This window comes from Nocardia citri (genome assembly GCF_054065835.1).
In genome coordinates, this window is record NZ_JBSUQM010000032.1 from 1 (window position 1) to 57,161 (window position 57,161).

General features: G+C 65.7%; 49 protein-coding genes. 14 read left to right on the top strand and 35 right to left on the bottom strand.

What is annotated here, in order from left to right; all coding sequences use genetic code 11:
* Nucleotides 1-746 precede the first annotated feature (746 nt).
* The 4 genes from ACW2Q0_RS27870 to rplN are packed head-to-tail and all read right to left on the bottom strand — an operon-like array spanning nucleotide 747 to nucleotide 2,189.
* Nucleotides 747-932 carry a type Z 30S ribosomal protein S14 gene (locus ACW2Q0_RS27870; RefSeq protein ID WP_062983162.1) on the bottom strand — a complete coding sequence of 62 codons (186 nt, stop codon included), beginning with the start codon at nucleotides 930-932 and terminating at the stop codon, nucleotides 747-749.
* Between the two features lie 4 nt (nucleotides 933-936).
* The gene (gene rplE, locus ACW2Q0_RS27875) at nucleotides 937-1,500 is read right to left on the bottom strand and encodes a 50S ribosomal protein L5 (RefSeq protein ID WP_457193892.1); all 564 of its coding nucleotides are present in this window, start codon (nucleotides 1,498-1,500) and stop codon (nucleotides 937-939) included.
* Between the two features lies 1 nt (nucleotide 1,501).
* Complete coding sequence (gene rplX / locus ACW2Q0_RS27880; RefSeq protein WP_457193893.1) at nucleotides 1,502-1,819, bottom strand: 50S ribosomal protein L24; 318 nt, start codon at nucleotides 1,817-1,819, stop codon at nucleotides 1,502-1,504.
* Between the two features lies 1 nt (nucleotide 1,820).
* Nucleotides 1,821-2,189 carry a 50S ribosomal protein L14 gene (gene rplN, locus ACW2Q0_RS27885; protein WP_040686591.1) on the bottom strand — a complete coding sequence of 123 codons (369 nt, stop codon included), beginning with the start codon at nucleotides 2,187-2,189 and terminating at the stop codon, nucleotides 1,821-1,823.
* A gap of 343 nt (nucleotides 2,190-2,532) precedes the next feature.
* Between rplN and ACW2Q0_RS27890 the strand changes: the two genes are divergently transcribed.
* Together ACW2Q0_RS27890 and ACW2Q0_RS27895 are read left to right on the top strand one after the other, a co-directional pair.
* Nucleotides 2,533-4,578, top strand: a complete 2,046-nt coding sequence (locus tag ACW2Q0_RS27890) for a M13 family metallopeptidase (RefSeq protein WP_457193894.1) — start codon at nucleotides 2,533-2,535, stop codon at nucleotides 4,576-4,578.
* 97 nt (nucleotides 4,579-4,675) lie between these two features.
* Entirely contained in the window at nucleotides 4,676-6,712 is a 2,037-nt protein-coding gene (locus ACW2Q0_RS27895) for a M13 family metallopeptidase (RefSeq protein WP_457193895.1), read from the top strand.
* A 41-nt stretch (nucleotides 6,713-6,753) separates the two neighbouring features.
* Here ACW2Q0_RS27895 and ACW2Q0_RS27900 read toward each other — a convergent pair whose 3' ends face one another.
* The gene (locus ACW2Q0_RS27900) at nucleotides 6,754-7,335 is read right to left on the bottom strand and encodes a Uma2 family endonuclease (protein WP_457193896.1); all 582 of its coding nucleotides are present in this window, start codon (nucleotides 7,333-7,335) and stop codon (nucleotides 6,754-6,756) included.
* A gap of 177 nt (nucleotides 7,336-7,512) precedes the next feature.
* Nucleotides 7,513-7,845: a hypothetical protein gene (locus ACW2Q0_RS27905; RefSeq protein ID WP_457193897.1), complete on the bottom strand. Its 333-nt coding sequence runs from the start codon at nucleotides 7,843-7,845 to the stop codon at nucleotides 7,513-7,515.
* 268 nt (nucleotides 7,846-8,113) lie between these two features.
* Between ACW2Q0_RS27905 and ACW2Q0_RS27910 the strand changes: the two genes are divergently transcribed.
* The gene (locus tag ACW2Q0_RS27910) at nucleotides 8,114-9,097 is read left to right on the top strand and encodes an ABC transporter substrate-binding protein (protein ID WP_457193898.1); all 984 of its coding nucleotides are present in this window, start codon (nucleotides 8,114-8,116) and stop codon (nucleotides 9,095-9,097) included.
* Nucleotides 9,098-9,219: 122 nt separating this feature from the next.
* Here the strand turns inward: ACW2Q0_RS27910 and ACW2Q0_RS27915 are convergent, their stop codons facing one another.
* From ACW2Q0_RS27915 to ACW2Q0_RS27965, 11 genes are all read right to left on the bottom strand, one after another.
* On the bottom strand, nucleotides 9,220-10,989 hold the full coding sequence (locus tag ACW2Q0_RS27915) for an MFS transporter (RefSeq protein ID WP_457193899.1): 1,770 nt from the start codon (nucleotides 10,987-10,989) through the stop codon (nucleotides 9,220-9,222).
* 84 nt (nucleotides 10,990-11,073) lie between these two features.
* The gene (locus ACW2Q0_RS27920) at nucleotides 11,074-11,838 is read right to left on the bottom strand and encodes an ABC transporter permease (protein WP_457193900.1); all 765 of its coding nucleotides are present in this window, start codon (nucleotides 11,836-11,838) and stop codon (nucleotides 11,074-11,076) included.
* Nucleotides 11,835-12,608: an ABC transporter permease gene (locus tag ACW2Q0_RS27925; protein WP_457193901.1), complete on the bottom strand. Its 774-nt coding sequence runs from the start codon at nucleotides 12,606-12,608 to the stop codon at nucleotides 11,835-11,837. The genes ACW2Q0_RS27920 and ACW2Q0_RS27925 overlap by 4 nt, the downstream gene beginning before the upstream one ends.
* Nucleotides 12,605-13,564 (bottom strand): ATP-binding cassette domain-containing protein, encoded by a 960-nt coding sequence (locus ACW2Q0_RS27930; protein WP_457193902.1) that lies wholly within the window; start codon nucleotides 13,562-13,564, stop codon nucleotides 12,605-12,607. The genes ACW2Q0_RS27925 and ACW2Q0_RS27930 overlap by 4 nt, the downstream gene beginning before the upstream one ends.
* Nucleotides 13,561-18,111, bottom strand: coding sequence for an amino acid adenylation domain-containing protein (locus ACW2Q0_RS27935; protein ID WP_457193903.1), 4,551 nt, complete (start codon nucleotides 18,109-18,111; stop codon nucleotides 13,561-13,563). The genes ACW2Q0_RS27930 and ACW2Q0_RS27935 overlap by 4 nt, the downstream gene beginning before the upstream one ends.
* A gap of 67 nt (nucleotides 18,112-18,178) precedes the next feature.
* On the bottom strand, nucleotides 18,179-24,181 hold the full coding sequence (locus ACW2Q0_RS27940; protein ID WP_457193904.1) for an amino acid adenylation domain-containing protein: 6,003 nt from the start codon (nucleotides 24,179-24,181) through the stop codon (nucleotides 18,179-18,181).
* 13 nt (nucleotides 24,182-24,194) lie between these two features.
* A complete protein-coding gene (gene nbtC, locus ACW2Q0_RS27945) occupies nucleotides 24,195-27,290 on the bottom strand; it encodes a nocobactin polyketide synthase NbtC (RefSeq protein ID WP_457193905.1) in 3,096 nt (1,031 codons plus the stop codon).
* Complete coding sequence (locus tag ACW2Q0_RS27950; protein ID WP_457193906.1) at nucleotides 27,283-28,599, bottom strand: beta-ketoacyl [acyl carrier protein] synthase domain-containing protein; 1,317 nt, start codon at nucleotides 28,597-28,599, stop codon at nucleotides 27,283-27,285. Before ACW2Q0_RS27950 ends, nbtC begins: the two co-directional genes overlap by 8 nt.
* The gene (locus ACW2Q0_RS27955; protein ID WP_457193907.1) at nucleotides 28,596-29,351 is read right to left on the bottom strand and encodes a thioesterase II family protein; all 756 of its coding nucleotides are present in this window, start codon (nucleotides 29,349-29,351) and stop codon (nucleotides 28,596-28,598) included. Before ACW2Q0_RS27955 ends, ACW2Q0_RS27950 begins: the two co-directional genes overlap by 4 nt.
* Nucleotides 29,352-29,545: 194 nt before the next feature.
* Nucleotides 29,546-30,481: a methionyl-tRNA formyltransferase gene (locus ACW2Q0_RS27960; protein ID WP_457193908.1), complete on the bottom strand. Its 936-nt coding sequence runs from the start codon at nucleotides 30,479-30,481 to the stop codon at nucleotides 29,546-29,548.
* Nucleotides 30,482-30,523: 42 nt separating this feature from the next.
* Nucleotides 30,524-31,846: a SidA/IucD/PvdA family monooxygenase gene (locus tag ACW2Q0_RS27965; RefSeq protein ID WP_457193909.1), complete on the bottom strand. Its 1,323-nt coding sequence runs from the start codon at nucleotides 31,844-31,846 to the stop codon at nucleotides 30,524-30,526.
* Nucleotides 31,847-31,991: 145 nt separating this feature from the next.
* On the opposite strand from ACW2Q0_RS27965, the gene ACW2Q0_RS27970 reads away from it, so the two are divergent.
* The 5 genes from ACW2Q0_RS27970 to ACW2Q0_RS27990 all read left to right on the top strand — a co-directional run bounded on the left by ACW2Q0_RS27970 (nucleotide 31,992) and on the right by ACW2Q0_RS27990 (nucleotide 38,778).
* Nucleotides 31,992-32,483, top strand: a complete 492-nt coding sequence (locus ACW2Q0_RS27970; RefSeq protein WP_457193910.1) for a hypothetical protein — start codon at nucleotides 31,992-31,994, stop codon at nucleotides 32,481-32,483.
* 126 nt (nucleotides 32,484-32,609) lie between these two features.
* Complete coding sequence (locus tag ACW2Q0_RS27975; protein ID WP_457193911.1) at nucleotides 32,610-33,311, top strand: siderophore-interacting protein; 702 nt, start codon at nucleotides 32,610-32,612, stop codon at nucleotides 33,309-33,311.
* Nucleotides 33,312-33,696: 385 nt separating this feature from the next.
* Nucleotides 33,697-34,632 (top strand): RluA family pseudouridine synthase, encoded by a 936-nt coding sequence (locus ACW2Q0_RS27980; protein WP_457193912.1) that lies wholly within the window; start codon nucleotides 33,697-33,699, stop codon nucleotides 34,630-34,632.
* A 104-nt stretch (nucleotides 34,633-34,736) separates the two neighbouring features.
* A complete protein-coding gene (locus ACW2Q0_RS27985; protein WP_457193913.1) occupies nucleotides 34,737-35,480 on the top strand; it encodes a CPBP family intramembrane glutamic endopeptidase in 744 nt (247 codons plus the stop codon).
* Between the two features lie 169 nt (nucleotides 35,481-35,649).
* Nucleotides 35,650-38,778 carry a hypothetical protein gene (locus ACW2Q0_RS27990; protein WP_457193914.1) on the top strand — a complete coding sequence of 1,043 codons (3,129 nt, stop codon included), beginning with the start codon at nucleotides 35,650-35,652 and terminating at the stop codon, nucleotides 38,776-38,778.
* Nucleotides 38,779-39,004: 226 nt separating this feature from the next.
* Here the strand turns inward: ACW2Q0_RS27990 and ACW2Q0_RS27995 are convergent, their stop codons facing one another.
* From ACW2Q0_RS27995 to ACW2Q0_RS28005, 3 genes are all read right to left on the bottom strand, one after another.
* Nucleotides 39,005-39,115, bottom strand: a complete 111-nt coding sequence (locus tag ACW2Q0_RS27995; RefSeq protein ID WP_457193915.1) for a hypothetical protein — start codon at nucleotides 39,113-39,115, stop codon at nucleotides 39,005-39,007.
* A 190-nt stretch (nucleotides 39,116-39,305) separates the two neighbouring features.
* Nucleotides 39,306-39,770 carry an NUDIX domain-containing protein gene (locus ACW2Q0_RS28000; protein WP_457193916.1) on the bottom strand — a complete coding sequence of 155 codons (465 nt, stop codon included), beginning with the start codon at nucleotides 39,768-39,770 and terminating at the stop codon, nucleotides 39,306-39,308.
* A gap of 4 nt (nucleotides 39,771-39,774) precedes the next feature.
* Nucleotides 39,775-40,986 carry a helix-turn-helix domain-containing protein gene (locus tag ACW2Q0_RS28005; RefSeq protein WP_457193917.1) on the bottom strand — a complete coding sequence of 404 codons (1,212 nt, stop codon included), beginning with the start codon at nucleotides 40,984-40,986 and terminating at the stop codon, nucleotides 39,775-39,777.
* A gap of 131 nt (nucleotides 40,987-41,117) precedes the next feature.
* On the opposite strand from ACW2Q0_RS28005, the gene ACW2Q0_RS28010 reads away from it, so the two are divergent.
* A complete protein-coding gene (locus ACW2Q0_RS28010) occupies nucleotides 41,118-41,462 on the top strand; it encodes a hypothetical protein (protein WP_457193918.1) in 345 nt (114 codons plus the stop codon).
* Between the two features lie 55 nt (nucleotides 41,463-41,517).
* On the opposite strand, the gene rpsQ is transcribed toward ACW2Q0_RS28010, so the two are convergent.
* Genes rpsQ through rpsJ form a run of 11 tightly spaced genes read right to left on the bottom strand, consistent with a single transcriptional unit; the run spans nucleotide 41,518 to nucleotide 46,800 of the window.
* Nucleotides 41,518-41,784, bottom strand: coding sequence for a 30S ribosomal protein S17 (rpsQ, locus tag ACW2Q0_RS28015; RefSeq protein WP_364391063.1), 267 nt, complete (start codon nucleotides 41,782-41,784; stop codon nucleotides 41,518-41,520).
* The gene (gene rpmC / locus ACW2Q0_RS28020; protein ID WP_040686552.1) at nucleotides 41,781-42,020 is read right to left on the bottom strand and encodes a 50S ribosomal protein L29; all 240 of its coding nucleotides are present in this window, start codon (nucleotides 42,018-42,020) and stop codon (nucleotides 41,781-41,783) included. Before rpmC ends, rpsQ begins: the two co-directional genes overlap by 4 nt.
* Entirely contained in the window at nucleotides 42,020-42,436 is a 417-nt protein-coding gene (rplP, locus tag ACW2Q0_RS28025; RefSeq protein ID WP_067519522.1) for a 50S ribosomal protein L16, read from the bottom strand. The genes rpmC and rplP overlap by 1 nt, the downstream gene beginning before the upstream one ends.
* 3 nt (nucleotides 42,437-42,439) lie before the next feature.
* A complete protein-coding gene (gene rpsC, locus ACW2Q0_RS28030; RefSeq protein ID WP_457193919.1) occupies nucleotides 42,440-43,249 on the bottom strand; it encodes a 30S ribosomal protein S3 in 810 nt (269 codons plus the stop codon).
* Nucleotides 43,250-43,678: a 50S ribosomal protein L22 gene (rplV, locus tag ACW2Q0_RS28035; protein ID WP_457193920.1), complete on the bottom strand. Its 429-nt coding sequence runs from the start codon at nucleotides 43,676-43,678 to the stop codon at nucleotides 43,250-43,252.
* Nucleotides 43,675-43,956 carry a 30S ribosomal protein S19 gene (rpsS, locus tag ACW2Q0_RS28040; RefSeq protein WP_040686549.1) on the bottom strand — a complete coding sequence of 94 codons (282 nt, stop codon included), beginning with the start codon at nucleotides 43,954-43,956 and terminating at the stop codon, nucleotides 43,675-43,677. The genes rplV and rpsS overlap by 4 nt, the downstream gene beginning before the upstream one ends.
* 15 nt (nucleotides 43,957-43,971) lie before the next feature.
* Entirely contained in the window at nucleotides 43,972-44,808 is an 837-nt protein-coding gene (gene rplB, locus ACW2Q0_RS28045) for a 50S ribosomal protein L2 (protein WP_457193921.1), read from the bottom strand.
* Nucleotides 44,809-44,841: 33 nt separating this feature from the next.
* Entirely contained in the window at nucleotides 44,842-45,147 is a 306-nt protein-coding gene (rplW, locus tag ACW2Q0_RS28050) for a 50S ribosomal protein L23 (RefSeq protein ID WP_040686547.1), read from the bottom strand.
* On the bottom strand, nucleotides 45,144-45,818 hold the full coding sequence (rplD, locus tag ACW2Q0_RS28055) for a 50S ribosomal protein L4 (protein WP_457193922.1): 675 nt from the start codon (nucleotides 45,816-45,818) through the stop codon (nucleotides 45,144-45,146). Before rplD ends, rplW begins: the two co-directional genes overlap by 4 nt.
* Nucleotides 45,815-46,480: a 50S ribosomal protein L3 gene (gene rplC / locus ACW2Q0_RS28060; RefSeq protein WP_457193923.1), complete on the bottom strand. Its 666-nt coding sequence runs from the start codon at nucleotides 46,478-46,480 to the stop codon at nucleotides 45,815-45,817. Before rplC ends, rplD begins: the two co-directional genes overlap by 4 nt.
* A gap of 14 nt (nucleotides 46,481-46,494) precedes the next feature.
* Nucleotides 46,495-46,800 carry a 30S ribosomal protein S10 gene (gene rpsJ / locus ACW2Q0_RS28065; protein ID WP_003938093.1) on the bottom strand — a complete coding sequence of 102 codons (306 nt, stop codon included), beginning with the start codon at nucleotides 46,798-46,800 and terminating at the stop codon, nucleotides 46,495-46,497.
* 486 nt (nucleotides 46,801-47,286) lie between these two features.
* Here rpsJ and ACW2Q0_RS28070 point away from each other — a divergent pair, with 486 nt between their 5' ends.
* Both ACW2Q0_RS28070 and ACW2Q0_RS28075 read left to right on the top strand, forming a co-directional pair.
* A complete protein-coding gene (locus ACW2Q0_RS28070) occupies nucleotides 47,287-47,763 on the top strand; it encodes a hotdog fold domain-containing protein (RefSeq protein WP_457193924.1) in 477 nt (158 codons plus the stop codon).
* A 99-nt stretch (nucleotides 47,764-47,862) separates the two neighbouring features.
* Complete coding sequence (locus ACW2Q0_RS28075) at nucleotides 47,863-49,065, top strand: lycopene cyclase family protein (RefSeq protein ID WP_457193925.1); 1,203 nt, start codon at nucleotides 47,863-47,865, stop codon at nucleotides 49,063-49,065.
* Between the two features lie 4 nt (nucleotides 49,066-49,069).
* On the opposite strand, the gene ACW2Q0_RS28080 is transcribed toward ACW2Q0_RS28075, so the two are convergent.
* From ACW2Q0_RS28080 to ACW2Q0_RS28090, 3 genes are all read right to left on the bottom strand, one after another.
* Nucleotides 49,070-49,924 carry an ABC transporter permease gene (locus ACW2Q0_RS28080; protein WP_457193926.1) on the bottom strand — a complete coding sequence of 285 codons (855 nt, stop codon included), beginning with the start codon at nucleotides 49,922-49,924 and terminating at the stop codon, nucleotides 49,070-49,072.
* A complete protein-coding gene (locus ACW2Q0_RS28085; RefSeq protein ID WP_457193927.1) occupies nucleotides 49,921-50,739 on the bottom strand; it encodes an ABC transporter permease in 819 nt (272 codons plus the stop codon). The genes ACW2Q0_RS28080 and ACW2Q0_RS28085 overlap by 4 nt, the downstream gene beginning before the upstream one ends.
* A 64-nt stretch (nucleotides 50,740-50,803) precedes the next feature.
* Nucleotides 50,804-51,811, bottom strand: coding sequence for an ATP-binding cassette domain-containing protein (locus ACW2Q0_RS28090; RefSeq protein WP_457193928.1), 1,008 nt, complete (start codon nucleotides 51,809-51,811; stop codon nucleotides 50,804-50,806).
* A 399-nt stretch (nucleotides 51,812-52,210) separates the two neighbouring features.
* Here ACW2Q0_RS28090 and ACW2Q0_RS28095 point away from each other — a divergent pair, with 399 nt between their 5' ends.
* A complete protein-coding gene (locus ACW2Q0_RS28095; protein WP_457193929.1) occupies nucleotides 52,211-53,731 on the top strand; it encodes an aldehyde dehydrogenase family protein in 1,521 nt (506 codons plus the stop codon).
* Nucleotides 53,732-53,758: 27 nt separating this feature from the next.
* On the opposite strand, the gene ACW2Q0_RS28100 is transcribed toward ACW2Q0_RS28095, so the two are convergent.
* Nucleotides 53,759-55,006, bottom strand: a complete 1,248-nt coding sequence (locus ACW2Q0_RS28100) for a TetR/AcrR family transcriptional regulator (protein WP_457193930.1) — start codon at nucleotides 55,004-55,006, stop codon at nucleotides 53,759-53,761.
* 130 nt (nucleotides 55,007-55,136) lie between these two features.
* Between ACW2Q0_RS28100 and ACW2Q0_RS28105 the strand changes: the two genes are divergently transcribed.
* A complete protein-coding gene (locus ACW2Q0_RS28105) occupies nucleotides 55,137-55,940 on the top strand; it encodes an enoyl-CoA hydratase-related protein (RefSeq protein ID WP_457193931.1) in 804 nt (267 codons plus the stop codon).
* Between the two features lie 70 nt (nucleotides 55,941-56,010).
* On the top strand, nucleotides 56,011-57,036 hold the full coding sequence (locus ACW2Q0_RS28110; RefSeq protein WP_457193932.1) for an SDR family oxidoreductase: 1,026 nt from the start codon (nucleotides 56,011-56,013) through the stop codon (nucleotides 57,034-57,036).
* The last annotated feature ends 125 nt before the right edge of the window (nucleotides 57,037-57,161 follow it).

A 57,161-nucleotide genomic window follows, 5' to 3' on the forward strand; every position in this document is an offset into this window, starting at 1 on the left:
GACAGCGACACTGGGGCGTTCAATGGCTAGCGTATCCGCTCGTGACGGGGGATGTCGACGTCAGCAGCACCAAGGTGTGGGACCTGCTTTCCGAGCCGCGAATGGTTCCCTACTTGTGTGCTGTACAGGGAGGCCGAGCGACCGCCCTGGAGCTTTACACATGGAGCGCTCAGACGGTCGCAGCATCGTTCCAGGTTCTGGGATATCTGGAAGTTCTCCTGCGCAATGCACTGGATTCCGTTATGCGCGAACATCTCCAGGAGGTGGCGCGCGGGCATCACGTGGTTCCTCCTCCCGTTGAACGACAACGTCGCGATCGCCGTGCAGGCGGTCCGGGATCGCCCACGGGAACAGACATTCCCGCCACAGTTGCTCGTATTTCGGACCCAGGAGCCCGGACCAGAAGCCGAAACTCAAGCCGGCAATGATCTGATCTCGATACTCCCAGTCCTAGTGCTCCTTATTAAAGGTTAATAGATAAACTTTAATAAGGGCCACAGCTGTTATTACTTGCCGTAGAAACACATGGGGCACGAACTTGCTCGCAGGCCGTCGATGTTGCGTCACGTGAGGGGCCGAAGGATCGTGAGGGGCCGAAGGATTCCGACGCGATCACCACGAACTTCCCCTGGCCCGAACTCGAACCCTGACCGGGCGCAAGGAACTTGAACAGCCGAGGGCACGGACTCGTCGGAGTCCGTGCCCTCGTTCGCTATTCGATCAGTGCGCTCAGAGCGAGCGCAAGCTCACCAGGAGCTCTTGTGCACACCCGGCAGCTCACCGCGGTGCGCCATTTCGCGCAGGCACACGCGGCACAGGCCGAACTTGCGGTACACCGCGTGCGGGCGGCCGCAGCGCTGGCAGCGGGTGTAGGCGCGAACGGCGAACTTCGGCTTGCTGTTGGCCTTGTTGACCAGTGCTTTCTTAGCCATGTGCTCAGTTCTCCTTGAACGGGAAGCCGAGGTGCTTGAGCAGGGCACGGCCTTCGTCGTTGTTGGTCGCGGTGGTCACCACGGTGATGTCCATACCACGCGGACGGTCGATGGAGTCCACATCGATCTCGTGGAACATCGACTGCTCGCTCAGGCCGAACGTGTAGTTGCCGTTGCCGTCGAACTGCTTCGGCGACAGACCGCGGAAGTCACGGATACGGGGCAGCGCGATGGAGACCAAGCGGTCCAGGAATTCCCACATGCGGTCACCACGCAGGGTGACCTTCGCGCCGATCGGCATGCCCTCACGCAGCTTGAACTGCGCGATCGACTTGGTGGCCTTGCGGATCTCGGGCTTCTGACCGGTGATCAGTTCCAGATCGCGGACCGCACCGTTGATGAGTTTGGCGTCACGCGCGGCGTCACCGACACCCATGTTCACCACGACCTTGACCACGCCCGGGATCTGCATCACGTTGGCGTAGTCGAACTCGCTGTTCAGCGCGTCCTTGATCTCGGCGCGGTAGCGCGCCTTCAGGCGGGGCTGAGTCTTCTCAGAGGTGGTCATGTCAGATGTCCTTCCCGTTCTTACGGGAGATCCGGACCCGCTTGCCGCTCTCCTCATCCGTCCGGTAACCGACGCGGGTCGGCTTGCCGTCGGAGTCGACGACCATCACGTTGGACACGTGGATGGGAGCTTCCTGGGTCACGATGCCGCCCGACGAGGCACCACGCTGGTTGGCGGAGTTGGCAACGTGCTTCTTGATCCGGTTCACGCCCTCGACCAGGACCCGGTTCTCCTTCGGGTAGGCCTGGATGACCTTACCCTTGGCACCCTTGTCCTTACCCGAGATGACGATCACGGTGTCGCCCTTGTGCACCTTCATGTCAGAGCACCTCCGGGGCCAGCGAAACGATCTTCATGAACTTCTTCTCGCGCAGCTCGCGGCCGACCGGGCCGAAGATACGAGTGCCACGCGGGTCGTTGTCCGCCTTGATCAGCACGGCCGCGTTCTCGTCGAACTTGATGTAGGAACCGTCCGGGCGACGACGCTCCTTGACGGTGCGCACGACGACGGCCTTGACGACCTCGCCCTTCTTGACGTTGCCGCCGGGGACAGCGTCCTTGACGGTGGCGACGATGATGTCGCCGATACCGGCATAGCGACGCGACGAACCACCGAGAACGCGGATGCAGAGGATTTCCTTCGCACCCGTGTTGTCGGCGACGCGCAGTCGCGACTCCTGCTGAATCACTTCAGCCTCCTTGACCTGGATGTATACGCACGCCGGATTGCCGACCCGACGGGCATGGTCGTGTCACCACCCGAACGCGCGCCTACCAGCGGTTTTCTCGATCGGACAGATCAACCACCGGGGGTTCGCGGCCGGATTGCGGGCACAGCTCCCGCAGGCAACCGGTTCAGTGTAGGTGAATGCCCTGGTCGGCCCCAAATCGGCCCCCGCCGCCGCAGGCTGAACTTCCGCTGCGAAACGCGCGCGGATCAGTGCTCGCGGGCCGTCCTGTCACTACCCTCGGGACCAGCAAGATCACTGGATGAACCGCACATTCCACATCATCGCTGAATAAGGGGCTTCCTTGAGTTCGTCTGCGCGTTCCGCCCGGCTCGGTCGCCGCACCTTCCTGATCGCACTCGGAGTGATCCCGGCCACCACGACACTGGTCTCCTGCGGCCGGGAACGGTCGGTGCAACTCACCGGTGTCGATATGCGGGGCGAGGACCCGGCGATCCGTCCGCAGGACGATCTGTTCCGATCCGTCAACGGCGGCTGGCTGCGCGATTTCCAGCTACCACCGGACAAGCCGTCCTACGGCACCTTCGACGAAGTCGGCGATCGGGTGGAACAGCAGTTGCGGGAGATCGTCGACGGCATCCACGAGCCGCGGGCCGGGACCGCCGAACAGCGGATCCGCGATCTCTACGACGCCCGGGTCGATCTGGCCGAAATCGAGCGGCTCGGCGTGACCCCGCTGGCGGATCTATTCGCCGCGATCGACGGCGCCGCGACCAAACCGGATCTGGCCGAGGTGATGGGCGGGCTCCCGGTCGACGGGCTCCTCGGTTTGTCCGTCGGGGTCGACCGGAAGAACTCGGCCGAATACGTCGCGAATATCTCCCAGTCCGGAATCGACCCGAATATGGGCGAGCAGTATTACCGCAAGCCCGAATACGCCGAGCAGCGCGCCGCGTATCAGACCTATCTGCAACGCGTCGCCGCGGGCGCGGGCTTTCCCGATCCGGCGGGCACCGCCCAGCGGGTGTTCGAACTGGAGACCAAGATTGGCGCCGCCTATTGGGACGACGTTCGGCTGCGCGATCCGGATGCCACCTACAACCCGATGAGCTGGGTCCAATTGACTGCGCTCGCACCGCAATTCGACTGGGAGCCATGGCTCGCGGGGACCACCGACCGGCCGCATACCTTGTTCGACCGCGTGGTGGTCGGCGAGCCGTCGTTCGTCACGGCGGCCGGAAGCCTCTGGGCCGAGGTCGATATCGCGGTCTGGCGGGAGTATCTACGCCTGGCGGTGGTCAAACAGTTCGCATCGATGCTGCCCAAGGCCATTTCGTATGCCGAATTCGATTTCGTCGGCAAAGTACTGCAAGGTCAGCAGGAGCGCCCGGAGCTGTGGAAGGACGGTATCGCGACCGTCAATGCGTATCTCAGCCAGCAGCTCGGGAAACTCTATGTGGGCAAACACTTTCCGCCCGCGGCCAAAGAACGCGCTGTGGCGATGGTCGCCGATCTCATGTCCGCCTACCGCGCCGACTTCACCGATTCGACCTGGATGTCGCAGCCGACCAGACAGGCCGCCATCACGAAACTCGACAAGATCATCACCAAGATCGGCTATCCGGACAACTGGATCGACTACTCCGGACTGACCATCACGCGCGGCAAGTTGATCGAATCCGTCCGTGCCGCACAGCGTTTCGAGACCAAGCGCCGAATCGCACAGCTCGGCACCCCGGTCGACAAATCCGAATGGGGTATGCCGCCACAAATGGTTAATGCCATGTACGACCCGACCGCCAATTCGATCTCGTTTCCCGCCGCCATTCTGCAGCCGCCGTTCTTCGACAAAGATGCCGCGGCCGCGGTGAACTACGGCGCGATCGGGGCGATCATCGGCCATGAGATCGGACACGGGTTCGACGATCAGGGTTCGCGCTACGACGGTGACGGCAATCTGCGCGACTGGTGGACAGCCGAGGACCGAGTCGCATTCGAAGCCAAGACCAAGCAGCTCATCGATCAATACAACGCGCTGGTCCCGGCGGGTCTGGATCCGAGCAAGCACGTCAACGGCGCGCTCACGGTCGGCGAGAATCTCGCGGATCTGCGTGGTCTCGGCATCGCACTGGCGGCCCTGGGCATAGCCGATAAACGCGACGGCAAGAACGACCCGGACCATCGCACGATGTTCCTGTCCTGGGCCCGGATCTGGCGGGACAAATCGACGACGCAGCATATGGAATTGCGACTGGCCATGGATCCGCATGCGCCCAACGAGTTTCGGTGCAATCAGGTGGTCCGCAATATCGACGAGTTCTACACCGTATTCGCCGTCACACCGAGCGACAAGCTGTTCCTCTCCCAGGACCAGCGCGTCTCGCTGTGATCCGACGGGCCGTCAACGCCGGCGACGGGTAGCCTCGGACCAGCACTATCGCGCCTGACGAGGATGCGGCGCGACCGCATCGGGAGAGGAATGCCTCGTGACATCAACCGGTCGTCCCGGTCAGCTGGACCGTCGTGCCTTCCTGGTCGCGCTGGGGGTGGTGCCCGCGGCCGCCGCTCTGGTCTCCTGCACACAGCAAGCGCATCCGGCGCAGCTCACCGGGGTCGATATGGGCGGTGCGGACGAGGCGATCCGGCCGCAGGACGATCTGTACCGGCACGTCAACGGCACGTGGCTGCGGGAGTACCAGCTGCCGCCGGATAAGGCCGCGGTCGGCGCGATCAGCGACGCGAGCGATCGGACCCTGGATCAGCTGCGGGAGATCATCGAGGGCATCAAAGATCCGAAGGCTGGTTCCGAGGCACAGCAGATTCGCGATCTCTACGACGCACGGCTGGACGAGGCGGCCTTCGAAACACTCGGCTTGACACCGCTGGCCGACCTCTTCGCCAAGATCGATGGCGCGGCGACCAAACCGGATCTGGCCAAGGTGATGGCGCAACTGCCGATCGCCGGACTGATCGGAATCGGGGTCGGCATCGATCGCAAGGACTCCAACGCCTATATCCCCACCATCAGCCAGTCGGGTATCGGGCTGAGCGAGCAGTACTACCGCAAACCGGAATACGCCAAACAGCTCGGCGGCTACAAGACATACCTCGAGAAAATGTCCGCGGGCGCCGGGTTCGCCGATCCGGCGGGCATCGCGCAGCGCATGGTGGATCTGGAGACCAAGATCGCGGCGGCGCACTGGGACAGCGTGCGCAATCGCAATACCGATGCCACCTACAACCTGATGAGCTGGCAGGATTTGGTGGCGCTCGGACCGCAATTCGATTGGGATCCGTGGCTAACGGGCAATACCGATCGGCCGCGCTCGCTGTTCGACAAGATCGTGGTGGCGCAGCCGTCGTTCGTGACCGCGGCCGCGCAGCTGTGGGCCGATACCGATATCGCGCTGTGGCGGGAGTACCTGCGGGTCAACGTGGTCGCGGAGTACGCCCGCTTCTTGCCCAAGGCGATCCGCGACGCGCGGTTCGACTTCGTCGGCAAGGTGCTCAGCGGGTTGGCGGAGCGTCCGGAGACCTGGAAGTCCGGCGTCGGCGTCGTCAACGACAATCTTGGTGACCAGCTCGGCAAACTGTATGTCGAGAAGCACTTTCCGCCTGCCGCCAAGGATCGGGCCATCGCGATGGTGGCCGACCTCATGGCCGCCTATCGGGACAACTTCACCAATTCGACCTGGATGTCCCAACCGACCAGGGATGCCTCGATCGTGAAGCTGGACAAGATCGAGGCCAGGATCGGATATCCGGATAAGTGGGACGACTACTCCGCGCTGACGATCACCCGGGGCAAACTGATCGAATCCCTGCGCGCCGTCAACGCTTTCGAGTCCAAGAAGGCGTTCAACCGGCTCGGCACTCCGGTCGACAAGTCCGAATGGGGTATGTCGCCGCAGACCGTCAATGCCTACTACTCGCCTACCAGCAACCAGATCACCTTCCCCGCCGCGTATCTGCAGCCGCCGTTCTTCGACAAGGACGCGACCACGGCGGTCAATTACGGTGCGGTCGGCGCGACCATCGGTCACGAGATCGGCCACGGCTTCGACGATCAGGGTCGCAAATACGATGCCAGCGGTAATCGCAGCGACTGGTGGACACCCGAGGATCTGGCCGCATTCGAGGCCAAGACCAAACAGCTGATCGAACAATTCGATGTGCTGGTCCCCGAGGGCCTCGATCCCAAATACCACGTCGACGGCGCGCTCACCGTCGGCGAGAACCTCGCCGATCTGCGTGGCCTGCAAATCGCCGTCGAGGCCTACCGCATCGCCGCGAAGCGTGAGGGGATCGCCCCCGACTTCCAGCAGATGTTCTTCTCCTACGCCCGCAGCTGGCGCGAAAAGCAGACCGAGGAATCCACCATCAGCCTGCTCCAGGACGTCCACGCCCCCAACGAATTCCGCTGCAACCAGATCGTCCGCAATATCGCGCAGTTCTACAACAGCTTCGCCGTCAAGGACGGCGACAAACTCTTCCTCCCGGAGAACCAGCGCATCACCCTCTGAGACCGCCCGCCGAAGCAGCCCGGCCCGCCCCGGGCTGCTTATTACCGAACCAGGTCAGCGAAGCTGATCTCACCCAGCACGACGTGCTCGAGCTGCACGAATCCGTCGCGATGCAACCGGTGCAGGCGGTATTCGGCGGCGTGGGCGTCGAGCCGGAATTCGCGGACCTCTTCGATGTCGTATTTGGTATCGAGAGCTACGAACAGATAAAGCGGAATGCCCGCGCGGGCGTACTGCACTTTCTTGTCGAGCAGATCCTCGGCGGCGGTGGATGGCGAGGAAACCTCGACGACGATCAGCGCGTCACCAGCTTCTGGTTTCGCACCTCGCTCCGGAAGGCACCGATAGACCGTGACATCCGGCCGTCGGAACGTGAATTTGGGTACTCGCCAGAGCACCACGTCGATATCGGTCTCGACTCGAATGCACGGTTCGGTACTCGGCAGCTGCTCCATGGCACCGGCCAGGCGGCGTGCCACCCTATTGTGCTCGGGTACCGGCGACTCACAGACGATCACATGCCCGTGGACGACCTCGATCGCGCGCGCCGTGTCCTCGGGCAGGAGCCGGTATTGCTCCTCGGTCATCTCGTGCGGGAGATGGACGGACGGCTCGATCGTCATGACGGAAGCCTACCCATTCACCATGTCGAGAGCCCATGTCTGCGGCAGCGATCGACCGGCGATCTACTTCGCCGGGGCGGGTCGGCGGGTGGTTGTGCATAAGCCCGGCTGCTGTGCCGAGCTTATGCACGCGGAAAGCGCTTCGAGGGGAGTGCTTTCGCTTCCGAGCGACTCGGGTCAGAAGGCGCTGCCGGTCGAGGGCAGGGGGAAGTAGCCGGGCCAGATGTTCGGGGAGCCGAACCAGGAGCCGTGGTAGCTGGGATAGCCGGGCTGGCTCCATCCGCCCCAGCCACCCCATCCGCCCCAACCCCAGCCACCATGGCCCCAGCCACCGTAGCCGTGAATGTCTTCGGCCTGATCGACCTGGACCGCGGCCGGGCCCTGGGCGTCGGTGGTGTCGGCGAGTGCCGGACCCGCTACTGCGGCGATGGGAGCCAGAGCGAGGGCTGAAGTGATGGCGATGCGGGCGATCATGGGCCGGACGCGGCCGGTGGAACTGTTTTGATTCATCGGAACTAACCTCGATTCGGTTTGCGTCAGTCGTGCGAAGCCCCGCTGCTCACGGGTTCGACGTCAATGCCTCCCGGACGAGGAGGATCATTATTGACGATATTCAACGTACCGCTATATAGCGGTACGTTCAATAGGTTTTCCATACATGACATGACAGCAAAGCAAGCGGAGATGGCGGGACAATCAATGTAGGTTAGGCTGACCTATGTTTTTACGGCTCGAAGAGAGCCCAGTCGGGGAATTCCTCGATGAAGGAGAGGTGACGATGAAGTCTGTTCGGACGTCTCGTGGCTGGCAGCGAGCGGCGCTCGCCGTGCTGGCCGGTGCGCTGACCTTGGGTGTCGTCGCCTGTGGGCCATCGAGCGATGACGGGGGATCCGATGGTGGCGCACCCGTCACCATCACCCACGCGCGCGGCACGACAACGGTTCACGGCACCCCGAAAAAGATTGTCACGCTGGGGAATCAGTGGCTGGATTCGACACTGGCGCTCGGCGTGACCCCGGTCGGCTATGTCGACAATGTCGCCTCGGTATCCAAGAGCACCCCGGCGTGGGAGCCGAAGTCGCTCGAATCGGTGAACACCTTGAACACCGCCGGCAATATCGCCGAGCAGGTCGCGGCGCTGGAGCCGGATCTTATTCTGGTGGACGGATTCCTGGCCGACCAGAAGACCTATGACGAGCTGTCCAAGCTCGCCCCGACCCTGCCCGCACTCACCTCCGCGTCGATCCAACCCTGGCAGGACCTGGTGACCACACTCGGCAAGGTTCTGCACAAGGAAGATGACGCGACGCGCGTGATCACCGATGTGGACAAAAAGGTGCAGTCCATCGGCCAGGCCGATCCGGGACTGAAGGGCAAGACCTTCGCGAGCTCCTGGCTGGCCAGCCCCGCCCAGCTGATGGTGCTGACCGATCCGAACGACGGATCGAGCAAGATCTTCACCCAGCTCGGCCTGACCATCCCGAAGAACCTCACCGATCAGCCGTCGAATCAGGGCCGGCTCGCGCTGTCGCCGGAGCGGGTCGACGAGCTCACCGCCGATCTACTGCTCGCGGGCTACTCCCCCGGTATGGACGAGAAGTATCGGCAGTTGCCCGGATATACCGATCTGCCCGCAGTGCGGAAAGGGGCGGTGGTCTTCCTCACGGTGCAGGAGATCAGCGCCGTCAACCAGCCGACCGCGCTGTCGGTGCCCTATCTGTTGAACAAGCTGGAGCCCGCCTTCGCCAATGCGGCGAAATAGGTTCAGCGCCGCCACAGATTGAGGCCCACACGCACCAGCGCGTGGGCGAGGATCACCACCATCGGTGCCCGAGTTCATGGCACCGAACAGCACAGTCCGAACGCGTCACGCACCAGCCTTGATCAGCGAGCGGCGACCAATTCGTCGGCCTCGGCGAGTTCGGCCAATTCCTCCTCGACGTACCTATCGCCCGCGAAGTACGACGCGGCGGCGGCCAGGAACATCGTCACGGCGGCCGCGACGAACACCACGATCAGACCCGAATGGAACGGTCCGGTGAGCAGATTCGGGAAGAACTCCTGACCGGTGAGGGTGTCGGCGTTGACGCCCGGCTTGGCCAATTCGCCACTGGGCCCGAGCAATTCCTGGATCGGGTTGTAACCGAGGAATGCGGCGAACAAGCTCGCGACGGGCGGTAGGTCGGCGAGTTGTGACGCGGCGCCCGCGGATACCCCCTGGGCGCGCAGACCGCTGTCGAGTGCCGAGGGCAGGCTGGCAGCCAGGCCGATGACCATGAGCGAGAAGAAGATTCCCATCGACAGCGCATTGCCGCCGTTGAACAGGGTGCCGCGCATACCGGAGGCCGCACCGCGCTGGGATGCGGGCACGCTCGACATGATGGCGGCGGTGTTCGGTGAGAAGAACAATCCAGAGGCGATGCCGTTGAGCAGCACGATCGCCGCGAAGACCCAGTAGTTGAAGTCGACCGGGATGACCAACAGCAGCAGGAAGGTGAGCCCGGCCAGCACCGCGCCACCGGTAGTGAAATGCCGCGATCCGTACCGGTCCGACAGCCAACCCGAAACCGGTCCGGCGGCAAGGAATCCCACGGTCAGCGGCAGCAGATAGATACCGGCCCACAGCGGCGTCGATTCGTAGTCGTAGCCGTGCAGCGGCAACCAGATGCCCTGCAGCCAGATGATCAGCATGAACTGCAGGCCGCCGCGGCCGATCGAGACCATCAGATTGGCGAAATTGCCGAGGCCGAACGCGCGGATGCGGAACAGCGACAGATGGAACATCGGCTCGGCGACCTTGGTTTCCACCACGCAGAAGACCGCGAGCAGGATGATGCCGCCGAATACCGCGCCGAGCACCCAGGGGTTGGACCACCCGGTGGGGTCACCGCCGTAAGGCTGGATGCCGTAGGTGATTCCCGTGAGCAATGCGGTGAGACCGAGACCGAAGGTGATGGTGCCGGCCCAGTCGACCTTGCCCATGGTGCGCGTGCCCACCTCGTGCAGTGAGCGGTAGGACCAGATCGAGCCGATCACCGCAATCGGCACGCTGACCCAGAACACCGCGCGCCAATCCCATTCGGACAGCACACCACCGATGATCAATCCGAGGAAGGAGCCCGCGACCGCGGCGACCATATTGATGCCGAGTGCGGTACCACGCTGTTTGGCCGGGAAGGCGTCGGTCAGGATGGCCGTCGAATTGGCCGTCAGCATGGCGCCGCCGATGCCCTGCAACACCCGCCAGACGATGATCCACATCGCGCCCGAACCACCGTAGAACGGATCGAAGGACAATGCGACCGAGGTCACCGCGAAGACCGCGAACCCGAGGTTGTAGATCCGGACGCGGCCGAAGATATCGCCGAGCCGCCCGAACATCACCACGAGCACCGCGGTGACGAGCAGATAGCCCATCAGCATCCACAGCAGATAGCCGACATTGCCCGCTTCCAGCGGGTTCAGTCCGATACCTCGGAAGATCGCGGGCAGCGAGATCAGCACGATCGAGGCGTTGACCGCGCTGAGCAACACACCGAGGGTGGTGTTGGTCAGGACGATCCATTTGTAGTGCGGGTGATCCCGGTCGTAGCGCAGGCGACGGCGAATGGTCTGAACATCACCCAGATCGAGATCGGCGGATGGAATCGTCACGGCAGCCCCTTGCTAATTGTTACCTCAGAAAACTATATAGTTAGCTGATGTAACCATCAAGCCGAGGCCCACTCAGTGGACTTGTCAGCCTTGCGCGGCCGTGCGGTAGCCACGTACCGCGAAGGCACCGAAGACCATTGCGAGCCCAACGGACCAGGCGATTGTCTGCAGCATCGGTGTGGCGATGGGACCACCGACAGTGCAGCCGCGCATTGCCTCGATGGCACAGCTCATCGGCTGGATGCGCACCACCGGCTGCAACCAACCCGGGTAGTTCTGCACCGGTACGAATCCGGAATTGAAGAACATCCCGAGCAATACCAGTGCCGAGAACAATTGCACGACTTTGTCGCCCGCCTTACTGACGCCGACCGTGATCACCATGGTCGCGAAGCCGGGAATCAGCAGCACCGGAACGGCAAGCGCGCCGAGCACACCCGGCCAGCCCTGTTCGAAGCGCAATCCGAGCGCGACACCGAGGGCGACCACGATGACGGTCGCGACCAGCGTGCGTCCACATTCGGCGAGCAGTCGGCCGATCAGTCCCGCCGCACGGTGCACCGGCAGCACCCAGATGCGCCGCAGCAGACCGCTTTCCCGCTCCGCGTAGAGCGACAGGCCGGTGCCCATGGCGCCGTACATCGCGCCGGTGACCGCGATCATCGGGACGAAACCGTAGATGGTGTCCACGCCAGCGGATGCGCTCAGGAATTTGTGCAGGACGAGTTGGTACATCAACAGCAGCAGCACGGGCAGGATCAGGGTGGAGGTCAGCACCTCCTGCTCGCGCGGCCAGCGTCGCAGCAGTCGGCCCGTTTCGACGAGACTCTGGTCGATCAATGTCTTCACGGCCGACGCCTTTCCACCAGGACCGAGATCGCGCTGAACGCCACGATCAGACCGAGAATCCAGACCACCGCCACCGCGACCGCCGAGGTGTATTCGCCATCGGCGAGATCGCGCAGGGCAGCGGCGGCCTGGGATACCGGCTGATTGCGGACGAATGGCTGGATCCAGCCTGGAAAGCCTTCGGCCGGTATGAAACCCGTGGACATCATGATGAGCAGTAGTTGCGGTATCAGCAGGGCGGACGCGCCGATCTCTGGTTTGCCGGTGGCGACGCCGAGAGTGTCGGCACCGATCACCAGCGCCACCGCGAAGGCCAGCGACAGCGCGATGAAGGCGAGAGCCGCTGCGCCGCTATGGAATCGGAAACCGAAGGCGGTGCCGATCACCAGCGCCCCGGCGAGTCCGGCCAGTGCGCGAACGAGATTCGCGGACATCCGGGCGGCCAGCGGGACCCAGGATTTGACCGGCATGGACCGCATGCGGGTTCCCATACCGCTGAAGGTGTCGCGCGCGGCGCGATCGCTCGCCGACATGGCGGTGTAGAACATGCCCTGCAGCACGATCACCGGCAGCAGGTACTGGGCGTAGTCCGCACCGGTCTGCTCCATCGACCTGTGCAGCGGGACATAGAAACAGCTGAAGAAGATCATCGGCGCGATGAACCCGAAGGGCAGATCACCCTCCCGGACCGCGGCGCGTACGGTGCGGCCGCTCAGCGCGGTCCATTGCATTCCGGCGGGAATTGTTGTCGCCGTGGCTGATTCGATCATGCGGTGGTCACCAGGCCGGGTTCGTCGGAGGTGAGCTTGATGAAGACCTCGTCGAGTGACGGTCTGCGCAGTGCGATATCGATGAGTTCGATACCGGCTTCGGTAATGCGGCGCAGCGCCTCGGCCAGCGTGGCGGCACCGTCGGGAGCCGGAAGCGAAACTCGATCCTTGGATTCGGCGACGGTCACCGTGCCCAGGCTGCCCAGTGCGGTGACCACTGCGGGCACATCACCCGCGTCGACCGGAACGACCTCGCAGTAACTCGAACCCGAGCGGGCCTTGAGTTCGTCCGCGGTGCCCTCGGCGATCACGCGTCCCTTATCGATGACGATGATGTTGTCGCTCAACGCATCCGCCTCCTCGAGGTACTGCGTGGTGAGCAGGACCGTCACACCCTGTTTCGCGAGCGCGCGCACCAGCGACCAAACGCCCTGTCTGCTCACCGGATCCAGGCCGGTGGTCGGTTCGTCGAGGAAGACGACCTTGGGCGGGCAGACCAGGCCGCAGGCGATATCGATGCGTCTGCGCATGCCGCCGGAGTAGCCGCCGACGCGACGATCAGCGGCCTCGGTGAGATCGAACCGTTCGAGCAGTTCGGTGGCGCGAACCTTGGCCTGCTTCGGACGCAGACCCATCAGGCGACCGAACAAGACGAGGTTCTCCCGACCGGTCAGCACCTCGTCCAGCGCCGCGTACTGGCCGGTGAGCATGATGGATGCCCGCACGGCGGCGGCCTCGCGCACGACATCGTGGCCCGCGACCAGGGCACGCCCCGCATCGGGCTTGGTCAGCGTGGCGAGGATGGAGACCGTGGTGGTCTTGCCCGCGCCATTGGGGCCGAGTACGCCGAGCACACTTCCGGCGGGTGCCGAGAAGCTCAGGCCGCGCACGGCGTGGACGTCGCCGAAGGACTTACGGACATCCTCGACCACGATGGCGTTTTCGATTGCGTTCATCGTTCTCCCGGAGTTGCGCTTGGAATTGCGGCCGCCACTGCGGTGATGCAGCGCTGCCAGATGGTGGCGAATCGGTCGATCCCGCTGCTGTCGAAAAGCGCTTCGCTCCAGCGCAACAGGGTGGCCAGCTGGGGTCCGTCGGCACCGGGGTAGACAGCGACGACGAGATCGAGCGCGTAACGCAGCGGCATATCCGGCTCGGGGGCAACCGGAAGCCGTTGGTGCAGAGAGAGATCGGTGAGCGGGGTCCATGCCGCCGAGGTGCCCACGGCGAGGTCCATACGGCCCAGGTAGTCGAGCATTATCTGCGGATCGGCCTGCGGCTCACCATTGCCGTACCGAAGCAGGCCATGGTCCAAGCCTTTGTTCGGAACTCTGTCCAGCTGAGCCGTGACGGCTTTCAGCAGACCGGCCACCTCCGCCGGATCGGATTCGGCGCGAATGACATCGAGTGCCGAGCCCGCGCCGACGCGTAATGGATACACGGTGGTGAACCAGCCGACGGTGCGCGAGGTGTCGACGTCGCCGACGGTGGCATCTTCGCGGCCGTGGCCCTCGACAGCGACCAGGGCGCCGGCGGAGCCGTCCTGATCGCGTTCGGCTCGCCAGCTCGTCAACGCGATGGTCAATGCGGTGAGCAGCAATTCGTGCATGCCGAAGTCGGTGCCGAGGCCATCGAGGATGCCGCGAGTGGTGTCGGTCGACGTGAACGAGGGCGTGAGGCGGTAGGAGGACCAGGTGTCGCGGGTCGGATCCGGGTGCCGCAGGCCGAGTGCCGGATCGGGGCCGCTCAGTTGCTCGCTCCAGAAGTCGCGTTGGGCCAGTACCTCCGGTGTGGTGCGGCGTCGGTCCAGCAGTTCGGCCCAGCTGCGATATCCCGTGAATTCTGGTGCGACAGTGGGGGTATGCCCTTCGGTCACTCGCGACCATGCCTCGGCCAGATCCGCCACGATGATGTGCCAGGAGACGGGGTCCACCGCCAGGTGGTGGATCGACAGCAGCAGCACATCCGAACCCGCGAAACGGACTGCCTGGATCATGGTGCCCGCCTCCGGATCGATACGATCGATCGCCGCTCGCGCCTGCTGCTCGAGTACGGCGTCGAGGTCACCGGATACCTCGTGCAGGATATCGGCGGCCCGCACACTGCCCGGCGCTCTGGTTTCGAACCTGTGTCCGTCGTGGGTCGTCGACAGCTGGCCGCGCAGCATGTCGTGACCATCGAGGAGGGCCTGCAGTACCGCTTCCAACTGTGCCCGATCCAGGTCGACGGGCAGCGATATCAGCGTCGAGAGCGCGAGCCTGCGGAAGCCGCCGTACTCGTACATCCAGGACATGATCGGTGTCGGAAGTACCTCGCCGATCTCGGCCGAAGCGTTCTCCTGGGGCGCCGCACGGGAATCGATGGCGGCGGCCAGATCACGAACGGTGGGGTTGGTCATCACCATCGCCGGGCTGACCGAAAGTCCCGCTCGTCGTACCGCATTCACCAGGGAGATGGCGACAATGCTGTCCACGCCGAGCGCGATGAAGTCGTCATCGATGCCGGGCGTCGTCGCGCCCAGCGCTTCGGCGAGCGCGCGGCACAGCGTTCGCTCGGTATCGGTGCTCGGCACCGTGCGCCGGCCCGAACTCCGCAAGGCTTCCAGCCCGATGACGTTGAGGGTGCGAACATCGAGCTTACCGTTGGGGGTGACCGGTAGTTCGGGCAGCGAAATGACCCGCGCGGGAACCATATACGCGGGCAGACGCTCGGCAAGGCCCGCACGCAAGGTAGCCGGATCGGCTCTCGCGCTCACCGCGAAAGCGACCAGACTCGGGCCGCTCGGCAGCTGCACCACCAGGACAGCGCCTGCGCGCACCTGCGGCAGCTGCAGCAAAGCCGTTTCGATATCGCCGATTTCGATCCGATAGCCGCGAATCTTGACCTGGTCGTCGGCTCGGCCGAGATAGGCGAGGTCGCCACCCGGCAACTGCCGGACCAGATCACCCGTGCGATACATGCGCGCACCGGGTCGGAACGGGTCAGCGACAAAGCGATCCGCGGTAATGGCCGCCTTGCCGATATAGCCGCGCGCCACCTGCGCGCCGGACAAGTACAGCTCACCGACCACACCACGCGGTACCGGCCGCAGCATCGCATCGAAGACATAGGCGCACATGCGATCCACTGCTTTACCGATCGTCGGCTGGGCATTGCCCGGCCCGTCTCGACCGGTATTCACCGTCGCGACCACCGCCTCGACCGTGGTCTCGGTCGGGCCGTAGCAGTTGTAGACCGCGGTGCCCGCCAATGCGCCCAACTGCTCCCACATGCGCGCGCCGATGGCCTCGCCGCCGAGTGCGAGCACGGTCAGCCGCTCACCGTCCACCAGACCGGCAGCCGAGAGCTGGGTGAACATCGACGGCGAGGTGTCGATCATATCGATCTCGTGCCGGACGATGCCGTCGACGAGGCCCCGGGCATCACGCATTTCGGTCTCGTCGAACAGGTGCACGGTGTGGCCGTCGAACAGGCCGATCATGGGCTGCCAGGAGGCGTCGAAGCTCAGCGACCAGGCGTGCGCGATGCGCAGTCGGCGGCCGAGCCGGGCCACCGCCGGGCGGTAGACGCGGTCGCGGTGATCGGCGAAGTAGCTGGTCAGAGCGGCGTGGGTGCCGATGACGCCCTTGGGTTCGCCGGTCGAGCCGGAGGTGAAGATGAGGTAGGCGGCGGTCTGTGGGTGGACCGGACGGTAGGTCGCGACGGGGTGGTGTGCGATTCGCCGCGCTACCGCGGGATCGTCGAGGACCAGTCGGGGCCCGCCGGGCAGGTGTGTGCACTCCCCCACCGTCAGGACGAGTTTCGGATCCGCTTGGCGCAGGATGGTCTCGATGCGTGCGGCGGGTGCCGAGATATCCACCGGCACATAGGCTCCGCCTGCCGCCAGTACGGCGAGGATCGCGATCACCGCTCGCGGCGATCGCGGCAAGGCCAGGGCGACAACGGTTTCCGGGCCGACACCGTTGATGATCAGCTCATTCGCCAGTTGCCCTGCGGCTGAGTGCAATTCACGGTAGGTGTAGCGCCGCGAACCGGTGCTCAGTGCGATCGCATCCGGGGTTCGGACAACCTGATTCAGGAAGAGCTCGTAGACAGTGCCATCCGTGAAAGCCTCGACGTGCCTCGCTACGCTGATTTTCTCATCGGCCAGCAGTAGGTCCAGCGCATCGGGACTCGAATCACCGTGATCGGGCAGCTGACGCAACACCGACAGGATCCGCTGACCGATATCGGCGACCGCCAAGTGCGGCAGCGCTTCGGCAATCGCCTCGAGCATGACGACGAGCGTGCCGTCGTTCAGATAGGACACCACCGAAAGCGGATAGTGCACCAGACTTTCCATCGCCACCGGCACGAAGCGGGTGCCGCTCGCGGTGACGATCGGATCGGTCGCCACGCCGATGGGCGCGTTTTCGAAGACGAACAGCACGTCGAACAGCGCGCCGTGCCCGACCGCGCGCTGGATGGTGGACAGGTTCACATATCCCACATCCCGCATGGCGGCCGATTCGCTTTGCAGCTGCGCACATTGCTGGGCGACGGTGCGAGACCGGTCGATGAGTACACGTGCGGGCACGGTATTGATGAACAGCCCGATCATCGTCTCGACGCCGGGCAGCGTGTCGGGGCGGCCGGATATGGTGGTGCCGAACACGACATCGCGTCGGTCGGTGAGCCTGCCGAGGACCACGGCCCAGACGAATTGCACGACCGTGCTCATGGTCAGACCGTTCGCCCGCGCCCAATGTACGAGCCGCGCGGTTTCGGCATGGTCCAAGCTGAATCGGCTGCGGCGCGGGATCGCCGCGCCGACTTCGGTTGCCGTACCACCGCCGAGCATCAGCGGACCGCTCAGCGGCGCCAGGTATTCGGTCCAACTGCGCGTGCTGGCGGCGGTGTCCTGCGCGGAGAGCCACCCGATGTAATCGCGGTACGGGCGGGCCGGTGGCAGCGAATCCGGCTGTCCCCCCGCCTCGTACACCGCGATCAGCTCGCGGAAGAACACCGCGACCGCCCAGCCGTCCATCAGGATGTGATGCGCGGTCACGATCATTCGGTATCTACCGACTCCGCAAGCTCCGTCGGCTGCCATCCCCCGGTGCCGCTCGTCGCGCAGGGTGACCAGCGTGATGCGCAGGGCCGGTCCGCGACCGAGGTCGAATCGCCGCTGCCGGTCGGCCTCGGCAATGGCATCGAATTCCGCTGGTAGCGCGGAGATTTCGAGCCAGGGCAGATCCACCCAGGTCGGCACGATCTGCACCGGCTTGGGTAGATCCTTATCCCAGAACGCGGCCCGCAGATTGGCATGCCGCGCCAGGATCGCCTCGGCGCTGCGGCGCAGCATCGGCACGTCGATCGGACCGCCGATATCGATGACGAACTGCATCGTGTACAGATCGACCCCGTCGGCGGCCAACCGCGCCAACGAGAACAGCCCCTCCTGTAGCGGGCTGAGCGCGAGCACATCCTCGATCTCGGCCGCGGCACTCCGGTCGATCGTCATCGCAACGCCTTCCGGCCGATCCGCGCATCGCGGCTCATTCGGCCGGCCACTCGGAAGAAGTCGCCCCTCATTGCGACTGCTTCCACGCCGCGCCCAGTGCGGCCAACGCGTCCGAGCTGAGGCCGGACACGCTCATCGCCGCATGTCGGTGCCGGTCGGGCGCTGCTGGTTGTGCCGTATCCGCATGCACGCCAACGCTGTTCGTATCATCGTCGGCTGCCGCACCGAAGGTGTCGCCGATGGTCGTGGCCGCCCCGGCAGCGACCGCGTCGTAGACCGCGGCCGCGAGTTCGGCGATGGTGCGGTGCTCGAATACCAGCTGCGGCGACAGCGGCAGGCCGAGCTGGTTGGCACGTGCCGACCACTGGATGCAGATCACACTGTCGCCGCCGAGTGCGAAGAAGTTGTCGTCGGCGGTGACATGCTGGATTTCCAGCAGTTCCTCGAGGATGGCGATGAGCTGCTGTTCGGTTTCGGTGTGCACTGCTTCGGACGATGCAGTGCACATGGGGGTTTCGCCAAGCTGGGACACGGTGGCGAAGGCGAGTCGCCCGGCGATATCCCAATGCGCCCGCTGGTCTGTGCGCAACAGCCGGGCTCCCGGCAGGTACGGATCGCCGATGAACGCGTCCTCGACCCCATCGGCCAGTCCGACACCGCCGACATACACATCACCGTCGACGCCGGGCGCGACCGGTCGCAGGGCCTCGTCCAGCACCAACACCCGTGCGCCCGGAATGGGCCGCGCACGGCCACTGCCATCGACCGCACCGCGCGCCACCGCACCCGCGTACTCCGGAATCCGGAGGTCGAAGGTGGCGACCGAACCGGCCGCGAGCGCGGGGAGCACATCGGGAAGCGCTGCGGGCCAGTCGGTTCCGATGACCTCCCAGCTGCGCACCGACGGCAGCACGGAGACGCCGGTCTGCACGAACCGTGACAGCGCGCCGGGAGCCGCCACCACATGCGTGACCGAATGCGCGGCGATCAGTTCGACCAGTGCGGCGGGATCGTCGCGTTGCTGTTCGGTGGCGAGGATCAGCGTCGCCCCGTCGGCCAGTGCGGCCAGCAATTCGATCTCGACCTCGGATCCCGACCAGGATGCCGCGAGCAGCCGCACATCCGCCGAACCCGTTGCCCGGTCGGGTGATTCACCGCAGCGATCGGCGGCAATAGCCCTTCGATCGGCTACGGCAGCCGCGATTGCCTCGCGGCCGAGCACGCAGGTCCGCCCAGCATCGAGCGAAACCTCGATGGCGTTCGCCGCCGCGTCCACTGCGGCGAGCCTTCGCACCGCCTCGGTGCCATCGGCTCCCCCGCGATCGAGCTGGTCGAAGAGCTCACCATAGGTGAGTGCTTCGGCACCGCAGCGCAGGGCGATCCGATCGGCCGGGACACCGCGACCACGCCGCATCAGCTCAGCAATCCCGGGCGTCCAGGACAGCTCCGCCCCGGTGGCCCATTCGCCGAGGACGCGCTGGCGCTCGGTGGCGGGCATGATGTCGAGTTCACCGACCGCGCTGTCGGGGGTTTCGGCGAACGCGGTCAGTACGCGAAGTATGCGCTGCGCGAACAGCGCTGCGGTAGCAGGCTCGTAGAGATCGGCATTGACGATGACGCTGGCCTCGAAACCACCATCGGAGCCCGCGAAGAAATTGATGCTGAGGTCCAGCAGCGAGGTGTCGAAATCCAAGGGCAGCACCGCCAGTGCGGTGTGCGCGTCCAAACCCCGACCCGCACTGCCCCAGTCTTCTTCCCGGAAATGCATCATGGCCTGGAACAGTGGGTTCCTGGCTCGGGAGCGAACCGGATTCAGTGCCTCTACCAGGCGTTCCATTGGAATGTCCTGGTTGCTGTACGCGCCGAGCGCGGTATCGCGGGAGCGCTCCAGCACGGTCCGCAGCGTCGGATCACCGGACAGGTCGACGCGCAGCACCACCATATGGGCGAGCAGACCGACCATTTCGGCGGTGGCCGGATCGGCCCGGCCCGCGATCGGGGTGCCGAGCGGAATATCCACACCCGCACCGAGTTTGTGCAGCAGCGTCACGACCGCGGCCTGATAGACCATGAACTCGCTGCCGCCGCTGGCCTCGGCGAGCGCCTTCAACGTGGCGCGCAATGCGGCGGGCACCGCGAACCGCACCACATGTCCGCTCTTACCGAGGATGGCGGGGCGTGGCCGGTCCAGGGCGACATTGATCTCGTCCGGCAGACCGGCGAGTGCCGCACGCCAGTAATCCATCTGCGTCCCGCGTGAATCGAGCACCTCACGCTGCCACAGCGCATAGTCGGCGTACTGCACCTGCAGCGGTTTCCAGTCCGGAGCAATGCCTTCGGTCCGCGCACGATAGGCGGTGGCGAGATCGTCCAGAATCGTCCGGAACGACCAGTGGTCGGCCACCAGATGGTGCACCAGCAGCGACAGCACGTGGGACTTGCTGTCCAGCACGAAGATTCGCGGCCGGATCAGCAGTTCGCTATCGACCGCGAAGCAGTGGTCACCGGCCGCGGCAAGTTCGGCGCGCAGCCGCCGCGGATCGTTCAGTTCCGTCACCGGCACCTCGATCGGCCCCGCGGGCAGCACCGATTGATATGGCACGCCGCCGTTGTCTGGGAAAACGGTGCGCAGTACCTCGTGCCGGGCAACGATATCGGTGAGCGCGCTAGTCAGCGCCTCGAGATCCAGCGGACCGTCGACCCGCACCGCGAAGGGAATATTGCCGATCGCGCTCGGTCCCTCCATCTTGCACTGGAACCACAGCGCGAGCTGGGAGTAGGACAGCGGAATACGCTGGGGCCGAGCATATTTCAGCAACGCTGACACGGCGGGCGTGACACGCGCCGGTGTGGCCTCGATCAGCGCCGCAAGTCCCGCGACAGTCGGGGTATCGAACGGTGCGCGCACATCGATCTCGACGCCGAATTCGCTGCGAATCCGCACGACCAGGCGGGTGGCCAACAGCGAGTGCCCGCCGAGTTCGAAGAACGAATCGTCCGCGCCGATCTGCTCGCGGCCGAAGATCTGCGCGAACAGCCCGGCGAGCCGGATTTCGGTGGCGGTGCTCGGCTCCCGGTAGCGGTGAGCGGTGGCGCGTTCCGGATCCGGCAGCGCGCCACGGTCGAGTTTGCCGTGCACGGTCAACGGGATCTCGTCGATCACCGCGAAGGCGCTGGGCACCATGTAATCCGGCAGCGTCGCGGCGGCATGCCCGCGGACCTCGTCGATATCGAGCCTCGATTCCGAAAAGCCATTGGCGGCAACCACATACGCTGCCAGCATCGCGCCGACGGCCGCATCCGCTACCGCGATGACAACACAGTGTCCGACACCCGGATGGGACGCGATCGCCGCCTCGACCTCACCGAGTTCGATCCGGAAGCCGCGCACCTTGACCTGCTCATCGGCGCGGCCGACGAATTCGATCTCACCATTGGCATTGCGCCGCGCGAGATCTCCGGTCCGATACAGCCGAGCGCCCGGCACGAACGGATCGGCGACGAACCGCTCGGCTGTGAGGCCGCGCCGATTCAGGTATCCACGCGCCAATTGCGCTCCACCCAAATAGATCTCACCGACCACACCCGATGGCACCAGTTGTAGCGCCGCATCGAGCAAGTACACCGTGACGTTCTGATTCGGCACCCCGATCGGCACGATCCGCGTGCCCTGCGGGCCCTCCACATTCATATGCGTGGCGCACACCACGGCTTCGGTCGGACCGTAGTGATTGCGCAGTTCGGCATCGAGAACACCGGCGAACCTATCGGCCACTTCGCCGGGCAGCGCCTCACCACCCACCGGAACATGCCGCAGCGCACGCCATTGGCTCACCTCCGGCAACAGCAGGAAGGTGCGCAACATCGACGGCACCATATGCAGCACGGTGACACCGCAGCGGGCGATCAACTCGGCCACATAGGGGATATCACGGAAGGCGTCGGGTTTCGGGATGACCAGGCGGGCGCCGAGCGTGAGCGTCACGAAGATATCGAGCAGTGAGGCATCGAAGCTCACCGAAGAGGACTGCAGCAGCCGATCTTCGGCGGTCATACTCCATTCCGCGACGAAGCTCGCGAGATGTTCGGCGATCGCGGCATGGGATACCGCGACGCCCTTGGGCTTTCCGGTGGACCCGGAGGTGTAGATGACGTACGCGAGATGTCCGGACAGTAGCGGCCGCACGCGATCGGTGTCGCCAGGGTCGGTGTCGGGCAGTCCGATGGCCGCGGATTCGGCGGCCGCCAGTTCGCCGCGGCCGAGCACCAGCCGGGGCGCGGCATCCTCGACCAGGTAGTCGATGCGATCCTGCGGGTAAGCCGGATCGATGGGTAGATAGGCCGCACCGGATTTGAGCACACCCAGCACCGCGACCACGAACTCCACCGAATTGGACAGCCGCAGCCCGACAAGGTCTTCGGTGCCGAGTCCCTGTCCGATCAGCCAGTGCGCCAGACGATTGGCGCGACAGTTCAGTTCGGCGTAGCTGAGTTCGGCCTGGGCCGGACCGTGTTCGGCGGCGGCGACGATGGCGAGCGCGTCGGGCGTGGCCGCGACCCGGTTTTCGAACAGCGCGACCATGGTGGTCGGCGCGGCCTCGGCAATCGGGCCACGCGAGCGCGCGAGGATCGCGGCTCGATCGGCCGCGCCGAGCATGTCGATATCACCGAGCCTGCGGTCGGGTTTCGCGAGCGCGCTGTCCAGCAGTCGCACATAGTGGTCGAGTAGCTGTTCCACCAGGGTGCGGTCCAGATCGGCGATCCGGTACTCGGCTTCCAGGTACGTGCCATCGGCTTCGGTGACGACGGTCAGTCCCAATGGAATCTGCGCCACGGCACTGCCGAGATCCAGCAGCGTCGCCTCGACACCGGCGAGGTCGAATCCCTGTACGCTGCGGCGCACCCCGAAGCCGAGTCGGACCAGCTGCTCCAACCCGTCCCGGCCGCCGACGCGATCCGGATTCGCCTCGCGCACAACGCGATCGATACCGACACTCTGGTGCGCGAAGGCACCGACACAGGCATCGCGGACGGTTTCGGTGCAGCGGGCGAAGGTGTCCGCGGCATCGATGGTGGCGCGCAGCAGCAGCGTATTGCCGAAGTAGCCGATCAACGATTCGGCGACGGCGTCGGGACGCACGGTCACCGGGACCGATACCAGGAAATCCGTTGCCGCGGTGTAGCGATGGATCACCGCGTGGTAGGCGGCGAGCCACACCATGAACGGGGTGGCGTCGTGCGCACGGGCGAAGGCCGCCACCCGGCCGACGAGCTCCGCGGGCAGCGCTACGGTGCACCGATCGGATTGCTTGGCCGCGACCGCGGCGACCGCGGCCGGACCGGGGAGTTCCAGCGATTGCGGCAGTGGGCGCAGGGTCGCGCGCCAGTAGTCGATATCGGCGCCGTCATTGTCGGCGGTGTTCGCGCCGAAGACCGCGACATCGACGTACTGCGCACGGCCCATCCGGACCGGCTCGGCGCGGTAGGCGGCATTGAGCTCGGTGAACAAGACTGCCCACGAGTCGTCGTCCCAGCCGATGTGATGTGCGACCAGCAGCAGGGCGAATTCGTCGGCACCGGTGCGCACCAGGCTGATGCGCAGCGGCGATTCGGCCGCGAGATCGAACGGCCGGCCGAATTCCCGGCGGGCCAGCACTTCCAGCCTGCGCGCGCGCCGGGCTTGCGGCAGTTCGGTCAGATCGTGTGTCTGCCAAGACAGTTCGAGATCCGTCCGGACGATCTGGTACGGCTCGCCGTTATCGTCGAGCCCGTAGGTGGTACGCAGAATGTCGTGCCGGTCGACCACTGCCGCGACCGCATCGCGCAGCCGCGCCTCGTCGAGCCCACCCGTGAGCCGATAAGCCACACAGATATTGAGGGTGGTGTCCTCTGGGTCGCGGGTCTGCAGAAACCACATGCGCCGCTGTCCGGCCGAAAGCGGGTGACATGCACCGGGTTTCGATATTCGCATCGGCGCGGCAGTCGGATCGGTCAGACCGGTTTCGGCCAAACGCTTGCGCAGCAGCGCCTTTCGGCGGTCCAGCATGCCCGCCGGTTCGTTGTTCGACATCAAGATCCCTCGCCTAGACGTTGCTGGCCAGCAGACGCACGACGTCGTCCAGCGACGCACCGCCCAGAATGGCCGCCACCGGAAGATCGCGGTTCAGTTCGGCCTGCACCCGCTTGCGCAAGTCCAATGCCTGCAGCGAATCCAGACCGAGCGCCACCAACGGCACCGAGCTGTCGATGGCCTCGAGCCCATCGGCGCCCATCACCTTGCCCAGTTCGACGCGCACCTGATCCGACAGTGAACCGGTGGGCGGCACGACCGCCTCCGGCACAACCACGACGGCGGCAGCGGCGACGGCAGGCTCGGCCTGCGGCGGCGCGGAGTCCAGTTGCGCGAGCACATCGGCGAGCAGCGGACCCCAGCCGACTGCCGAGATGATGTCGTTCAACTGCGACCAATCGGCGGCCATCACAATGCGATTGCCGGGCCGTCCGATTTCGGCGAACTCGGTGAAACCGCGGGTGAGTGCGTCGCGTGGGTCCATGGATCGGCCGCCCGCGGCGGCGATCCGGTCCACGCCGACCGCGTGCAACGGACCCTCGAGGTCCCAGATACCCCATTGCATCGCAACGGCATTCGTGCCCGCCGCGCGCAGGCGCACGGCCAGTACATCGAGCATGCGGTTGACGGTGGCGTAGAGAATCTGTCCCCGACCACCGAAGGTGGCCGCCGCGGAGGAGCAGATGACGATCCGGACGTCCGCGGCCAGTGGCAGCAGTCGCAGCAGATGGTCGGTACCGATGATCTTCGATGCCGCGATCTCGAACAGCTTCTCGGTGCTTACCTCGGCGAGTTCGGCGCGCACATAGTTCACCGCGGCGTGTACCAACATGGTCGCCGGTGTGTCGACCAAGGCCGCGGCGAGCTCACGCACGCTGGATTCGTCGCTGACGTCACAGGCGACCACCGCGACCTCGGCGGTGCCGATCTGTCGAACGATACGCAAACGTCCTGCGACGGTATCGGTTTCGCCGGATCGGCCGATCAGCGTGATCCGTCGCGCACCCCGACCGGCGAAGTACTCGGCGAACTTCAGTCCGAGGGTGCCGGTCCCACCGACGATGACGACGTGCTCGAGCTCCGCATCATCCGCAACGCCGAGAGCCGGTCCGGTTTCCACCTCGAGCCGCTTGGCATAGAGCCTGCCCGCGCGCAGTGCCAGCTGCGGTTCGTCCTTGGCGTGCAGTGCGCGCACGATCGTCGTGGCCTGCCCCGCATCGGCGAAACCGAGGTCCAGGTGCCGGAAGGCGGTGCCGATATTTTCCAGTCCGATGCAGCGGAATCCGGCGGAGACCGCGCCGTGGAACAGATGCGGTGCCGGATCGTCGGCGACCGCGGTCTCGCCGCCCACGGTCACCAGCCAGCAGTCGGTGACCGTGGCGTCGAGCGCGGGCAGCCAGCGGGCGTCATAGAACCGCGCCAGCTCCGCGACGGCGGCGGGACCGTCCAGCTCTGGCAACTCCGGCAGCAGCACGACTACCGTGTCGTAGTCGGCGGTGTCGGTGGGCCGGTCGGGATCGTACACGGCCGCACCGCCACCGTGGTTGTGCGCCGCGGTGCACAGCGCCGCCGCGAGGTCGGCGCACTGTCCGGTGTGGTCGACGACGAGCATGGTGCGCGGCGAAACCAGCGAACGACGCTCGAGCCGCACCCAGTGCTCGGCAAGCCGGGTCGCGGTGTGCTCGGGGGCGGCCAGCGTCATATTCGCCGGCGTCCGGTAGGAGGCCCACAGTCGCTGTGGATTCAGGACGGTGTTGGGAAAGTCTCGCAGCGGCAAACGCACTGTGTCCGAACCGGATTCGATGCGCAGCGCATCCCAGCGATAGTTCAGGTCGTGTACCGCGACGGTCGCCAGATTGCGGGTGAACTCGCCGAGCCCCGCGGCGGTGCGCAGCGAGGTGCCGATCACCCGGAACTCCGGCCGCGACCGGGCCGAATCCGAACCCACCGTGCTGAGGTTCTCCTGAATGGCCAACTGCAGCATGGGATGTTCCGACATCTCGACGAAGGTGTCGACATCAGCGGTAGCGGCCGTGATCGCCCGATCGAAGCGGACACGGTTGCGCAGATTCCAATACCAGTACTGGTCGTGCCGCAGGTCGGGCGTGATGGTGGTGCCGAGGGTGGCGCCGTAGCAAGGGATTTCGGTCGCGATGAAATTCGGACTGCTCATTTCGTCACCGAGCACCGTTTCCAGATCGGCCCGATACTCGCTGACCAGCGACGTGTGCGCCGGATACCCGACGCGGATCTCCTTGGCGAACCGACCGCGTGCGGCCGCGGTCGCCACCATGTCGACGATGGTCTCGCGGTCACCCGAAATGGCCAGGATGTGTGGCGAATTGACCACCGACAGCTCGGCCCAGCCGGAGTGTCTGGCCAATAGCGCCTCACACCGGTCGCGGTCCATGCCGAGCACCGCCATCGAATAGCCGCGCGGCGACAGCTGATCGACGACCAGTGCCCGATGCGTCACCGCGAGCAGCGAATCCCGCAGCGTCATGATTCCCGATACCGCACTGGCGGCCAATTCGCCCTGGCTGTGTCCGATGGTCGCGACGGGTTCGACTCCCGCCGCGCGCCACATGGCGGCGAAGGCGTACATCTGGAACATCAGCGCAGGCTGGAGCACCTGCAGGCGATCCTCGAACTGTCCTTCGTCGCCGAGTAGATAATGCAGCGGCTCCCGGTGGCCGAAGCGCTCCTCGAAGATCGCGATGCAGTCATCGACCGCGCGACGGAAGGTCGGGGACATGTCGTAGAAGAGTTTGCCCATGCCGGGCCGCTGACTGCCCTGTCCGGGGAAGACGAATCCGATGCCGCGCGCGCCGGCGACACCATCGGTCACCACGACCGCCGGATGCTCGGCACCGGCGATGATCGCGCGCAACGCATCGAGCAGTCCGTCGCGGTGGTCGACCATCGCCAGCGCCCGCCGCCGACGCGCCACCCGCGTGCGAAACAGCATGTCCGCCACACGATCCGCAGTGACGTCAGGATGGCGCCGCAGATATCCCAGGATCGCGGCCGCCTCACCGCGCAGCCCGTCGGCGGTGTCGCAGGACAGCAGTACCGGGACGGTTCCGTCCGGTAGTCGGTAATCAGGCATCGATATCCTCCAGCACCGGCATGGCCAAGATCGCGTGCGCATTGGTGCCGGCGATGCCGAATGCGGAGACGGCGCCATAGCGAACGCCGTCGATCGCTTCCCAGGGTTCGAGTGTCGTGGCCAACCGCAGGCTGGTGGCCGCCCAATCCACCTCGGTGGTCGGGTTGTCCGCGTAGAGGCTCGCCGCGATCTGACCATTCGCACCGCTCAGCAGCACCTTGATCAGGCCGAGCACCCCCGAAGCGGCCTGTGCGTGGCCCATATTCGACTTCACCGAACCGAGTCGCGGACCGTCGGTACCACGGTCGACGCCGCCGTAGGACCGGGCGAGGGCGGTCAGCTCGAGTGGATCGCCGACCGGTGTTCCGGTGCCGTGGCCCTCGATCAGGCCGATGTCATCCGGTCGAATTCCGGCCGCTGCCAAGGTTTTCTCGATCAGCCGCTGCTGTGCCGTCGCGCTGGGCACCGCCAGCGGTGCACCCTTGCCATTGTGGTTGACCCGGGTGGCGAGCAGGCGTCCGTAGATCCGGTGACCGAGTTCGCGTGCGCGCGACTCGGGTTCGACGACGACCACCCCGGCGCCCTCACCCCACAGCGTGCCGGTGGCGTCGGCGGCATAGGAGCGACAGTGTCCGTCGACGGCGAGTGCGTTGTTTTTGGAGAATTCGAAAAATGCTGCGGGCGAACCCATGACGCACACGCCACCGGCCAGCGCCCACTCGCATTCACCGGCACGCACGGCATGCGCGGCCAAATGCAAAGCGGTCAGTGACGACGCGCACGCGGTATCGGTGGTCAGCGACGGCCCGATCAGTCCCAGACTGTGCGAAATCCGACCCGCCACCGCGCCGAGTGCCGTCCCGGTGGCCCGATATCCGGAGTACTCGGTGACCACACCCGACTGCGGCCCGTATTCATTGCTGGACGCGCCCATGAAGCAACCGACCTCGGCGCCATCCAGTGCGCCCGGATTGATGCCCGCGTTCTCCAGCGCCCGCCAGGCCACTCGCATCGCGACCCGCTGCTGCGGATCCATGGAAATCGCCTCGCGCGGGGTGATACCGAAGAACATCGGATCGAATTCGGTGGCCTCCGACAGGAAACCACCGGCATCGGCGACCCGGCTCCACCCTTCGGTGCGGTGCAGCGAAAGCAATTCCTCGATCGGCCATTCCCGATTGCGCGGAAGCCGTCCGATGAGTTCGCGTGCTTGCGCCAGCGCCGACCAGAAGTCGGGCAGCGTATCGATACCGCCCGGCGCCTCGACGGCCATACCGGAGATGACGATCGGATCCATGTCGGAACTCATCCGAGGAGTTCCAGTTCGGGCGCCAGCAATTCCGCGATGCCGGCGGCATTGCCGTTCAGATAGAAATGCCCGCCGTCGAAGATGGTGACGTCGGTGTCTTGGGCGCTGTGGTTGGACCAGCCGTACAGCTCACGCGGCGTGACGATGTGGTCCTCGGCGCCGCCGAGCACGTGAATCCTGGCCCGCACCTGGACATCCACCGGGCAGGTATAGGCATCGAAGGCCCGGCAGTCGGCCTTCACCACCGGCAGCGCCATCCGCATGACCTCGCGGCTGCCGAGCACATCCGCGCCGGTGCCCTCCAGTGCGCCGAGGTGGTCCAGGATCTGCTCGTCCTCGGTCGGATGCGGCGGCAGATCGACCGCGCGGCCGGGTGAGACCGCGGCGGACGGTGCGAGCAGCCGCACCTCGAGTCCGGCTGTCTCGGCCTTGCGAACCAGTTCGAAGGCCACCATCGCGCCCATGCTGTGGCCGAAGACGGTCAGCGGCAGACCGCGATTGTGTTCGGAGTTATGGAATTCCGCGAACGCACCGGCAGCGAGTTCGGGCAGGGTGGCGAGTGCCGCTTCGCGGGCCCGGTCCTGGCGACCGGGGTACTGGAAGATCAGCACATCGAAGTGTTCGCTGAGCGCCTTGGAGAACGCGCGATAGGCGGACGCGCCGCTACCCGCGTGCGGGCAGATCAACAATGGCGGGCATTGGGCGGAGCGGGGCTGGTGGAATTGCCGGATCCATCCGAGATTTGCTGGCATTTCTTGACTCCTGCGCTTCCGCCGGACTCCCCCTGGCGCGATGGTCGCGCCAGGGGAGCGTCATGCAATCGGCGGCGTACAACAACCCCCGGCTCGCTGCACTGATCTGATTTCTTCTGAACGGTCGCTCGATATTAGCGTAGCCTACCCTAATAAGTCTACTGACGGGGCGACTACCCCCGCCCGCCGCCGCCTCATTGATCGGTGAGATAGCCACCGCGCGTGAAGAATTCCGCAGCCGCGTGTTCGGCACCATCCGCGGTCCGGATCCGGGTGAGCACCAAGCCGCGATTGCGCCCGCGATATGCCTCCGGACCACACACCACCGCGCCGCCGCCCTCTTGCACGATCACCCGACCCGGCGTGCCGCCGTAGCGCGCCTGCGACACCGCCGCCGCGAGCACCTCGATCCGCTCCCCGCGGTAGTAGGTGAACGCGCGCGGATACGGCTCGGACAGCGCGCGCACGAAACGCTCCAGATCGACGGCGGGCCAGGTCCAGTCGATGCGGCTGTCGCGTTCGGAACGCTTGTGAAAGTAGGTCCGTTCGGATGTGCGCTGCGGCTTCCATTGCGCGGTACCGGATTCCAGGGCGTGCAGCGCCTGCTGCAGCGCGCCGGGGATGAGTTCCATAGCGCGCAATACCAATTCGGTACCCGTATCGGTGGGGCCGATGGGCAATGCGCGCTGCACCAGGATGTCACCGGTGTCCAGACCCTCGTCCATCCGATGCACCGTCAGGCCGGTCTCGGACTCGCCACTGATCAGCGCCCACAGCGCCGGGGAGAAGCCGGTGAACTTGGGCAGCAGCGAATCGTGCAGGTTCAAGGTGCCGTGCCGGGGCACGTTGTAGAGCTCGGCGGGCATCCACGTGTACCAGCTGTTCACCACGATGACATCCGGTTCGGCCCGCTGCACCAGGTCGATGGTTTCGGCATCGGCCCGTTCGGTCAGATGCACCGGGATGCCGTGTTCGCGGGCGAGATCCTCGACCGAATCCGACCAGATCCCCTTGTAGGCGTCCACACTGGCCGGATGGGTGAGCGCGAGCACGACCTCATGCTCCGAATCGATCAGGGCCTGTAGGGTTTTTCGGCCCCAGGTCTGGAAGCCGAACAACACGATGCGCATAAAACCTCACGTAGCTGAATTCGGGAAGATAACGGGGGCGAGTCAGCCCAGTCGAGCGGGCGCACCCCGCCGCGCACCGACGACCTGACGCACCGGGACCGTGCGCAATACCCGATCCGAAAGCTCGCCTAGGCAGCTGAGATTCGGGAATCCGGGACCTTGGGCCATGGCGGCCATATGCGGCAGAAAGAGCTTCGCGCCCAGTCCGTCGACCGCCAGGTCGTAGCCGATCGCGGCCTCCAGCCTGGCCTGGGTCAGCGGTCCGCCGACGGCGAGTTCGAGCAGATCGAGGGCATCGGAATCGAAGAGTTCCAGGAACCACAGCGGTTGACCGCCGGTCGCGTCGACCACCAGATCGAAGTTGTGCACCTGATCCGGGCGGCGGTCGTTGCGCAGTGTCAGCGCTACGCCGTCGCCCTGGTCGGCGACCCGCACGACCCGCCCCTGCAGATGGTGCACGCGGTTGTCGCCGATCACGCTTTCTTGCACGCGAACCGAGAACACGCCCCGGTCGGTGCGCCGGATGACATCACGGCGCTCGTCCATGCTCAGCGCGTTCCATTTGGTCGGATCGCTGAAAAGCGCATTCTCGAAATAACTCTCGCCGCGGGTGTAGATGGTGGCCTTGGGTGTGATCACCGAGATGGTCAACATGTCGTGGCGGACCAACTCGTCCAACGCCGAACCAGCGGTTTCGCCGCCGCCGATCACCGCGACTCGCGAGGAAACCGGTAGCGCGCGTCGGCCTGCCAGCTCCCAGAATTCGGCGACGCTGAGCACCCGGGGATGTTCGGCCAGGGACCGACGGCTGTGGCCGGGTCCGGTGATCATCAGTGCGTCCGTGTCGATTCGGGTGGTCACGGCGGTGTTGTTCCGAGCGACCGGCAGGCGGTCGCCAGCGGCGGCGTCGGTTACCGAGACCAGCCAGCCGTCGGCCGCGGCGGCGACCGAATCCACCGTCCCGAGGACAAGTTCGAGATCGATCGCGCGGGCCACCCACTGCAGATATTTGGCCCAGACATGGTGCTGTGGACTGGGGCGGCCGCGCTCGATCCATTCGGCGTAGGTGCCGTGCTCGACCAGGAACGAGGTCCAGCTGTAGGCCAGCATCGCCTCGTCGATGGCCCGGTTGTGCCCGCGCGCCCAGGTCGAGTGATACGGGAAGCCGATGTCCTTCTCCGGGCTGGTTCCGAGTCGGTGCCGCCCATCGGTCCAGCCGCCGCTCGGCAGCCAATTGCCGCCGACGGCATGTGCCTCGACCACGATCACGCGCGGCGCCGCCAACCCCAATTTCCGCAGGACGTGGGCTTTTGCCGCCACCGCAAGGGCTTTCGGCCCTGCTCCGACCACCAATAGTGTGTCCACGGTTCTCCTGCGTTCGATCTGGGGCGGCAACCAGGGCGTCGCCGAACTCCCGACTATCAGCTTTGCATAGGCTTACCTTATATTGCACTGCAGTGCCACTCCCTGGACCGGCACACTCCCGGCATACGAACGATTGGACGAACCGATGCTCAACACCGGAAACAGGCCGGTGACACGCCTTGCCACCACGGCGTTCGCACTCACCGCGGCCGTCGTGCTCGGCGCATTCGGCACCGTGGCCACCGTCGCCCCAGCCACCGCCGCACCCATCGGCGCGCCGATGCGGACCACCTCTCCCGGCCTCGGCGAGTTGAAGGCCAAACTGCTACTGGTGTTGAACACCAGCGCTGCGCGCGCCGCCCGCGCGACCGAACTCGAGGCGGGCGAGGCCGGTCTCGGCCTGGTCGACCAGCTCGGCGGCGCCATGGCCTCGGCCCCGCCGAGCTTCCGCTGGGACGTCCTCGGTCCGGTCGATGTTTCCGGCGATCTGCTCACCGCCCAGCTGACCACCGCCATCGACGGCTGGGACCCCTGGTACTTCGACCTGTCCTGGAAGCGGATCGACGACACCTGGAAGCTGACCCGCGAAGCCGAATGCACCATCGCGAGCGTCGCGATGCTGCCCTGCGACCTGTAATCGCCTGCGCCACATGCGAGTTGGCCCCGAGGTAGCACACTTGCCTGGGGGCCACGCGCCCATTCGAACTCGCTTCATCCAGACACGCCCACGACATAAATGTATGCTTAGGCTAACCTCATTTACATGGGTAGAGGTTTCGAAGGGTTGATGCTGAAGGCATGGCGCGCCGAGGACTACCGGCTCACGGTGACCTCGACCGAGTACATCAGCGATAAGTACCTGCGGCTCGGATTCGATGCGGGCGGACTGCTCGCGGATCATCCGGTACATCCGACGCAATGGGTACGGCTGTGGATTCCGAAAGGTGAGCGCCAACACCAGCGGGGCTACACGCTCGTCGACCCCGATCCGGACGCGAACATATTCTCCATCGAATTCGCGGTGCACCACGGTCCCGCCTCGATGTGGGCGCAAAAGGCGGCCGTCGGGGACCAGATCGACGTGTCCGTGCTGGGCTCGGATTTCCGGCTACCCGAACCACTCCCGAGCGAGTTCGTCATCTTCGGGGATACCGCGTCGCTGCCCGCCATCAATTCGCTGCTCGACGCGATCGGCGATGTGCCGGCCCGGGTCTGGCTGGAATGGCAATACGAATCCGACACCGGGCTCCCGGTCCGCAATAAGCCGCACCACCAGGTGAAATGGGTGCAGCGGATCGACAACGGCCGACTGCTGCGTGAACAGGCCGATGAAATCGAGTGCCCGAAGGACGCTTTCGCCTGGGTCGCGTGTGACGGCCGCACCACGCGGTCGATCGCCAAGGCGCTCGGGACCACCCACGGGCTGCCGAAAACCGCCGTCAAGTCACGCGCCTATTGGAAGTAGTCCGCGAAGGTCCTGCGCGTGCGCGCACTGACCGCTGGCTGCCCGGCGCGGGCACTGGTTCGAGTGGTCGGAGCGTGCGCGTGGACGTGAGCCCGGATCCTCGACCGAGCAACAGGTGCACCGGGCGATGCCGGTGCACCAGCATTGCAGCGTCGACCGCTGCAATGTCCGCCGCCGCGCCAGACAGACGCTGGCCGAGTCCCGGCGAATGGTGCTGGACGAACGCGGCGAGCCGCGACCATCCGTGGCACGACTGCGCAATCGTGTGCGCGGGATCGGCGCTGGCGCGAACACACTGCGCGCATCACACCGGACCGGGCTGCGCGGTTTATGCGCCCGGCCCGGCCGTGAGCTGCGGACTCGTCGCCGACTATGGTCGTCGGTAATGAGAAGGAGGCAGCAGCCGCCGTTGCCCAAGCGGCACGGCCTGGACCCGGCCCGGCTCCGCCTACCGGAGCAGGGCGAATGGGCGACCATTCGGGACCATCTGGTGGCACGGCTGCCTCGCGTGCCCGCCGCGCGGATCGATGAATTGCTGGACGCGGGCGGGATCGTCGACCTATCCGGTCCGATCGCGCCGGACGCGCCCTATGTGCCGGGCGGTGCGGTCTGGTTTCATCGCGACCTACCCGATGAGACCGTAGTGCCGTTCGATATCCCGGTCGTTTACCGCGACGACGATCTGCTCGTGGTAGACAAGCCGCATTTCCTGGCAACGATTCCGCGGGGCCAGCACATCCTGCAGACGGCGCTGGTGCGGCTGCGCCGCGAACTCGACCTACCCGATCTGATTCCGGCGCACCGACTCGACCGCGTCACGGCGGGGCTGGTGCTTTTCGTCATCAATCCAGCCCGGCGCGGGGCCTATCAGACTATGTTCCACCGGCGTACGGTGCGCAAAGAGTATGAGGCCATCGCCCCCTTCGATCCAGAGCTGACGCTGCCGCGTACGGTGCGCAGCCGGATCATCAAGGAAAAGCAGGTGCTCGCCGCACAGGAGGTGGCGGGCGAGCCCAATGCGGAGACCTGGATCGAATTGCTCGAGCAGCGCGACGGCCTAGGCCGCTACCGGCTGCGGCCGCTGACCGGACGCACCCATCAGTTGCGGCTCCATATGAACGGGCTCGGCATTCCCATCCTCGGCGACGACTTCTATCCGGTGCTCACCGACAAACCTGTGGACGATTTCACTCGGCCATTGCAATTGCTGGCCACGTCACTCGAATTCACCGATCCGATCAGCGGCAGGCCGCGCCGGTTCGACAGTGCCCGGACGCTGCAGGCATGGGCGGATACGCAGGGGTGGCAAGGGCGGCGATAACGCCGGCGGTATGTTCCGCGAATACGGGTAGGACCATGTTGATGACGCAGCACTTCTAAGCCGGCCCCCTGGCGCCAGTCGCGGACATACGTACACTGGGCCGGATGCTTCAACAGGACCTCGACGAAGCGGCACCGCCCCGCCACAAACTGCACGCCTATCTGGACGTGGCCGTTGTGGTGACAGTCCTGGCCGGCACAAATCTGATCGCCCACTTCACCACCGCATGGGCGAGCATCCTCACCGTTCCCATCGCCGCCGTCGTACTGCTCGCGCTCATGCGCCGCCGCGGACTCGGCTGGTCCGAGCTCGGACTCTCACCCCGTCACTGGCGGCGCGGCACGCTCTACGCCCTCGGCGCCGTCGGCCTGGTGCTCACGGTGGTCGCGATCGGGGCGCTGCTGCCGATGACCCGGCCGTTCTTCCTCGCCGACCGCTATGCCACCATCTCCGGCGCGCTCATCGCGTCGATGATCGTCATCCCGCTGCAGACCGCGATTCCGGAGGAGCTGGCCTTCCGCGGCGTCCTGCACGGCACGCTCGACCGCGTCTACGGCGCCCGCGGTGTCTTCGCGGCGGGCTCGCTGCTCTTCGGCCTCTGGCATATCGCCTCCGCACTCGGCCTGACCACCGGCAACCGCGGCCTGACCGGCTTCCTCGGCGGCGGCCCAGCCGGCCAGATCATCGGCATCCTGCTCGCCGTCCTCGCCACCGCGGCCGCGGGTGTCATCTTCACCTGGCTGCGCCGCCGCAGTGGCAGCCTCCTGGCCCCCATCGCCCTGCATTGGTCCGTCAACGGAGCGGGCGCGTTGGCTGCCGCCGTCGTCTGGCACACCACCCTCACCTGACTCGAATTCCGCGCAAGCCGGCTAGCTCGCGATTCGCGCATCTGTTCGATTTTTCGGGGTGCGCGGCATTGACCTCGGGCGGGTAGCGGTTTAATCTCGGTGCGATCACACATATGTTCGAGCATGTAGGTCTGCGTCGGTATGACACCTGCTCCTGGGAAGGCTCGCGATGCGCGACAAACAGTCGGCCGGTAGTTCGGAGATCGCCGCATTGGCCGAGCGGGTCGCGAACGCGCGGGGGCGGTTGCCGCTCCAGGACGACGCGGCGCTGGTACAAGCCTTATCGGATGCCGAGCTCGACGCGGAACGGGATCTCGCGCAATGGGTTCGGACACAGCGGCGGGGGCAGCGCAAGCGGGCCGTCCAGGACGAAATCGCGGCCGAGAAGCGCAATCGACGGACCACGGCCGCCATTGCGCGCGCCGACGATGCGGACGCGCGCTGGCATCGGCGCGCCCTGGCGGCGCGGCGACGGGTCTCGAATCAGGATGCGCGCCTCGCCCAGCTGTACCGCCGGGCCGAATGGTCCTCGCGCGCACTGATCGCCGTCGTGGTGCTCGGCATGGTGTGGGCCGGGGTGAATGTGCAGCACAACCTGGTGCCCAGCGGAAATATGGCGGATCCGCTGTACTGGTTGAGCTATGGGATCGAGGCGATGATCTCGATCCCGATCATCACCATCATGGTCGCCGCGACGACGGCCGCCCGCTGGGGCCGCGAACTCGATCGGGGCAAGGTCGTCCTCTTCGAGGCCGCGCTCCTCGGCACGACCGTCGCGCTCAATGCTGGCCCGCATCTGGCCGCCGGATCCTTCGGCCAGGCCGCCGAATACGCGATCGCCCCGGTCATGGTCGGCGTCGTGATCTGGTTGCACGCCTGGGTTTCCGCGCGATACGCCATGCTTATCGACGGTGTCGCGCTGATCGAGGACGAACCCGATCTACCGCCCCGGCAGCGGGTCACGACCGAGCGCGGCGCACCCATCGATACCTTCCGCGCCGACGAACCCACCGACCGTCGAGAACTGATCGCCGCCAAGGGTTTCGACCCCCTCCTCGACCAAGCCCGCGTCCGCTTCCCGGTCGACGTGGATACCCACGTCGCCGAGGCGGCAATGCGCGCAGCCCAACCCGACGCCGTCTCGCGCCTCGACTGCACCGAAACACTGGTGTACCACGCGCAGAGTACCCGCTCGACCAATGGCCGTCTCACCCAACAAATCCCGAGCGACGACTATCGCCCTGGTCACACCGTCCGCGCACCGCGGCCGATCAGTAACTCCGCACGAACTTTTACCGACACCGCCGACGGCACACTGCCAGCTCCTACCTCCGCCGCGAACACCCTCGACAAGAACGCCTTTCCCGCCACCGACCTCGATCACCGCACCACACCCGCTACCGCGAGCATGAGGGCAAGCACACCGCATGCCACCGCGCACTCGTCGGCCCCGACGAACACCCGCGTCGGGTACACGCTTGCTGCCATCAACGGATTGGAACCCGACACCGCACCGGTAACCGATGCCGACGAGCGCATGACTTCCGCCGCCAGCGGCTACGAGTCCCAGACCGCATCGACGATCGTTGCCGATGAGCGCACGGTGTTTGCGGCCACGGACTTCGTCCCCAGGGCAGCAGCGCAGAATGCCGCCAACACCCACAACGGGCACACGCCGGTAGCCGCCACCGCCTCCGCGCGCCCGACCATATCGGGGACTGCCGATGAGCGCGCGTCTCTCGCTACTGCTGGGCACGAGCCTCGGACCGCTACCCCGAGTGTCAGCAACACCCGCTACGAGCACAGAGCTGCCGCCGGATTCGCCTCCCAGACCAAGTCCGCGACTCCCGAAGAGCGCACCACCCTTGCTGCTATAGACTCCCGGCCCCAGACCGCGTCGAGGACTGCCGATGAGCGCACGTCCCTCGCCGCCACCGGGCCGGAGCCCCGGACTGCGTCGGCAACCGCTGCCGAGGGCCACTCGGCTTTTGCGGCGACCGGCTTCGAACCCCAGACCGCGTCAGCGGCCGATGGCGAAATGCCCGCGCCATTCGATGCCACTGGCTGCGAGCTCCAGACGACTGCACCGAATGCGGCCAGCACCCGCGACCAGCACGCGACCATCGCCGCCAGCGGCCACGAGGCAGGGAAACAGGCACCGAGTGCCGCCAGCACTCGCGTCGAGCACACCACCGCCGCCGCTGATTTCGGTTTCGCATCCGGGGCTACTACTTCCGAGGAGATCGCAACTCCCGAGACCACTGGCGCGGCCCGCATCGCACATATGGTCGGCGCCTCCGCTGCGGACGGTGGCGCGACCTCTCCTGCCACAGATATCCGGAATGCGGCGGCACTTGACGCCAGCCCTCGCGACGAGCACACGATCGCCGGTGCGACCGCCTTCGGGACCAATGGCACAACCGCAGCTTCCGCTCGCGACGCGCGGGTTGCCCGCGATGCGGGCGCGACTTCTCTTGTCGCAGTGGCCGAGTCGCGGACCATCGGCACACGCGACGCAGCACAATCGCAGCTGAGCATCTTCGATACCGCGATCATCGCAGCAGGTGACGGCACCGCCGACGCGGGTGCGGACGCGATCGCCGACACGAGTCGAGCCGCGGCGCGCACGGGCACGCCCGCTGACGCTCCCCACCCGGCGAAATCCAGCAGCCGTATCGAAAATTCTTCGCGCACCAACGCATCTGCCGATACCGCCCATGCAGCGACGTCGAACACTCATACCGAAACCCCCACGTCCGCAAACACCGCCCATTCAGCGAAGTCGAGCAGCCGTGTGGAAACCCCCACGCGCACAAACTCCCCCATCGAACCCCAGCGTGCCGCCCGCGGTTCCGCGACACCGACTCCGGCCGAACGAGTCACGCGGGCAGTGGAGGTGCACCGCACTTCGAGCGCCGACAACTCCGCAGACCATCACGAAGAGCAGACCGCGGAATCCGAGGCCGAGGTAAGGCAGCTTGTTGCGGACGATGCGCCTCGTCGCACGACCAGTGAGGTGATCAGTGAAGTCGTGCAATCGCTTTCGGCCGAGAATCTGCTGACCGAGAACCTCGGTTCGGAGAGCGATGATCTCGAGGTGTGGTCGGTCGCCCGTGCGATCGCGGGTCGCGGCCTTTCGGTCATCCCCGTGGAGCAGTTGGCCGAAATTCTCATGCTCGCCGATCAATCGTGGACGCCCACCAGCATCGGTGCGGAGGTCGGCCTGTCCCGCACCGCAATCGCCCAGGTCCTGGAATTCGCCCGGCGAGTCCGCCGCCCCTACGCAATCAGCAGCTAAATCTCTAGGCAGCTGCCCGACGGCGCGCCATCGGGCGATCCTGGCTCACAAGTTCGACCGGAGCGGGATAGGCAAAAGCCGTCTGGGTCGGATGTGCCGAGGCGGACGGCCTTGTTCACTCAGCGGCTGGATCACGGTGCCACCAGAGTGCCCAGCAGCACGAATCGCGCCCAGTCGAGCGAACATGTGCGAGAGTCCTTTCGAGATCCGAACGAACCGATAGGTCTCATATGTCGAGTTCGTCGATCTTCGGACCGGCCTCGGTGTCGACGAGTTGGCGGTAGATGCGCGCCGGTACCCGTTCGGCGAGTTCCTCGACCGAGTCGACGATGTGCACCGTGAAGTCGGCCCAGGTCTGGTCATCGACATCGAAGATCTCGCGCCAGTTCTTCAGATCTGGAGGCCGCCCGCGTCGATGGCTATACCGCAGAGGGAACTGCCGATGCCGTTGCCGAGGGTCATCGCGGCGGCGTGCCAGCCCTCCCGGATATCGGTCGCGAGCACCGCTCGAGGCTAGTTCACGCCGGTCACTGCGGTGCGGGCTCACCGTGTTCCAGGTAGGCGGTGCGGCTCGCAGAATGCGCCATATGCGCTTGACGCAGTCGGCGGGCCAGTCGCGGGATCAGGTAGTCATCGAGTTTTGGCAATGGAACCCACGCCCAGCAGTCGAGTTCGGCCTCCTGGAGGGTAATGGCTTGCTCATCGGATCCGAGGTCGCCGCAATCGAAAACATAGAGAATTTTGTCGCCGTCGGTTTCGCTCGGCGCCCAATCGTGAACAAGCAATTGGGTTGGCGCACGGTCGATTCCGAGTTCTTCGCGAATCTCGCGACGACAGGCCGCACCTGGTGACTCCCCGGGCTCGACATAACCGCCGGGTATATCCCAACCACTGCCGTAAGTCTTGTGCACCAAAAAAACCTCGTCGCCGCGCACGAAAAGCGCTCCCGCCGCCAGACGTGCGCGCGCAAAATGACTGTCCTCGTCGGTCATTGGTTCACCTCACGATGTGCATTCGCTGGGCCAGGGCCTGCAAAACGAACGAAGGACTGCCGTGCGTATTGCGCATCCACGTGAGTACGAGTTGTCGGCTGAGGTAATGGTGGCGAACTTGTTCCGGCGCCGCCTGCTCGGCGCCGAGCAGAGCCGATACCGAATCCTGTTGGCGGCCTGCCAGATTGAATGCGCGCGCCAGCTCGAGTTGATGCCGAATCCGGCGCTCCACGGGGAGGGCGGAGGTATCCAGACCTGGGCCCAACCGCAGCGCGATCTGTACATCACCGAGTTCCATCGCGGTATTGACCCGATGGATCGCGACATTGGTGGGGCCGAACGCCGTCCACAGGCAGTTCCGATCACCACCCAACTTCGTCGCTACCGACTCCGCCTCGGCCAGAAAATCACGCACGGTGTCGCGACGATTGCTGCGCGCGGCTGCCATCGAGCCGACCAGCAGCAACGTTCCGTACACCGACAACATGTCGTCCCGGCCCGCACACAGATGCGGCTGCAAGTACGCCGCACCGGCTTCCACCAGATCGACAGCGGGTTGGACCCGGCCCGTCGACATCACCGTGAAGGCGACAGACCGCATCAGGGACCCGACAATCGCGAGGTCATCGGTTCGCTGAGCCGCCGCGAGACCGCGCTCGGCGGCGTTCCAAGCCAGATCGGTTTCACCGAGTTTGGTCAACACCGAGGCCGCCACCTGGTAGCACAGCGCCAACAGCCGATACCCGGATTCGTCGGCATCGCGCTGAGCGAGCGCCAATGCGGCGGACAACAGGGCAGGCAATCGACCCGCGACAAATCCGAACCTGGCACCCTGATAGGCATCGAAGACACCAGACAACTCCCGTTCGAGTGCCGGGAGTTGAACCGAGTCCGGATCACCGGCCGGTGGCACCAGCGCGGGCACCAAATGGCTGTAGTCCATCAACGCGGCCCGGAGCGCGGGGATGGTCGAAGTCCCACTGTCGGCGCTCCATTCCAACAGACTCGGATCACCGATCAGATCCCCCAGGGATACATCCAGTGCGTCGGCGAGTAGGCGGATGACCGACAAGCGGTCCAGCGGAATCCGATTGTTTTCGACCTTGCTCATCCAGTCGTCTGTCCGCCCGACGAGACCGGCGAGCACGTCTTGGGACATGCCGCGACGCCGCCGGTACCACGACACCCGCTCACCAATGGTGAGGTTTTGGGTCATTCCGCGCACAACACAATCTTCCGACTCGGCTGGGTAACGATCCCGGAAAGATATTCCGGGCACACATCTGATCCGGCCTCAGGCTACTTGTAAACCAAAGGACATCAGTACTGAACGGGACAAAGGCCGCCGTGGAATCCGAGGAACTCGAGAACGTCGTCGATTGGGCGGACTACTACCGCCAACAGTTTCATCTCCCCGCCGAGGTACGTGGCGGTTATGTGATGTTGCCGGTGACCAACCAGCTGGGCATCATCCATATACCCAAGCTATTGGCGGAAAAGGTCCGGGTTTCCTTGGTACGGCAGGGCACTCCCGACCCATTGCTGGCGCGGCAGATTCGCTGGACCTTCGTCGCGGCCGTGGACTATGCCCCGGGCAGTCAAGTCCTGGAAGTGCTGACTCGTAAAAACATATGTGTGCCCGTGGTCGGCAGCGCGCTGATGATCCCGACCACACTCGACCCGCGAATATGAAAAAGGCCCGCTTCCCAAATGGGAAGCGGGCCTTTGCTTTTCCGCCGGGAAAGGCTTACTTGGCCTTCTCCAGGACCTCGACCAGCCGCCAGTGCTTGGTGGCCGACAGCGGGCGGGTCTCCATCAGCTGGACGCGGTCGCCGATGCCGGCGATCTCGTTCTCGTCATGCGCCTTCACCTTGGTGGTGGAGCGAATGATCTTGCCGTAGAGCGGGTGCCGCGTGCGGTCTTCCAGCTCGACCACGATGGTCTTGTTCATCTTGTCCGAGACCACGTAGCCGATGCGGACCTTACGGGTACCGCGCTTTTCCTGTTCACTCATGCCGCATCTCCCTTACCAGCGGGTGCCGAGGCCAGGCCGAGCTCACGCTCGCGCATGACCGTGTAGATGCGCGCGATCTCGTGACGCACGACGCGCAGGCGACGGTTGTTGTCCAACTGACCCGTCGCCATCTGGAAGCGCAGATTGAACAGCTCTTCCTTCGACTCGCGCAGGCGGGCGACGAGCTCCTCTTCGTTGAGCTCGCGGAGCTCTGCGGCCGGTGTACCGGTAGCCATCAGAACTGCTCCTCCCTGGTCACGATCCTGCACTTCATGGGGAGCTTGTGCATCGCGCGGCGCAGGGCCTCACGAGCGGTCTCCTCGTTGGGGTAACTCATTTCGAACATCACGCGTCCCGGCTTGACGTTCGCGATCCACCACTCGGGCGAGCCCTTACCCGAACCCATGCGGGTTTCGGCCGGCTTCTTGGTGAGCGGGCGATCCGGGTAGATGTTGATCCAGATCTTGCCACCACGCTTGATGTGGCGAGTCATCGCGATACGCGCGGACTCGATCTGCCGGTTGGTGACGTAGGCGGGCTCGAGAGCCTGGATGCCGTATTCACCGAACGCGACCGAAGTGCCGCCCTTGGCCATGCCGCTGCGGCCCGGGTGATGCTGCTTCCGGTGCTTGACCTTCCGTGGCATCAACATGCGTCAGCCCTCCTGTGTTTCTGCCGGGGCGTCGGCAACCGCGGTGGTAGCGCCTGCCCGCCCAGCCTCGGTGCTGGTCGCGGTGGTGCCTGCGGAACCGGACCGACGCGGGCGGCTCGGCCGCTCCCGACGCTCGCGGCGGTCACCGGCCGCGGGCGCGGCCACGGCCGTGACCTCACGCTTGCCACCGACGATGTCACCCTTGTAGATCCAGACCTTCACGCCGATGCGACCGAACGTGGTCTTGGCCTCGTAGAGGCCGTAGTCGATATCCGCGCGCAGCGTGTGCAGCGGGACGCGACCCTCGCGGTAGAACTCCGAGCGCGACATCTCGGCGCCACCGAGGCGGCCCGAGCACTGCACCCGGATGCCCTTGACGTTCGGCGAACGCATAGCCGACTGGATGGCCTTACGCATCGCGCGACGGAATGCCACACGGTTGGACAGCTGCTCGGCCACGCCCTGGGCGACGAGCTGGGCATCGGACTCGGGGTTCTTGACCTCGAGGATGTTCAGCTGCACCTGCTTCTTGGTGAGCTTCTCCAGTTCGGCGCGAATGCGATCGGCCTCGGCGCCGCGGCGACCGATGACGATGCCCGGACGCGCGGTGTGGATGTCGACGCGAACCCGATCACGGGTGCGCTCGATCTCCACCTTGGAGATGCCCGCCCGCTCCATGCCGGTGGCGAGGAGCTTGCGGATGGCGACGTCTTCCTTCACGTAGTCCGCGTACTGCTTGTCCGCGTACCAACGCGACTTCCAGTCGGTGGTGATACCGAGGCGGAAGCCATGGGGGTTGATCTTCTGTCCCATTTACTTTGCCCCTCCCTTCCGGCGGCTGCGAGCAGCACCGGCAGTGGGCACGCTCTCGACCTCGATGGTGATGTGGCTGGTGCGCTTACGAATCCGGAACGCGCGGCCCTGGGCCCGCGGCTGGAAACGCTTCATGGTCGCGCCCTCGTCGACATAGGCGGTCGAGATGACCAGCGTGGCCGGGTTCAGGCCGAGGTTGTTCTCGGCGTTGGCCGCGGCGCTGGCGACGACCTTGGCGACCGGTTCGCTCGCGGCCTGCGGCGCGAACTTCAGGATCGCCAGTGCGTCCTCGACCCGCTTGCCGCGGACCAGGTCCACGACACGGCGAGCCTTCATCGGGGTGACGCGGACGTGCTTCGCCGTCGCGTGGGCAGTCGGGTTCTGAGTCTCAGTGGTGCCCTGCGCTGATTTGCTCTTCGCTTCGCTCATCGCCGCTTGCTCTTCCGGTCTTCCTTGACGTGGCTCTTGAACGTCCTGGTGGGCGCGAACTCACCCAGCTTGTGGCCGACCATGGACTCCGAGACGAACACCGGCACATGCTTGCGGCCGTCGTGGACGGCGAAGGTGTGACCGATGAAATCGGGGATGATGGTCGAACGACGGGACCAGGTCTTGATGACCTGCTTGCTGCCCTTTTCGTTCTGTACGTCCACCTTCGCGAGGAGGTGGTCGTCGACGAACGGGCCCTTCTTGAGGCTGCGTGGCATTTCTTACCTCCTCCTTCAGCGCTTCTTGCCGGTCTTGCGACGGCGGACGATGAGCTTGTCGCTCGGACGGTTGGGCTTGCGGGTGCGGCCTTCCGGCTGACCCCACGGCGAGACCGGGTGGCGACCACCGGAGGTCTTGCCTTCACCACCACCATGCGGGTGGTCGACCGGGTTCATGACGACACCACGGACCGTGGGGCGGCGACCCTTCCAGCGCATACGGCCGGCCTTACCCCAGTTGATGTTCGACTGCTCGGCATTGCCGACCTCGCCGACGGTGGCGCGGCAGCGCACGTCGACGCGACGGATCTCACCGGAGGGCATACGCAGCGTGGCGTAGGGGCCTTCCTTACCGAGCAGCTGGATGCTCATGCCGGCGGCACGGGCCAGCTTGGCGCCACCGCCCGGACGCAGCTCCACATTGTGGATGGTGGTACCGGTCGGGATATTGCGCAGCGGCAGGTTGTTACCCGGCTTGATGTCGGCGGTGGGGCCGGACTCGATCGGGGTGCCCTGCACCACGCCCTTGGGAGCGATGATGTAGCGCTTCTCGCCGTCCATGTAGTGCAGCAGCGCGATATTGGCGGTGCGGTTCGGGTCGTACTCGATGTGTGCGACCTTGGCCGGGATGCCGTCCTTGTCCAGGCGACGGAAGTCGATCAGACGGTAGGCGCGCTTGTGACCACCACCGCGGTGGCGGGTGGTGATGCGACCGTGCGCGTTGCGGCCACCCTTGCTGTGCAGCGGGCGGATCAGCGACTTCTCGGGGGTCGACCGAGTGATCTCAGCGAAGTCCGAGACGCTGGAGCCACGACGGCCCGGCGTTGTCGGCTTGTACTTACGGATTGCCATGAGTTCTTCTCTGCTTTCTGGAATCCCAGGCGCTTACGCGACCGGGCCTCCGAAGATCTCGATGGGCTTGCTGTCGGCCGAGATGGTCACGAGCGCGCGCTTGGTGTCCTTGCGCTTGCCGTAACCGAAGCGGGTCCGCTTGCGCTTGCCCTGACGGTTGGCGGTGTTGACGCTGGTCACCTTCACACCGAAGACCTTCTCGACGGCGATCTTGATCTGCGTCTTGTTGGAATCCGGGTGCACGATGAAGGTGTAGGTACCTTCCTCGATCAGTCCGTAGGACTTCTCCGAGATGACCGGCGCCAGCAGAATGTCGCGGGGGTCGGCGATCGTGGTCACTTGCTCTCCTCCTGTGCGGACTCGGCGGGACCGTGCACGAAGGCGTTCAAGGCCTCGACGCTGAACACCACTTCGTCGCTCTCGAGCACGTCGTAGGTGTTGAGCTGATCCGGCGCGATCGGGTGCACGAACTCCAGATTCTGCACGCTCTTCCAGCCCGCGATGTCCTCACGTCCGAGGACGAGCAGGAACTTCTTCCGGTCCGAGAGTTCGGAGAGGAACGACTTCGCGGCCTTGGTCGACGGGGTCTGCCCCGAGACCAGTTCGGTGATCACGTGGATGCGCTCGTTGCGCGCACGATCCGAGAGGGCGCCACGCAGCGCGGCGCGGATCATCTTCTTGGGGGTGCGCTGGCTGTAGTCACGCGGCTGCGGACCGTGCACGGTGCCACCACCGGTGAACTGCGGAGCGCGGGTCGAACCCTGACGGGCGCGGCCGGTGCCCTTCTGGCGGTACGGCTTCTTGCCACCACCGGAGACCTCGCCGCGGGTCTTCGTCGCGTGCGTGCCCTGGCGTGCGGCAGCGAGCTGCGCGACGACGACCTGGTGCATCAGCGAGATGTTCGCGGTGACATCGAAGATCTCCGCGGGGAGTTCGACGGTGCCGTTGGTCTTGCCGCCGAGTTCCTTGACCGGGAGGGTCAGGTTGGTCTTCTTCTCGACGCTGGTCATGCGTGCGCACCACCCTTCACTGCGCTCTTGACGATCACGACGCCGCCCTTGCGACCCGGGATCGCGCCCTTGATCAGCAGCAGGCCGTTCTCGGCGTCGACCTTGTGAACCGAGAGGTTCTGCGTGGTGACGCGGTCGTTACCCATGCGACCCGACATGCGCATGCCCTTGAACACGCGGCCGGGGGTGGCGCAACCACCGATGGAACCCGGGCGACGGTGCACCGCCTGCGCACCGTGCGAAGCGCCCTGACCACGGAAGCCGTGGCGCTTCATGGTGCCGGCGAAGCCCTTGCCCTTGCTGGTGCCGGTGACGTCGACGTAGGCGCCCTCTTCGAAGACATCGGCGCTGATCTCCTGGCCGACCTCGAAGGTGGAGGCGTCCGCGACCCGGATCTCGGCGACGTGGCGGCGCGGGGTGACACCGGCCTTGGCGAACTGGCCGGAGACCGGCTTGTTCACCTTGCGCGGGTCGACGGCGCCGAAGGCGACCTGGACGGCGCTGTAGCCGTCGCGCTCCACGGTGCGGATCTGGGTAACGACGTTCGGTCCGGCCTTGATGACGGTCACGGGGACGACGCGGTTCTTGTCGTCGAACACCTGGGTCATACCGAGCTTGGTGCCCAGGATGCCGGCCGCTGGCCTGTTCTTGTTGTCAGTCATATCTCGAGTCCCCGTCACTGAATGTTGACGTCGACGCTGGCCGGGAGATCGATGCGCATGAGGGCATCGACCGTCTTCGGCGTCGGGTCGAGGATGTCGATCAGCCGCTTGTGCGTCCGCATCTCGAAGTGCTCGCGCGAGTCCTTGTACTTATGCGGCGAACGGATGACGCAGTACACGTTCTTCTCGGTCGGCAACGGCACCGGCCCGACCACACGGGCCCCGGTGCGGGTCACCGTCTCCACGATCTTGCGCGCGGACGCGTCGATCGCTTCGTGGTCATAGGCCTTGAGCCTGATGCGGATCTTCTGTCCCGCCACGCTAAGTGTCCTTTTCTCCGCTTATCGTTCGTGGTCCGGAAGCCGGCTTCCGTACCACCTTCAATTGCACAGCCCGAACACACGAAGACGTCTCAGTGAGACCGCGACCGGGGCACGCCCCCGGCTCCGCCGGTCGACATGCAACAGTCTCGCCGCTGTTCATCTGTCATGGTTCTCCGGTCCACGCGGTCGGGCGTGTCGCCCATCCGCTCATTCCTCGGCCCCGGTACGAAACTTCACCTGGCCTGGAGCGTTGTCCCGGACGCACCCACGCTGGATGTCCAGCGAGGTACACGATTGGGTGTTGCTCGCCTCACTACCCGCCACAACCGCGGAACGGCATGACCTGGTGCAAGGCAACCCGAATAGTATGCCCGACCGCGTTGGCGACTTCAAATCCGCCCCTTACCAACGCATTCTCGGCAGGTCAGGACATTGATCCCGGGCGCGCCCGCCCGCAAACTTACTTCAGAGTAAGATAGGGCCATGGCGCAACCGACCGCGACCCATCGCATCTGGAACAAGCTGCCGGACAACCGGCTGGGGCACACCCTGTTCTCACTGGGCATGGTGGCCCGAGTGCCCTACTTCGCGACAGTGCTGCCGAGCGTCGTACGGTTGGCGCCCGGGCTGTGCGAGGTGACGGCGCCGAAGTGGTTCGGCATCCACAACCACCTGGGCACCTTCCACGCGATCGCGGCCTGCAACCTGGCCGAGGTGGCCATGGGCATGCTGAGTGAGGCCACCGTGCCCGACACCCACCGCTGGATCCCCAAGGCCATGAATGTGCAATACCGGGCCAAGGCCGAGACGGGTCTGCGCGCGGTCGCGAAACTGGCCGAAGTGCCCGATTTCACCCGGATCACCGAGGGCCGGGAGCTCGTGGTCCCGGTCGCGATCTATGACAAGCACGGCCTCGAGGTCGTGCACGCCGATATCACCACCTGGGTCACCCCGAAGTAGGTGCGGGGCGCGCTACACCCCTCGCGCCACATGCGAGGTATGCGAGTCACCCGGACCGGCGTGATGCGGTGTTGCGGGCAAACAGACGGAGCGGATTGAATGCCAACCATGGATGACAGGGCGGCCCGGGAATTCGACCTCTGTGTGGTCGGGCTCGGACCGACCGGCCGGGCGCTGGCGAATCGCGCCATGCGGGCCGGGTTCCGCGTCGCCGCCATCGATCCACGACCCGACCGACTCTGGCAGCCCACGTACTCCTGCTGGATCGATGAGCTGCCGGACTGGTTGCCGCCGAGCGTCATTGCCACGTACATCCCGAAGCCGACCGTCTGGGCGAAATCCGAGCATCGGATCGACCGCCCCTACTGCGTGCTGTCGAAGATCGGACTGCGCGCCGCATTGCCACTCGACGATGTCACCGTCGTCGCCGGGCGCGCCACTCGCGTCGAGACCAACGAGGTGGAACTCGCGGACGGCACCATCCTCAGGGCCGCAACGGTTTTCGATTCCCGCGGGCTGCCGACGCTCGGACCGCGACGCGCGGCCAGCGCGCACGGCATCTTCGTCGATGCCGAAACCGCCGCGCCGATGGTGACCGAGGGCGAGGGACTGCTGCTCGATTGGCGTCCGGACAACGGCGCGGGCCCCGATGAGCCACCGTCGTTCCTCTACGGCGTCGCGGTCGGTGACGGCACGGTGATCTTCGAGGAGACCAGCCTCGGCCTGCGCGGCGGCATGCCGCAGCACGTGTTGCACAGGCGCACACTGAACCGTCTTGCCGCCCACGGCATTCGGCTCACCGGTGCCGAGCCGACCGAGGCCGCGCACTACCCGCTGGACCAGCCACCGCCGAAAAAGGGGACCGCCCGGGTGGTTCCGTTCGGCTCCCGCGGCGGCATGCTGCATCCCTGCACCGGCTACAGCGTCGCGGGTTCCCTGGCCCTGGTCGACACCGCCGTCGCCGCCCTGCGAGACGGCCGCGACCCGATTGCCGAACTCTGGCCGTGGCAGGCCCGCCTCGTGTACTGGATGCGCATGCGCGGCCTATGGGGCATGGGCCGCCTGACCACCGAACAGTCCATCGCCATGTTCGACGCGTTCTTCAGCGCCGGGCCCCGCGGCCAGCGCGCCCTGCTCTCCGCACACGACGACTACCCCGCACTCGGCGCCGTCCTCTTCAATACCGTCGCCCGCACCTGGCCGTTTCGCTGGCGCTACGACCTGGTCGGCTGGACGAATCGAAACCGCTGGGTCGGTTTCGACTTCGCCGCAGCCGACTACGAACCGGGCCGAACCGGCTGACGGATCAGGCGCCGGTTTCGGCGGCGCGCTGGTAGCCGCGGATGGCGGGGTACGCGAATACGACGACGAGCCCGAGAATCCAGGCGAGGGCCTTCCACAGGGGTTCGGCGACGGCACCGCCGTAGGACAGTCCCTCCATCGCATCGATGGCGCAGCTCATCGGCTGGTTCGCGACCACGTCCTGCAACCAGGTCGGATACGCGACGACGGGTACAAATCCGGAATTGAAGAACATCAGCAGGGTATTGACGATGCCGATGATGCTCACCAGCATGACGCCCTCGGTAATGGTGGCCAGCGCCGTGACCAGCACCGCGAAGCCGACACCGAACAGCACCGGAATCCCGATCAACCCGATGGCCGCCAGCGGCCCCTGCCCGAAGCGGAAGCCGAGGGTCAGGCCGACCCCGATCACGAACAGCGTGGTGACCAGCACCCGGACCGCCTCGGCGCACAACCGGCCGGTCAGCCCGGCCGCCCGATGCACCGGCATGGTCCAGAATCGACCGAGCAGTCCGGTGTACTTCTCGCCCTTGAAACCGAGTGCGCTGACCACCGCACCCGACATCGCCGCGACCAACGTGATCAGCGCGACCTGTCCGTAGACACTCGGTTTACCAGTGGCCGCGGTGATCGGATTGCCGAGCACGACTCGAAACATGAAAAGCGTCAGCGCCGGATAGATCAGCGTCTGAATGGTGGTCGCGGGATCGCGCGCCCACACCAGCAGCAGCCGCTTGCACTGGATCAGGCTGTGTGTGACCCAGGTCGACAGTGCGCGTTCGGACGGCGTGGCCACCCGCGGCAGCGGGGCGAATCCGTCCACCTCGATGCGCTCCAAGGTCCCGACCGAACTCATGACCGCCTCACACTCGCCCAGATCGCCAACGGGGTGAAGACGATCGCCAGACCGGCCAGCCAGGTCAGCGGCACCCACAGCACATCCCAGCTCACCCCGCCATGGGCCATATCGCGCAGCGCGAAGGAGAACTGGGAGATCGGCTGATTGCGCACGAACGGCCGGATCCACATCGGAAAGCTGTTTTCCGGGACGAATCCGCACGACAGCATGCCGAAGATCAGGGTGGGCAGCGTCAATGCCTGACTCAGCGATTCCGGACTCTTGGTCAAACTGCCGAGCGCGTCCGCGCCGAGTGCGAGCACGGTACCGACCGCGATCGAGAACACACAGAACAGCACGGCCTGATCGAGTCCGGCGACGAACCGGAAGCCGATCATGTAGCCGAAGATGATCGCCGCGGTCAACGCGGTCAGCGAACGAACCAGACCCGCGCCGATCCGCGCGCTCAGTGGCACCAGCGCCCCGATCGGCATCGTCTGTAGTCGGGTACTCAGACCGGTCAGCGCCTCGTACGCGGACAACTGCGCATTCGACATCATCGTGAACGACATGGTCTGCAGCACGATGATCGGCATGACGAACTGGGCGTAATCGATGCCCTGGAACTTCATGACGTACCGCAGCGGCAGATAGAAGCCGAGCGTGAATACCAGCGGGGTGATCATCGCGACGATCAGTTCACCCTTGACCGCCATGGTCCGCACGATGCGTCCGGCCAGCGCCCGCCACTGCGCGAAGTAGGAGAGTCTGGCCGTGGGCAGCTCGGCGAAGAGCAGCGCCGAATCGGCCCGCTCGATGGTTGCAGAACTCACGACCGCGCCTCGCTGGCGCTCGGCTCGGTCGTGACTTCCAGTCCGGTATTGATGGTTCGCTTACTCACGCGTGGCCGCCCGAGTGACCAGTGATCGAAAGGAACACATCATCGAGGGAGGGCCTGCGCAGCGCGATATCGGCCAATTGGATCCCGGCCGTGTCGAGCCTGCGCACTGCCTCCGACAGCGTGGTCGCGCCGTCTGGCGCGGGAATCGAGATCCGGTCGCCGCGATCGAGTTCGGCGAGTACGGCGGCGGGCACCAGATCGCCGAGTGCGATGGCGGCCTTGCCGAGGTGGGTCGGATCCAGCGGCACCACCTCGCAGTAGCTGCCGCCGGTCTTCTCCTTGAGTTCGTCCGCGGTGCCCTCGGCGATCACCGTGCCCTTATCGATGACGATGATGTTGTCGCTAAGCACGTCGGCTTCCTCGAGATACTGCGTGGTGAGCAACACCGTGATGCCCTGATTCTTCAGCGCGGTCACGAGATCCCACACGCCCTGGCGGCTGCGCGGGTCCAGACCGGTGGTCGGCTCGTCGAGGAACACCACTTCCGGGCGCACCACCAGTCCGCAGGCGATATCGACCCGCCGACGCATACCGCCGGAATAGTGGCGCACCGCGCGACGGCCCGCGTGCACCAGGTCGAATTCCTCGAGCAGCGTGTCGGCGCGCTTGCGTGCGGCCGATTTGCCCAGGCCCATCAGCCTGCCGAACAATTCCAGGTTCTCCCGGCCGGAGAGGTTCTCGTCGAGCGCGGCGTACTGGCCGGTCATCATGATCGAGCGGCGCACCCCCGCCGGATCCTTCAGCACATCGTGGCCCGCGACCACGGCGGTGCCGGAGTCCGGGCGCAGCAGGGTGGACAGCACCTTGACCATGGTGGTCTTACCCGCGCCGTTGGGCCCGAGGATGCCGAGCACGCTCGCCCGCGCGGCGGTGAAACTGATGCCCTGCAGCGCGTGCACATCGCCGAATGACTTCCGGACATCGGCAACCACGACCGCGACGGCACCACCATCGATGGGTGGCGGCTCGCCGGTGTGCGAATCCGCTTGGTTCAAGCTCGGCATCAACTCTCCACTATGTCTGATCGGCGGCGTTCGCGGGGCCGGGGCGGCGACGGTCCGGGTCGCCGAATGCGCGCATGAATACGTCCCGGTTACTGATCCCTGCCGCCAGGCGTGATGTTACCGGCCTGGGCATCCCCACAGGGCGGACCGCGCCATACCCAGCGGACCGCGCCATATCTGTGTCGTTACTCACATCTAGTTCCGCCGATCCACCGGACCCCAGAACATCGCTGGTGGCGGCCCCCGAGGGGCAGCGTAGGGGCGGTAGCGACACCTTGTCGCGCCGTCGCGGCGACCATAGTCTGCTAGTCGGGGAAGTTGCACTCACTCGTTTGCGGCAGCGCTGCTACGCCAAAGCGTTCAGCGGTCTGCGGCGGATCGACCCTGCGAGAGGTGACCATGGCCGAGACCGCGCAGCCGAAACTGACAGCGCATCCGGGAGGATCGGGCCGACCGAACGTGCTGACGTCCTATGACCCACGCACCGGCGAAATCGTCGGCGACTACGCGGTGATGGGTTCGGGCGAAATCAACCGCACCGTGCGCACCGCACGCTCCGCCGAAAAGTGGTGGGCGGAACTGGGATTCAGCGCCCGCAAGCGCTGGCTGCTGGACTGGAAACGCAGCATCGCCAGGCGCGCAGGTGAATTGGTGGAAATCCTGTCCCAGGAAACCGGAAAACCGGCGGCGGACGCGGCAATCGAGGTGATGCTCGCCGTCGAGAATCTGGATTGGGCGGCCCGCAATGCCGCGCGCGTACTGGATCGGCGCAAGCTCGGCTCCACCTGGCTGAACGGAAATCAGCATGCCTCCGTCGGCTATCTACCGCTCGGCGTGGTCGGTGTGCTCGGGCCGTGGAACAACCCGGTATTCACCCCGATGGGCTCGATCGCCTACGCGATGGCCGCAGGCAATGCCGTGGTGTTCAAACCCGACGAGCTCACCACCGGCGTCGGGGTCTGGCTGGCCGACAGCTGGAATAGGCTGGTGCCGAATCAGCCTGTGCTGCAGGTCGTTACCGGCGATCACACGACCACCGCCGCACTGTGTCGCGCGAAGGTGGACAAAATCGCCTATGCCGGTTCGGATGCGGGCTCGCGCGATGTGATCACGCTGTGCGCGCAGACCTTGACGCCGGTGGTGGTCGAGCGAAACGGCAAGGGCACCATGGTGGTTCACGTCGACGCCAAACTCGCCGAGGCCGCCGAGGCCGCGGTATTCGGCGCGATGGCCAATGCCGGTCAGAACTCCACCGGCATCCAGCGAGCCTATGTCGCCAACTCCGTGTACGACCGATTCCTGGAACTGGTGATCGACCAGGCGCGGCGGCTGCGGCCCGGCGCGGATAAGCGCGCGTCCTACGGTCCGATGATTCTGGCATCTCAGGTCGATGTGGTGCGCGGGCAGGTGCGCGACGCGCTGGCCAGGGGCGGGCGCGCGGTGCTCGGCGGGCTGGACTCGATTCGCGATCCCTATATCGAACCGATCGTGCTGGCCGAGGTACCGGAGGAGAGCATCGCGATCACCGGTGAAGGCATCGGGCCGCTGCTGATCGTCAACAAGGTCGCGAATATGGACGAGGCGGCGCAGCGGATCAATGCGGTCGGCAATGGTGTCGCGGTGTCGGTGTTCACCCGGGATGTGCACGGCATCGATTCCTTCGCCGAGCAGCTACGGGTCGGCGTCGTGACCATCAATTCGTCGACCACGTACGCCGGGATTCCAGCGTTGCCATTCGGCGGCGTCGGCGAATACGGACAGGGCCACCATCACGGCGACCAGGGTCTGCGCGAGTTCAGCCGGACGCTGGCCATCGCGCGCAAGCGATACCGGGCACCGGTGAACCTGTCCACCTTCGACCGGCATCCGCGACGTCTGCGCACCGCCAAGGCCATCTTCCGGCTGCGCCACGGTCGCTGAAGCCGAGCCGCGCCGCAGGCGCGGCAATCAAACAGAGCCCAAAAGCACGGCTTCCATGAGGGCACGGACTCGGGCCAGCTGTTCGGGGCGGGGATCGAATTTGGTCAACCGGCCCACGTCGATCACCTGAGCGATGGCGGCGTGCACGCGGAAGCGCGCCTCCACCGGATCGCCGTCGAGCAGATTGGCCCACTCCAGCACGTTCTGACGCTGGATGGCGCGCAGCTTGTGCTGTTCGGCCTGCGGCAGATTGCTGAATTCGGCGTAGTAGACCGGCATGATCTCGGGCGTCGAGAAGGTGAGCCGGGCTTGGCGGTAGGCGATGCGCCGGACCGCGTCCGGGCGGCTGGAGGCCTCGGCGAGCACCTCGTTGATCGCGATGGCCAGCCGGTCGGCGGCGCGGTGGAAGGCGGCGGCGAGCAGGTCGGCCTTGCTGGTGAAGTACCGGTAGACGCTGGAGGCATTGATGCCGACGGCCGCGCCGATTTCCTCGATGCTGGCCTCGTGATAGCCCTGGCGACCGAAGATCCGGATCGCCTCGGTGAGCAGCTGTTCACGTTTAGAGGTGACCGGCAGGCCCCGGGAAGTCGGTCCGGGCTCGGGCTCGGTCGGCGCGGGCGGCAGTTCGGCGCGCAGGATCGACCAGCTCATCTCGCGCAGCAGCGGCAGCAGTCGGGCGGAGGCGAGCGTGGTGCGATGTGCGGAGATGCTGGCGATGGCACTGAGGACACCGGCGGCGAGCATGTCCACATCGGCGGGTGATGCGGTGGGTCGCAGCAGTGCGATCGGTTCGGCCAGGGTCGCGTTGAGCGCGTCGTAGACCTTCCGGATCCGGGCGCGGTCCTCGGCCTCCAGGTAGCGCCGCTCCCAGCGGTACAGTCCGGCCTCGCGCCGGATATCGATGGTGTGCTCGCTGATTGCCTTGATCAGGGCGTCGAGTCGGGCTTGCGGCTCCAGATCGGGGTCGTCCGCGGCGCGCGCGACCTGCAGCAGGTGCAGTGCACCCGCTTCGGCGGCAGCGACCAGCAGCGCGTACTTGTTGGCGAAGTGACGATACAACGCCGGCCCCGAGATACCGACCTCCGCGGCGATCTCGTCGACGCCGACCGGGTAATACCCGCGGTCGCTGAACGCGCGCGCGGCGGCCCGGATGATCTGGACTTTGCGATCCTTCGGGCGCCGCCGCACCGCCTGGGCCGGCTCCGTACCCGTCCCGCTCCCACCTGGGTCAGGCCGCGCGGAAGCGAGGCCGACCTCGCCGCGATTCGCGGCCATGTAGCTCTCCGTTCCGATACGACGCCGCCGGTTGACAGCGCCGGACAAATCATCCTAAGTTAACCACAATTCGCAAAGTTAACCACCATTCATGGGCCCGCCCCGCTGACTGCCAGACCAGGAGCACCGAATGCCGAACCCCGATTCCGCGACCGCACCCGCAGGTTTCAGCGCCATCCAGGACGGCAAGGTGCTCCGGGTCACGCTCACCAACCCCAAGCGCAAGAATGCCATCGACTACGACACGATGGTCGCCGTCGGTGACACGTTCCTCGCCGCCGCCGAGGACCGTTCGGTGCGGGTGATCCTACTGACCGGCGAGGGCGGCGACTTCTGCACGGGGGCCGATCTTTCCGCATCGGCCGCCGAGACGCAGCGCGGGATCACCCCGGACATGGTGATGGACGCGGCCAATCGGCTCGTGAAAGCCATCGTGGACGCGCCGATTCCGGTCATCGCGCGGGTCAAGGGCGCGACCGCGGGCCTCGGTGTGGGCATCGCGCTGGCCGCCGATCTGGTCTATGCCGCCGAGGATTCCTACCTGCTGCTCGCCTTCATCAATGTCGGCCTGATGCCCGACGGTGGTGCGGCGGCCATGGTCGCCGCCGCCGCCGGGCGCCCGCTGGCCGCCGAAATGGCACTGCTCGGCGAGCGCCTCGCCGCGCCCGCGGCCAAGGCGGCCGGCCTGTTCACCGCCGTGGCACCCGAGGACGAACTCGATGCCAAGGTCGAGGCGGCGGCCGCCAAGGTCGCCGCGGGCCCGCGCCGTGCGCTCGAACTCACCAAACGGGCACTCAACGCCGCAACCCTCTCGGCACTGGATTCCGCACTCGCCGCGGAAAAGACCGGCCAGAGCGAACTGCTCCAATCCCCCGACTTCTTCGAGGGCGCCGCCGCCATGCTGACCAAGCGCAAGCCGGTCTTCGCGGACTGATCGCGGCGGCGCGAGCGGAGCGTGATCCCGAACACAGGCACGCCCGCACAAGGGACTATGTTGATCCGCTATGGCTTACCTGGTTACCGGAGCAACTGGGTTTATCGGTCGATTTCTCATTCCCGAACTGCTGAAGCGAACGGGGGATATTCATGTGCTGGTCCGGCCGGGGATCGATGCGGCGGACCGGTATGCCTGCTGCGCTCGGGAGTGGATGGGTGGCGAGCGGGTGCGGCCGGTGCACGGGGAGATGGGCGCGCCCGGGCTCGGTATCGATCCGGCCTGGATCGCCGAGTATCGGGGGTCGATCGACCATGTCTTCCATCTGGCGTCGAGCTGTGACCTCGCCGAACGCGGCGGCACCGGACACGTCGTCGATGTCACGGCACAACTGAAAGCCGCTCTGCTGCATCATGTCTCGACGGTGGATGTGGCGGGCGGTTTCGATGGCCTGTTCACCGAAGACATGTTCGACACCGGTCAGGTGCTCAGTTCGCCCATGCAGCGGGCGAAATTCGAGGCCGAGAAGATCGTGCGCGAATCCGGGGTCCGGTGCCGGATCTATCGGCCCTCGATCGTGATCGGACATTCGCGCACCGGTGAGATAGATCGAATCGAGGGGCCCTACTACTTCTTCCGGCTGCTGCGGATGGCCGCGCAGCTGCCCAGGATTCTGCCGGTGCTGGTGCCGAAGCTGGGTGAAACCAATATGGTCCCGGTCGATTTCGTGGCTCGCGCGCTGGCCTACATCGCGCACCGCCCCGATGCGAACGCCACCACCTACCACCTGGTGGATCCGCGCCGCCAAAGCGCGGCCGAGGCGCTGAATCTGTTCGCCGACGAGGCCGGTGCGCCGCATCTGGTGGAGGTGATGCCCAAGCGCACCCTCGAGATGATGTTGCGAATCCCCGGCACCAGCTGGCTGCTCCCCCGCGTCGGCGTCCCCCAGGATGTGTTGAAGCACAGCGAATTCAGCTGTTGGTTCGACTGCCGCAATGCCACCGCCGCCCTCGCGGGCACCGATATCAAAGTGCCGCCACTGGCCGCCTACGCCCCGCTGATCTGGAAGTACTGGATCGAGAACTGGGTCTATTGACGTCCTCCCCACGCCTGAGGCCGACCAGATCCGGGCAATCCTCGGACCCTGAAGTACACCTGCGGCGGAATTATCTAATGGTGCCGACGTTTGGTGTCGTGTGCGATCCAGGCCGCGATCTGTGC

Coding starts and splice junctions, on each gene's coding strand:
- ACW2Q0_RS27870 (WP_062983162.1), bottom strand. CDS start 932: ATGGCTAAGAAAGCACTGGTCAACAAGGCCAACAGCAAGCCGAAGTTC.
- rplE (WP_457193892.1), bottom strand. CDS start 1,500: ATGACCACCTCTGAGAAGACTCAGCCCCGCCTGAAGGCGCGCTACCGC.
- rplX (WP_457193893.1), bottom strand. CDS start 1,819: ATGAAGGTGCACAAGGGCGACACCGTGATCGTCATCTCGGGTAAGGAC.
- ACW2Q0_RS27900 (WP_457193896.1), bottom strand. CDS start 7,335: ATGACGATCGAGCCGTCCGTCCATCTCCCGCACGAGATGACCGAGGAG.
- ACW2Q0_RS27905 (WP_457193897.1), bottom strand. CDS start 7,845: ATGAATCAAAACAGTTCCACCGGCCGCGTCCGGCCCATGATCGCCCGC.
- ACW2Q0_RS27910 (WP_457193898.1), top strand. CDS start 8,114: ATGAAGTCTGTTCGGACGTCTCGTGGCTGGCAGCGAGCGGCGCTCGCC.
- ACW2Q0_RS27925 (WP_457193901.1), bottom strand. CDS start 12,608: ATGATCGAATCAGCCACGGCGACAACAATTCCCGCCGGAATGCAATGG.
- ACW2Q0_RS27930 (WP_457193902.1), bottom strand. CDS start 13,564: ATGAACGCAATCGAAAACGCCATCGTGGTCGAGGATGTCCGTAAGTCC.
- ACW2Q0_RS27935 (WP_457193903.1), bottom strand. CDS start 18,111: ATGACGATCGACCGGAGTGCCGCGGCCGAGATCGAGGATGTGCTCGCG.
- ACW2Q0_RS27940 (WP_457193904.1), bottom strand. CDS start 24,181: ATGTCGAACAACGAACCGGCGGGCATGCTGGACCGCCGAAAGGCGCTG.
- nbtC (WP_457193905.1), bottom strand. CDS start 27,290: ATGCCTGATTACCGACTACCGGACGGAACCGTCCCGGTACTGCTGTCC.
- ACW2Q0_RS27950 (WP_457193906.1), bottom strand. CDS start 28,599: ATGAGTTCCGACATGGATCCGATCGTCATCTCCGGTATGGCCGTCGAG.
- ACW2Q0_RS27955 (WP_457193907.1), bottom strand. CDS start 29,351: ATGCCAGCAAATCTCGGATGGATCCGGCAATTCCACCAGCCCCGCTCC.
- ACW2Q0_RS27960 (WP_457193908.1), bottom strand. CDS start 30,481: ATGCGCATCGTGTTGTTCGGCTTCCAGACCTGGGGCCGAAAAACCCTA.
- ACW2Q0_RS27970 (WP_457193910.1), top strand. CDS start 31,992: ATGCTCAACACCGGAAACAGGCCGGTGACACGCCTTGCCACCACGGCG.
- ACW2Q0_RS27975 (WP_457193911.1), top strand. CDS start 32,610: ATGGGTAGAGGTTTCGAAGGGTTGATGCTGAAGGCATGGCGCGCCGAG.
- ACW2Q0_RS27980 (WP_457193912.1), top strand. CDS start 33,697: ATGAGAAGGAGGCAGCAGCCGCCGTTGCCCAAGCGGCACGGCCTGGAC.
- ACW2Q0_RS27985 (WP_457193913.1), top strand. CDS start 34,737: ATGCTTCAACAGGACCTCGACGAAGCGGCACCGCCCCGCCACAAACTG.
- ACW2Q0_RS27990 (WP_457193914.1), top strand. CDS start 35,650: ATGCGCGACAAACAGTCGGCCGGTAGTTCGGAGATCGCCGCATTGGCC.
- ACW2Q0_RS28000 (WP_457193916.1), bottom strand. CDS start 39,770: ATGACCGACGAGGACAGTCATTTTGCGCGCGCACGTCTGGCGGCGGGA.
- ACW2Q0_RS28005 (WP_457193917.1), bottom strand. CDS start 40,986: ATGACCCAAAACCTCACCATTGGTGAGCGGGTGTCGTGGTACCGGCGG.
- rpsQ (WP_364391063.1), bottom strand. CDS start 41,784: ATGAGTGAACAGGAAAAGCGCGGTACCCGTAAGGTCCGCATCGGCTAC.
- rpmC (WP_040686552.1), bottom strand. CDS start 42,020: ATGGCTACCGGTACACCGGCCGCAGAGCTCCGCGAGCTCAACGAAGAG.
- rplP (WP_067519522.1), bottom strand. CDS start 42,436: ATGTTGATGCCACGGAAGGTCAAGCACCGGAAGCAGCATCACCCGGGC.
- rpsC (WP_457193919.1), bottom strand. CDS start 43,249: ATGGGACAGAAGATCAACCCCCATGGCTTCCGCCTCGGTATCACCACC.
- rplV (WP_457193920.1), bottom strand. CDS start 43,678: ATGAGCGAAGCGAAGAGCAAATCAGCGCAGGGCACCACTGAGACTCAG.
- rpsS (WP_040686549.1), bottom strand. CDS start 43,956: ATGCCACGCAGCCTCAAGAAGGGCCCGTTCGTCGACGACCACCTCCTC.
- rplB (WP_457193921.1), bottom strand. CDS start 44,808: ATGGCAATCCGTAAGTACAAGCCGACAACGCCGGGCCGTCGTGGCTCC.
- rplD (WP_457193922.1), bottom strand. CDS start 45,818: ATGACCAGCGTCGAGAAGAAGACCAACCTGACCCTCCCGGTCAAGGAA.
- rplC (WP_457193923.1), bottom strand. CDS start 46,480: ATGACTGACAACAAGAACAGGCCAGCGGCCGGCATCCTGGGCACCAAG.
- ACW2Q0_RS28070 (WP_457193924.1), top strand. CDS start 47,287: ATGGCGCAACCGACCGCGACCCATCGCATCTGGAACAAGCTGCCGGAC.
- ACW2Q0_RS28075 (WP_457193925.1), top strand. CDS start 47,863: ATGCCAACCATGGATGACAGGGCGGCCCGGGAATTCGACCTCTGTGTG.
- ACW2Q0_RS28080 (WP_457193926.1), bottom strand. CDS start 49,924: ATGAGTTCGGTCGGGACCTTGGAGCGCATCGAGGTGGACGGATTCGCC.
- ACW2Q0_RS28090 (WP_457193928.1), bottom strand. CDS start 51,811: ATGCCGAGCTTGAACCAAGCGGATTCGCACACCGGCGAGCCGCCACCC.
- ACW2Q0_RS28095 (WP_457193929.1), top strand. CDS start 52,211: ATGGCCGAGACCGCGCAGCCGAAACTGACAGCGCATCCGGGAGGATCG.
- ACW2Q0_RS28100 (WP_457193930.1), bottom strand. CDS start 55,006: ATGGCCGCGAATCGCGGCGAGGTCGGCCTCGCTTCCGCGCGGCCTGAC.
- ACW2Q0_RS28105 (WP_457193931.1), top strand. CDS start 55,137: ATGCCGAACCCCGATTCCGCGACCGCACCCGCAGGTTTCAGCGCCATC.
- ACW2Q0_RS28110 (WP_457193932.1), top strand. CDS start 56,011: ATGGCTTACCTGGTTACCGGAGCAACTGGGTTTATCGGTCGATTTCTC.